Source organism: Nocardia sp. JW2, from assembly GCF_051843015.1.
In the GTDB taxonomy this organism is placed as follows: domain Bacteria; phylum Actinomycetota; class Actinomycetes; order Mycobacteriales; family Mycobacteriaceae; genus Nocardia; species Nocardia coubleae.
This window is the reverse complement of the sequence record NZ_JBPXLK010000003.1, coordinates 112,123-166,770: the sequence shown is the minus strand read 5'-3', so window position 1 is coordinate 166,770 and position 54,648 is coordinate 112,123. Positions and strand designations below refer to the sequence as shown.

Sequence of the window (54,648 nt, the reverse complement as noted above, 5' to 3'; positions counted from 1 at the left end):
CAGCCCGGGTATCAGCAGTACCCGGGGAATCCGAATGCTGTGCAGCAGCGTTACCCGCAGCAGCCCGGATATCCGCCGCAGGGGATGCCGCCACAGCGGTAGAGAATTCAGGGGTTGGGGCCGAATTCCTGGTGGTAGCGCTGGGCTCGGGTGAGCATGCGGTGGATGCCGGCGATCATTCGTGAGGTGGGGAGGGGTTCGGCGATGATGGGGTCGCCGGTTTTGACGTAGTAGCGGCCGTCGGGGTAGTCCATCCACCAGAAGCTGCGGGCGGGGGTGGGGCGGGAGTCGAGGGCGGGGCCCGCGAGGGCGGAGATCTCGCCGACGGCGTGGCGGGGGCGGTTGAAGATCCGGTTGAGTTGTTCCAGGGAACTCAGGCGTCCCGCGCGGTATTCGAAGTGTTCCTCTTCCTCGGCGAGACGTTCGCGACGCACCTCGACGGGCGGTTTGGTGCCGGGCTTGGTACGGGGAAGGGCCGCGACGGTCAGGGCGGCGACCTGATCCGCGGTGCAACAGGTGAGAACGACATCGCTGCCGGTGTCCTCGGCGGTCCCCGGCGCCTGGGCGAGGGTGGCACCGGCCCGGCCGCGGATGGCGCCATGGAATCGGATGACGTTCGAGACGTCCTGGCCGACATAACCTTTGGACTCGACCCTGGCATCCGGTACGAGCAGCACATCGATGGCCTGTTCGATCGCCGGATCGTATTTGGCGAGCAGCTTCTCCACGGCTGCTTCTCGGTGGCGTTTCAGTTCGTCGAAATCGGCGATGTCGGTGCGGTACTGGAGTGGGTAGGGGAGGCGGTCGCGGCCGTAACCGGACCAGAGGATCTCGAATTCGATGCCGGTGAACTCAACTCGGTGCACTGTCGTGGTCTCCGCCGATCACTGGGGGCACGGTTTTGATTCCGTCGGTTCCGATCAGCAGGTCGCCGTTGTCCTGGTTGATCAGGTAATCGGGAATGCCTTTGGTCCGCTCCTCGTCCGAGCCGCTGCCCCTGGCACCGGGCGCGCCCATGGCGCCCATCCCGGGTGCGCCGCGACCGCCACCTGCCGCCGCGCCTGCCCGTGACCCGGCGGCGGCAGCTGCGGCAGGGGAGTGGTTGCCGGGGCTCGACTTGCCCGGTGATGCCGGACCGCCTGCTGCCGAGCCGCCTCCACGGCCGGCGCTGCTGCCGCCACCTCGGGCACCGTTGCTCCCGCCACCGGGCCCGGTCGCTCCGGGAGCGGTCACGCCGGGCCCGGTCGCCGTCGGCGAACCGGTGGACGGGGCCGAAGTGGACGGCGTGCTGGACTGCGGTGTCGCTGTGGAACTCTGCGCGGTGGTCGAGCTCGGGTCGGTGGCTTGCGGTGTGGTGGCCGCAGGATCGGAATTCGGGTTCTCGGTAGTCGCCGGGTCGTCGCCCGCGCCGGTGTCCTCAGGGCTGTTGCCTGCCGAATCTTCGGGAGTATCACCGGTATTCGAACCACCACCGCCAGCACCGGGACCACCGGGACCGCCGCCGTCGCCTGCGATGACCGGCGCGGTCGGCAGGAATGGCACCCCGACATCGGCCTGCCCCGCCACCTGGCTGTAGACGGTGCGCAGAATCCTGCGCGCCTCCTGCGTGGCCTCTTCGCGATTGTGATCGTCGACCTTCATCACCCCCTCGGCAGGCAGCGTCTTACCGGTGACATTCTCGCGCTCGGTGAGCCCCGGCATCAATGCCTGCGTCTGCTCGATGCCGGTGCGCATCTCGGTGAGCTTCCAGCTGATCGCGGTCGCCGCCTGCGACAGCGGGATCGACCGTTCCGAGTAGTTGTTCACCGCCGCGACCGCCGCCGACGCCGCCGCACCGGTCCACCCGCCGCGCCCGTTGGCGCCGGTGACGGTGCGGGAGAACTCCTGATTGAACTTCAGGAAGGTGCCCATCAGATTCATGCCGATATTCGCCCAGGCCGTCACGGCGTCGTCGACCAGGCGGGGTTTCATCGCGGCGACCGCGGCCTGCATCTGTTCGAGCGACATGCTGTCGTAATTGTCGGGAGTGGTGATGTGCGGCGGTTGCAGGTCACCGTCGAAAATGGTGGCGTAGTTGCCGTCGGCATAGCTGGCGTAGATCTTCGACCGTTCGATGTTCCACTGTTCCTGCGCGGCGATCACCCTGCTCTTGTAATCCTCGTAGGTCACAGGTGTTCTCCCGTCGCGGAGATCTGGTCGCCTGCCGCCTGGTCCTGGGCGACAAAATTCGCGATCGCCTTGGCGACAACCTCTTTCGCGGTCTGGACGACTTCGATGTGTTGCCTGAGCACAGTGTCCAGTGCTCGGTCGCCGCCGGATGCGGTCAGCGAGAATTTCTTCGCCAGTACCTCGCTGGAGTCGAAGGTGCCGAAGCCTGAAACCCTCCTGACGCTTTCGATCGTCTCGTAGATTTCCTCGAGGCGATCGAGATGGTAATCACATGCGCGATCTAGGCCTTTGCCGACTTCCGGATCGAGCGACAGCTCGCCAGCTTCTGCCGAACTGCGGAGCTGACTCCATTGATCCGGGTCTATACCGAGAACCATGCGTGCCTCCTGTCAGCTCGAGGGAAGATAGTCGACCAACGCGGTGCTCAAGCGCCGAGCTTCGCCACACGGTTCTGGCGCGCCCACTGCGCTGACGCGGTTCTGCACTTTGAAATCGACTGAACCATTCGGGACTTCTACGCTGACGTAGCAGGCAACGTCGTTGGCCGAGCCGATGGGCCGGAACTCGAGAGCTTGGTGAGCGCCGACCTGGAGCTCGGTCCATCCGGTGTACTCATCGGTGCGCTGCCTGGACTCAGTGAGGGTGTGCTCCGACGACATCACTGAGAACGTGTACTGCTTGGCAGAATCGCTCCAACTGCACACCTTCCACCCCGAAAAATCCACCCCCGCAACATCCTTCTTCTTACTCCCCACATTCAACCCCACCCCACCGACCGCCGAATCCGGCAGCGAACACGGATCCCACACTTTCGCCTCGGCATCCACCGAGGTAGGACTGGCCGCCACACTCACCTGACTCGGCTGCGGAGTGGCCGCCCCTTGCTCACTCCCGCACCCGGCGACGACGAACCCCACCGCCGCCACAACCCCGACCATGCCCGTACCCCGTCGAACTGCCATGTCTGTCATCCCTCCCGCAGAACCGGTACCGTGCACGACGTTCCCGCGATCGTAGCCACTGTTGTCTCCCACTGCGACACCCCGAAGTCTCACTCGGCAGCGCACGGTGAGGTGGACGCCATGGTGAAGCGCACCTCCTGCTTGTCGGGCCCCACCCGGCTGCGCGACGACGACACCGAGAACCCGCGCGCATCCCGGTAGTACCTGCTCACCGGGTCCGCATCGGGGTTCTGACTCGGCACGAGGGTGAACCCGCGTGCGGTCATCGCCTCGAGATTGGCCATCGCCCGGTCGATGAACTCCTGCGACGGGTCGACCTGTTCCCGCTGATATCGGGGGCGCCACGGCGGGCCGTCCATGCTGATCGAGTCCATCCTGCTGCGGCACCCGGTGCTCGTGTCGACCGCCGCCGGGTCGATGGACAGCTCCTCCGGCCAGATCAGCTCGAAGTTCTCGGCCACAATCGGCTTGCTCTGGGCAACGGTCAGCCCCGAGCGCCGCATGATGTCCTCATTGGTCGGACCGTGTTCCTCGACCAGCGAGCACCCCGCGAGCACCAGCGAAACCGCCAGCACGGCAATGATTCTCATCGGATCTCGATCCGGGCGCCGAGTTGCGGATTGTCGGTCACGCGCGGGTCGGCATACGGGTTCTCGATATCGAGGACGGCCTGTGCGGTGGCGGCGCGACCGGCGTCGAACGCTTCCTTGCCGCCGTTGCCGTTGTCGCCGAGACCCACATCCACCCAGGGGGTTTCGATGCCTCGCTCCACGTAGGCCCTCGCGTCCGTTCCCGCGATGACGCCGACGATATTGCCGAAGGCAGTCGATCCGGGATCGTCCCAGTACTTGCCATGGCCGTCGGTGCCGAATACGACCTCACCCGCACGCGACGTGCTGTCGCCGTAGTAGCCGGTGTCGAGCCGGATCACCCCGGGAACCTCGTCGGGGTCGCCGCCGAGGACGTCGGAGGCGTGCGGGTTGCCGGGCAGGCGCAGGCCGGGGAGGCTGAGCCCGGCATCCGGGTAGGACTGGACAACGCCGATGAGGTCGCCGGGCGCGGTCATCGAATAGCGCTGGACATCGGGATTCGGGTTGTTCCACCCACCTTCGAACACACCGGTTCCCGCCGACGACGCGTGCAGGATCCGGTCGGCCCGCAGCCCGAGTTGCTCGGCAGATCCCACCACCGAGCCGCCGTAGGAATGACCGACGTACGTCACGGGCGTGCCCGGCGCGTGACTGCTCACCTCCCGATCCACTTCCCGACCGAACTCGACCAGCTTCGGCGCCATCTCCGCGGCGAACGACGGGCTCGGCGCACCATCGGACAGGCTGGTGAGACTCTGCGGAAAGTCGCCCTCCATGTAGAGGAAGATCGGCCCGCCGGTCCGGTCGGCCAGGTTCCAGGCGGCCACATGATTCGACCCGGACGCATTGAGGTTGGTGCTCGTGCCCGGCACGTAGACACCGACGCCGGGTACCCCGGTTCGCATGCTGCCGAGCATCTCGATCATCCGCCCGTTGCCCTCGGTGCTGAACATGACGAACTTGCGGTCCACCATGCCCAGCGCCGCGCCCGAGACGGTCGCCTCCGGATCCGGGATCGGCGACAGCATGGCTTCCAGCTGCCCGACCCGGGCCGCATCCGGCACCGGCTTTGCTTTCTCCCTGGTGAGCGCGTTGCGGATGTTGATCTCGTTCGCCTCGACCCGCATCGCGAACGGCACCCCGTTGAGGTTGCCGAGGGTCTCCGGCGCGGCGATCACCAGCTGACGCTGGACTTCCGGACTCAATCCGGCCAGGAAGGCGGCGCGCTCGTCGGGCGACAGCGCCGCCAACCGCGTCACCACCGCGTCGGGGTCGTGCATCGAGCCATCGATGAGGGCAACGCTGGGCTGACCATCGCGGATGGCGACCAGATCACCCACCGCCTCGCGCAACCGACCACCGAACAGGGTGTCGAGCCGTTCGATCTCGTCCAGCCCGCTGCGCAGGTTGAGTTGGAAAACCCCTGCGGCGCCCTCTTTTTCGGGCTCCGTATGGCTCAGGGCACCGTCGTCCGAAACTGTGAACCCCTGCGACACGGCGAGGTTCTTCTGTTCCAGCACATACGTTTTCGCGTGCTTCAGACCTTGACACACATCAGCGGCGTCGTCGGCGATGCGCAGCAGCACCGCCCGTACCTCGTACCCGTGATCGACTTCCTCATCGATGCGCTGTGTGGCCGCGTCTTTCGTCCGGCCGTGCCAGCTCCCTGCCGCTGACAGCGCGCGCGAACAGTCGTCCACCGAGGTGGACAGCAGGTCGGCGTTCGCGCGGGTAGCCTCGGCCGCCCGGTGCACGGCGTCGAGATTCCAGGTTTCGAGCTGGGGGATCGTCGGCCGCATCAGCGCGGCTCCAGCTTCGTGATCTCGGCGGCGGTCGCGCCGTCGGCGGCCTCGATGTCGGCCGAGAACTTGTCGAGCAGATCGGCCAGCGCCGAATATCTGGTCGCGATCGAGGTCATCGCCTGGCGCGCCGGATCGGGCACACCGCGCAGCACGGCGAGCACATCACTTCCCTCGCCGGTCGCCTCGTTCATCACCGCCCAGCTCAGCGCCTCGACGGCCCCGGCTTCCTGACGCCAGGTGGCCGCCATCGCCGTCAGCTGCCCGGGCTCGACCCCCAAGAATCCACTCAAGAAATCCCCTCCTCCGCTACCGCGCCTCGTCGTTGTGATGGTTGGACGGGGCACGCGGAGCGAGGGTTCCATCATGTGATGTGAGTCACACGGAGGCGGACTCGCTGTTCTCGGCGGCGGCGCGCACGCAGTCGCGGCAGGTGCCGAAGATCTCCAACGTGTGGCTCACCTGGGTGAAGCCGTGCTCGCCCGCGATCGCCTCGGCCCACGCCTCCACGGTGGGGCCTTCCACCTCGACGGTGCTGCCGCACTGCCTGCACACCAGGTGGTGATGATGACCGCTCGAGCACTGGCGGTACACGGACTCGCCGGAATCGGTGCGCAACACGTCGACCATGCCGGCGTCGGCCAACGACTGCAGGGTGCGGTACACGGTGGTCAGGCCGATACCCTCGCCGCGTTTACGAAGTTCGTCGTGCAACTCCTGCGCCGAGCGGAACTCGTCGATATCGCCGAGCAGCGCCGAGATGGCACTGCGCTGACGGGTGCTGCGAACACCGACCTGCTTGCCGGAGTGGTTGTCTGCCAACGGTTTCACCCTTCCTCGGCATGGGCGACGGCATCGACGACGATGTGCGCCAGATGATCGTCGACGAGTTCGTAGAGCACCTCGCGACCCGAGCGTTCCCCGTGCACGACGCCCGCCGACTTGAGAATGCGCAGATGCTGGCTGACCAGCGGCTGGGTGACCCCGAGCGCGTCGACCAGCTCGTGCACACAGCGCGGTGACTCGCGCAACTGCAGCACGATCGCGATCCGCACCGGGGCGGCCAGGGCGCGCAGCAGCTCACCCGCGTCCTCGAGCACCGTGCGCGCGGGCACCGGCGCGGGTGGCAGGGACTGATACGGGCTGTGCTGGTGCGCAGGCGCGGCATCGGTGGTCATCAACCAACTCCTTAATGGAAACCGATACCATTTTGACATGCAAGTGTGCGCATGTCGAATGTGGCGCGGCGTGGCATCGGTCGGCTGCTGATATCTCGCTGGACCCGGCCCGATACGCTGGACCAAATGTGTTCGGAAAACCGTGCAGGTTGGTTACCGAACAAACCGACTCGCAGTGGATGGAGAAATCTCGCGTGGCACCCAAGTCGAAGGTGGACACCGTTGCCAACCTCGCCAAGCGCCGGGGTCTGGTCTACCCGTGCGGTGAGATCTACGGAGGCACCAAGTCGGCGTGGGACTACGGTCCGCTGGGCGTGGAGCTGAAGGAGAACATCAAGCGGCAGTGGTGGCGGACCATGGTCACCAGCCGCGAAGACGTTGTCGGCCTCGACTCCTCGGTGATCCTGCCCCGCCAGGTCTGGGAGGCCTCGGGCCACGTCGCCACGTTCTCCGACCCGCTGGTCGAGTCGCTGCACACGCACAAGCGCTACCGTGCCGACCACCTCCTGGAAGCCTACGAGGAGAAGCACGGCCGCCCGCCTGCCAACGGCCTGGCCGACATCAACGACCCCGAGACCGGCCAGCCCGGCAAGTGGACCGAGCCGAAGAACTTCTCCGGCCTGCTCAAGACCTTCCTCGGCCCGGTCGACGACGAAGAGGGCCTGCACTACCTGCGCCCCGAGACCGCGCAGGGCATCTTCGTCAACTACAAGAACGTCGAGACCACCGCGCGCAAGAAGCCGCCGTTCGGCATCGCCCAGATCGGCAAGAGCTTCCGCAACGAGATCACCCCCGGCAACTTCATCTTCCGCACCCGCGAGTTCGAGCAGATGGAGATGGAGTTCTTCGTCAAGCCCGGTGAAGACGCCGAGTGGCACAAGTACTGGATCGACACCCGCCTGGCCTGGTACACCGACCTCGGCATCGACCCGGACAACCTGCGCCTGTTCGAGCACCCGAAGGAAAAGCTGTCGCACTACTCGGCCGGTACCACCGACATCGAGTACCGCTTCCGCTTCCAGGGCAGCGAGTGGGGCGAGCTCGAGGGTATCGCCAACCGCACCGATTACGACCTCAAGACGCACTCGGAGCACTCGGGCACCGACCTGAGCTTCTTCGATCAGGCCTCCGGTGAGCGCTACATCCCGTACGTCATCGAGCCCGCGGCCGGTCTGACGCGTTCGCTGATGGCGTTCCTGGTCGACGCCTACGCCGAGGACGAGGCACCCAACGCCAAGGGCGGCGTCGATGTGCGCACGGTGCTGCGCCTGGACCGCCGTCTGGCGCCGGTCAAGGCCGCGGTGCTGCCGCTCTCGCGCAACGCCGACCTCACCCCCAAGGCGAAGGACCTCGCCGCACAGCTGCGCCGCAACTGGAACATCGACTTCGACGACGCGGGCGCCATCGGCCGCCGCTACCGTCGTCAGGACGAGATCGGCACCCCGTTCTGCATCACGGTCGACTTCGACACCCTCGACGACCAGGCCGTCACGGTCCGCGAGCGCGACTCGATGGCCCAGGAACGCATCGCCCTCGACCAGGTCGAGTCCTACCTCGCCGCGCGCCTCATCGGCGCCTGACCCACCGAAAGCCCGCGCCCGTCGCGGGCTTTCGCATGTCCGGACACGAGCCGCGTTGATCACACTGTGTAGCTGACGGTTTGCGTCGGCTGGGTGGGTAGTTCACGATTTCGGTGTGCTGTGGGAACCGGAAGACGTGGTGCGGGTGCTCGACCCGTCGGAACAACGATTCGTTCGGCACGGCACGTTCACCGGGCGCTCGGTGACGGTGCACGGGGAACTCGACGCCGCCGCGCTGGGTGCGGCGTTCGCGGCATTGCAGCGGGCGTTCCCGATCCTGGTGTGCCGGATCGTCGAGGACTCCGAGGGACACGGAATCCTGTTGCGGCCGGGCGATTTCGAGGCTGTCGGCGCGTGGGTGAGTTTCGGTGATCCCGACGAGGTGCGGGTGCCCGCCGAGACCATGGACCCCGCCGATCAGCTGGGGTACCTGGATGTCGTTCTCGCCGAAGAGGATCGGGCCAGGGTCACGTTGTTCGTGCACCACGGGGTGGCCGACGCCGGGCATTGCGTCGAGCTGTTCGCGCGGCTGTGGGGGTACTACACCGATCATGTGGAGACCGGGAAGATCATCGCGGGGGCGCGGGAGCTGCCGGTGTCGCTGGAGATGATGCTGGCGCAGCGGGGGATCGGACGCGGGCCGAGGTCGGGGCTGGAAGCGGTGACGCGGCCGCTCGTCGTGGCCGAGACCGGTGGGTCGCAGCGCGCCGAGCCCGCCACCCTCGCCAGACCTGCTCGCGTCCAGCTGGAACCGGCCGAGACCGCCCGCGTGCTCGAGCTGGCTCGCGCGCACGCGGTGAGCGTCAACGGGTTGGTCACCGCCGCCGTGCTGCGGGCATACCGCGGGGTGTACGGCGGGGAGCGGGTGGGCTGTGTCTACCCGGTGGATCTGCGCAGGCGTCTCGACCCACCGGTTGCGGCGGAGGCGGGGACGAACGTGTCCGGGCTCGCGGCGTTCGCGACCGACGACACCGACGATGTCGTCGACCTGGCCCGCCGCATCGGCACCAGCCTGCACAACGACCTGGCCGACGGCGTCGTCGAACAGTCGGTGCTGCACTTCCCGGACTACTACGGCCCCACCCGAATCCACTCGATCGCGGGCCATATCGCCGTCACCAACACCGGAACGGTGCCGCTGTTCCGCGCACCGACCGGACTCATCCTCGACGACTACGAGATCGTCTACCTCTCCGCCCACCCACGCCCGTCCACCGGTACGGCCGCGGCGGTCACCTTCCTCGTCTACACCTATCTCGGCAGGCTGACGATCGGCCGCCTCGGTGGCGGGACACGCGCAGCCGAATTGCTGACAGCCGTTGTCGCAGAACTGACTTGGGCCTGCTCACGCGAAACCGCAGCGTCCGCCTGAAGTCACCCGGCGCATCGGGGACGGCCGACCGCCCACGCGACACCGGTGCCAGGCGGCTGGTCGACTCGACCACGCGGCCGACCGGAAGTCGTGCCACGCGCCCGCCGCATGGAGGGTCCACCCGCAGCGGCGGGCCGATTCGACTACCTCGCGGCCAGTGGTTCCTGCAACTCGGTGACCCATCCGTTCGGATCCGGTGTCCATTCGAGCGTCACCTCACGCACCGGGGCGGCCGTGCGGTACCCGTTGTCCTCCACCCAGCGACCCAGCTCCTGCCACGCGGCACCGATTCCGCCTACGTTCCCGTGGTAGACCGTCGTCGCCACCCGATCGACGGCAGGCAGGTCGACGATCGAAATATCCCGCACCGCATCGGGTTCGGCATTCACCGGCACACAGGCGTGCACCCGCACGGTGCCGTCGTCGGCGGGCTCGTAGTACGCGATGGCCGGACCGGCGATCGCGATGCCCGCCTGCGCGAGCCGATCGCTGAGCCCCTGGAACAACGGCTGGATCACCGGGCTGATGTGGGCGGGTTCGAAACCCGCCGCCACCCCGCTCGACCTGGCCACCCGCACCGCGGGCACGGACTTGATCACAACATCCTGCTCGGGCATGACGCCCTCCTTCTCGATGATGCGAAGTCTCGCCTCGACCTCGGTCAGCCGCGCGCGGTCGGCCGTCAACCGCTGTTCCAGCTCCGCCCGGCGCAACGTGAGCATGCCGCGCAGCTCCCGGGGTTGTGGCCCCGGCTCGAGCATCCGGCCCACCTGCTCGAGACTGAACCCGAGCCCCTTGAGCGCGACGATCCGGTTGAGCCTGGCCAGCTGCGCGGCCGAATAGAACCGGTAGCCGGTGGCCGGATCGACCCGGGCGGGTCGCAACAATCCGACCGCGTCGTAGTGGCGCAGCATGCGCACCGACACCTGACCGTGTCTGGCGAAATCTCCGATACTGAACATGACGCCCTCCGGTGTACGGCCTCACACAGTGTGAGAGTCAACGATCAGAATCTGCCGCCTCGGCTCACCCGCCGCGACCCCGACGAGCCACCGAACGATCCGGGCCGGTACCCACCCCCGCGTGAGCCGTACCCACCACCGCGCGAGCCGCTGATCGCTCCGCGCAGCAGACCGTCCAGCAGGATGCCGCCGAGCACCGCACCGGTCTGCCCACTCCCGGACATGGGTTGTCTTGTCTCCCAGGCCCGTACGCTCGCCTCCGCCTCCTGCAGGGCCCGCCCACCCGATTCGGCGGCGGCCTGCGCGCTCCGCAACGCCAGTTCGGGATCGGTGCCTGCCTGCTGCCGCGCCTGATCGAGATGACGTTGCGCCTGCGCCAGCCGGGTGCGCGCCTCGGCGTCGACACCGCCGCGCCGCGTGGTGATGAACGACGACGCGGCATCGATACGGCTGGTCGCGTCGAGCAGTGTGCGGTCGAGCCGGCGACGCAGGTCCTCGAAGGCGAGCTTGCGGTCCGAGGCCGCGGCGATGGCTCGGTCGAGGTCGGCGTCGGCGGTGACCACCTCGTGGAAGGCGCCGAGCGGGTCGGCGTCGTCGACCGTGTTCAGGGTGGTGGTCGCGGTGGCCATCGCGCCGCTGAGCTGGGTGCCACCGAATTCGGTCAGGGTGGACGCGGCGGCGAGATCGGCGCGCAATTCGTCCAGAGCGGCGGGCAATCCGTCGCGGGCCTGCTGGATGTCGGCCGCCGCGTGCTCGACGGTGTCGAGCAGCGTGCGGGCCTGGCCGAGAGCGGCCTCGGCCGCGCGGATCGCGGCCACCGCACCACCCTGCTGCCCGGCCGGTTTCGTGAGTACGTCGCGGGCGGCGTCGATATTGGTCTGGGCGAAGGTGATTCGCTCCCCGGCCATGCGCACGTTGTCGCGTACGGAGGTCAGCATCGCCGGGGGATAGGTCGCGTCGAGCCGGGCCAGTTCGGTGTCGGCGGCGGGCAGGCGGGCGGTGAGCTCGACGACGGTGCGGGTGAGAGCGTCGAGGCGGGCGGGCGCGTCGATGAGCAGATCGCGCATGGCGTCGAAGTCGGCCACCTGGGCGTCGAGTTCGCGGTCGGCCTTGCCGGTGGTCGCCAGCAGGTCCAGCAGCAGGGCGCGCTGCTGATCGGGGGTTTCGGGAACGGCGTCGTCGAGTTGCTGACGCAGGGCGAACGCCTTCGCGGTCGCCGCACGGGCCGCGTCCAGGGCGTTCCGGAACGGGGTCACCGCCGTCTCGCCGAATTCGCCGGTCGCCAGCGCCAATTCCTCCTCGCTCGTCCGCACCGCGTCGTCGATCTCGACCAGGCGTTCCTTCGACAACGCGTGCAGGGTCGGCAGCGAAAGACGCGATAGCGCAGCCGAATCGGTGGGATCCATGCCGCGTGCCGTCGCGAGTTCCGCCCTGTCCTTGGCATGGCGACGCCGACGCATGACCAGAACGAGCAGACCGGCCGCCACCACCACGGCCAGTGCTATCAACACCAGCACGCCCGACGACGCGCCACCACCGCGCGCCGCCGCCCCAAGTCCCTCGGCGGTGTCGATTCCCGCTTGCGCCCATTTCTGTTCGTGCAGATCGGGTTCCACCGTGTCGGCCAGCAGCGACTCCACCTCGGCGTCGGTGATGCTCGCGGGTGGGATGCCGTCGAACCAGTAGCCGCGGTCGTCGACGGCCACCGCGAGCAGCAGATCGCGATCGCCGAAATCGGAGAGCTCGGCCGTGCGCGCTGCCCAGTCACGGGCGGACATGGACCCGAAATCGTTGACGTAGACGAGCCAGAGCTTCACCTGGTGATCGCGGTAGAGGGCGTCGACGGCGCCGAGCACCCGCTGTTCGTCCGCCGGGCCGAGCACGTCGGCGGAGTCGACCAGTTGCGGACCCATCCGCGTCGGTGGCTCCGCACCGGCCGCCGGGGCACACAGCAGAAGCAGGAACGCGCCGAGCAGATTCGCGACGAATCGCTTCCCCGGGCCTGCGCCCCAGAGTTGCCCCGCCGCTGGTCGATACGACGTGCGGGCTCGCTCGACGTACCTCACCGATCGGATGCGCGGACTCTTCCTCGGCAGCGGCATGAGTCGAATCTAACGGCCCGGACCGAGTGAGACGGGTACGACAGGTCGGCGCGTGCCTCACTACCATCGGGACCATGGTCACAGTCGATGCCCGCTACACCGGTCAGGTCGCCCCCGGCGGCGACGCTCAGCAGCGCGATGTCCCCGGCGCCCGCATCGTGAAGATGGCCGTCGGCGCCATGAACAACAACACCTACCTGGTGCGATGCGCCGCCACCGGGGCAACCCTGCTGATCGACGCCGCCAACGAGGCGAACCGCATCCTCGAACTGGTGAACCAGGAGGCCGAGGGGCAGGTCGAACTCATCGTCACCACGCACCAGCACCCCGACCACTGGTGGGCGCTGGCGGATGTGGCAGGCGCCCTCGCCGTCCCGTCGGCCGCGCACCCCCTCGACGCCGAACCGCTGCCCGTCACCCCCGACCGCCTCCTCGCCGACGGCGAGACGATCGACCTGGGCGAACTCACCCTCACCGTCATCCACCTGCGCGGCCACACCCCTGGCTCGATCGCGCTGGCCCTGACCGACGGCGCGGGCCGCACCCACCTGTTCACCGGTGACTCCCTGTTCCCCGGCGGCGTGGGCAAAACGCACAACGCCGAGGATTTCGACTCCCTGTTCACCGATGTGACCACCAAGCTGTTCGACCGCTACCCGGACGACACCGTCGTCTACCCAGGTCACGGCGACGACACCACCCTCGGCGCGGAGCGACCCCAACTGCCCGAGTGGCGTGCCCGCGGCTGGTAGTCCGAGGCCGACCGGGCACGCCGCGTCGTTCACCGGACCGGAATTCACTAGTGACCGCTGAGCCGACGACCGGTCGGTGGCACCTGGCAGACTGAGCAAGGTGAAATCGGGTTCTTCGCGCACGACCGTGCCCGCTCCGGATGCCCGACACCGGCGCGGCTTGCTCTCGACGGTCTCGATCTGGATCACCAGGCTGGTCGCCGGGGCGATCGTGATGGGCTTGGTGCTGCTCGGTGGGACGGCGTTCCGGGTGTGGCAGGTCGCGCGGATCGACGACCACACCCCGGCCGACGCGATCGTGGTGCTCGGCGCCGCCCAGTATTCGGGGACGCCGTCGTCGGTCTTCGAGGCCAGGCTGTACCAGGCGTGGCGGCTCTACGAGACGGGTGTGGCGCCCCTGGTGATCACCGTCGGCGGCAAGCAGGAGGGCGACCTCTACACCGAAGCCGCCTCGGGCAAGCAATATCTCGAGGACAAGGGCGTGCGGAGCGGCGACATCCTCGCCGTCGAAACGGGATCCGACACCCTGCGCAGCATCGAGGCCGTCGCCGCCGCCATGCACGAGAGCGGCTTGTCATCGGCCGTACTCGTGAGCGACCCGTGGCATTCACTGCGAACCAGGACGATGGCGCGAGACGCCGGTCTGCACGCCTGGACCGCACCCACCCGCACCGGGCCGGCCGTCTACACGAGGGAGTCGCAATTCCACGGCATCGCCCGCGAAACCGGTGCGCTGCTGTGGTACCAGCTCACTCATTTCTCGGCAGATTTCCCTTACGAGGCGGGACAGTGAGATGACCGATACCTACACCCCGCACGACCGCGAACGCATGGTCACCGAGCCGGGCAAAACCGCCTGGCCGGGTGCGGCGGGCAAGGGCCACCGCAGCGAATTCTCCCGGGACCGGGCGCGCGTGCTGCACTCGGCCGCGCTGCGTCGCCTCGCCGACAAAACCCAGGTCATGGGTCCACGCGAAGGCGACACCCCGCGTACCCGGCTCACCCATTCGCTCGAGGTCGCCCAGATCGGGCGCAGCATCGCCGACGGCATCGGCGCCGACCCCGACCTCGCCGATCTGGCCGGCCTCGCCCACGACATCGGCCACCCGCCCTACGGCCACAACGGCGAACGCGCCCTCGACGAATTCGCCGACGCCTACGGTGGTTTCGAGGGCAACGCCCAGAATCTGCGGATCCTCACCCGCCTCGAGCCCAAGGTCCTCGATGCCGACGGCGAGAGCGCCGGACTCAACCTCACCCGCGCCGCCCTCGACGCCACGCTCAAATACCCGTGGGGCAGAAGCGGTTCCGGCACCAAGTTCGGTGCCTACGTCGACGATCTGGAGCGCCTGGCGTGGGTGCGCAAGGACGCTCCCGAGCGCAAGCAGAGCCTGGAATGCCAGATCATGGACTGGTCCGACGACGTGGCGTACTCCGTGCACGATGTGGAAGACGGCGTGATCGTCGGCCGCATCGATCTGCGTGCCCTCGCCGACCCCGCCGAACAGGCGGCCCTGGCCGAACAGGGCCACGGCGAACACCCCGACCAGTCGATCGATGCCCTGGCAGCCGCCGCGCAACGGCTGTCCGAACTCGACGTGGTCGCCGAGGCGGCGGGCTACGACGGCACCTTCGCCGCGTCGGTCGCCCTGAAACGGCTCACCAGCGAACTGGTCGGGCGCTTCGCCACCGCCGCCATCGTCGCCACCCAGGAGCACGCCGGGCCGGGCCCGCTGATGCGCTACGAGGCCGATCTGATCGTGCCGCCGGTGGTCGCGGCCGAGGTGGCCGTGCTCAAGACGGTCGCGCTGCGGTACGTGCGTTCCGATCGTGGGCACCTGGCCAGGCAGCAGACCCAGCGCGAACGTGTCCAGGCCGTCGCGGACCGCCTGCTCACCACCGCTCCGGCCCACCTCGACGATCAGATGCTGCCCTGGTGGAACGCCGCCACCGACGACACCGCCCGGGTGCGCGTGGTGATCGACCAGATCGCCTCCTACACCGAAAGCCGCTTCGAGCGGGTCGCGACCGCGCTGGACTGCCGCTGACCTGGACCCACTAGACTTGCCGCGTGGCCGGACGAATCCCAGATCGCGATATCGCGGCGATCCGTGAACGTGTCCGGATCGAAGACGTTGTCGGAGAGTACGTGGCGCTCAAACGCGCCGGTGCCGACTCCATCAAAGGCCTGTGCCCGTTCCACGACGAGAAGTCCCCGTCGTTCCATGTGCGGCCCAATCACGGCCTGTTCCACTGCTTCGGCTGTGGCGAGGGCGGTGACGTCTACAAGTTCCTGCAGCAGATCGAGCACATCGGTTTCGTCGAGGCCGTCGAACAGATGGCCGACCGCATCGGCTACCAGATCAACTACGAGGGCGGCGGCACCTCGGTGCAGCGCGACCGGGGCACCCGCTCGCGGCTGGTCGCCGCCAACGCCGCCGCGCAGGAGTTCTACGCCGCGCGCCTGTACGAACCCGAGGCCGAGGCCGCCCGCAAGTACCTGACCGACCGCAACTTCGACCAGGCCGTCTGGCAGCAGTTCGGCTGCGGTTACGCGCCCGCCGGCTGGGACGCCCTCACAAAACACCTGCAGCGCCTCGGTTTCGAGTTCAAGGAGCTGGAAGCCGCCGGGCTGTCCAAGCAGGGCAAACGCGGCCCGATCGACCGCTTCCACCGCAGGCTGCTGTGGCCCATCCGCAATCTCGGTGGCGAGGTGATCGGATTCGGCGCCCGCAAGATCTTCGACGACGACACCATGCCCGGCAAGTACGTGAATACGCCGGAAACGTTGCTGTACAAGAAGTCTCAGGTGCTGTTCGGCCTCGACCACGCCAAGCGTGAGATCGCCAAGGGGCATCAGGCCGTGGTCGTCGAGGGATACACCGACGTGATGGCCATGCACCTGGCCGGGGTGAAGACCGCCGTCGCCTCCTGCGGAACGGCCTTCGGTGAAGAACACCTGCAGGTGCTGCGCAGGCTGCTGATGGACGACAACTTCTGGCGCGGCGAGATCATCTACACCTTCGACGGCGACGCGGCGGGCCAGGCGGCCGCGCTGAAGGCCTTCAGCGGCGACCAGCGGCTGGCCGGGCAGACCTATATCGCGGTGGCGCCCGACGGGCAGGATCCGTGCGAGCTGCGTCAGCGCTCGGGCGATTCCGCCGTGCGCGACCTCGTCGCCCGCCGAACCCCGCTCTACGAGTTCGTGATTCGTGGCGTGCTCGCCGAATACAACCTCGACACGGTCGAAGGACAGGTCGAGGCGCGACGGCGTGCGGTTCCGGTGGTCGCCCAGATCAAGGACAACGCGACCCGCAAGGGCTACGCGACGAAGCTGGCCGGCTGGCTCGGCGTGGACGACATCCAGTCCCTGGTGCGCCAGGTCGGTGACGAAGCCCGCAAGCACTTCCGCGGCGGCGCGGCGTCCGCCGACGACAAGGGTGGCCGGCGAGGTGCCGTCGCACCACGGCCTGTCGCACCCACCCGCGGCAACGGCGACTCGGCCCGACCCGACCCCCGCGAACCGACGTTGCTCGCCCAGCGCCAAAGCCTCTGCGCGGCTCTGCAATACCCGGGGATCGCGGGCCCGGCCTTCGACGACGTCGAGGCCGACGCGTTCATCCACCCCGCCTACGTGATGGTCCGGTTGATGATCGCGAAAGCCGGCGGCACCGCATCGGGTCTCACCGGCGCCGAGTGGGTCGCCGCAGTGGCCGACCAGAGCGAGGACCTGCTCATCCGGGCCCTCGTCTCGGAGCTGGCCAACGAACAACTGCCCGTCCGCACCCAGGAGGACGTGCCACGGCTCATCTCCGGGGTGCTCGCGCGCGTGCAGGAGATCTGGGTGGGCCGCCAGATCGCCGAGCTGAAGTCACGCCTGCAGCGCATGTCGGCGTCCGATCAGCCCGACGGCTACATGGAGCTGTTCGGCGACCTGGTGGCCCTCGAGGCGTACCGCAAGGACCTCGGACAGCGGGCCATGGGCAACGACCCCAACGTCACCGGCGTCTAACGCCCCCGGCGCAGCTGGTTGTGCGGCACCATCACCGTGGTCCGCTCGTCGAGCGGCTCCATCGGCTCCAGCTTCGGCTGAGTGCTCAACTTGTCCGACAGCTTCTGCCTGCCCACCGACACCAGCTTCTTCGTCACGGGGCTACCCGTCACCGCCCGTGTCGCCGCACTGATCTGTTCATAGCGCGCCCGCCCGGCCTTCGTGCCGAGCACATACCCGGCCGCCACGCCGATGATCAACCGCAGCATCTCCTGGAGCTCCTCCCACGTCTGTGTGCGCGCCCCATCCTGCCCGACTCACCCCACCCCTGTCGATCCACCCCACCCCGCCTCGCCCTCCACATGTCCGCAGGTAGCGGCCCGATTTGGGAACCCACGACCCCATACGCTAAAGTTTCATCTCGTTCAGCCAGCCAAGCTGACCCGAGCCCAACAGCTCAGAATATTCCCCTATAGCTCAATTGGCAGAGCAGCCGACTGTTAATCGGCAGGTTTCTGGTTCGAGTCCAGATGGGGGAGCATAACCACCAGGTCAGGCACGGTTACCGTGCCTGACCTGTTTCGTATGTGGGCCGCGACCAAAAATACGCCAAGAAATCCGGTTAGTACTGCTGGCGTGCAGCACCGTGACGGCCGTAGGTCCGGCCCACCAGACGTCTCAACTGTGATCCTGGGTTAACCTCAGCTGCTGAGTGGGAGTCAGGGGTTCGAGTCCCCTTAGCTCCACCAATCGTGTCATGGTACGAACCAGCCCCAAGGTCGTTTCCGGGTTAGGGGATGCGGGAGGTGGGGACGAGGCGGTCGGGGCCGATGATGGCGACCTGGGCGACGATGGTCTCGATGAGTGCTTTGGCTTGGGCGCGGGTGCCAGTGGCGATGATTTCCGCGATGTGGTCAGCGATGTCGTCGAGTGTAGCGGTCTCGGGGGCGACGGGCTCGTTGTCGAGCGTGGTCGTGAGTTGGTCGCGGCGGGTGGCGAGCTGGGTTGTTTGGTACGCAATTCGCCCAGTCGTCCGGCGAGGAGCTGGATCGAGGGTGCCGTTTCGAAGGCGTTCAGATAACGATCGATCGCCTGCTGGGCCTTGGTGAGCTCAGCGGTGACAGCTTCCAGTTCGATGCGGGTGTCACTACTCAAATAGTGGTGGCGTCGCTGCTGAGCGGCGATTGCCTGACTGGTCAGATCATGACGAGTGCGGTAGAACTTGCCCAAGCTTCCAGAACGGCAGCATCGACTGAGTCGGCGTCGAGACGGGTGAAGCACACTTGTCGCTGTCGTAGCGTGCACGATTGAAACAGGTGTAATAGCGGTAGGAGCGGGAACGCCCGGTCGCTCGGGTGCCGATCATGGCCCGCCCGCAACGTGGGCCGCGCAGGCGTCCGGTGAGCAGATAGTCCGAGGAGTTTGCGGCGCGGTGGGCGTGGGATTCTCCACGTGCGTCGAGGACCGCTGGGCGTGGTCGAAGGTGTCGGTGTCGATGAGGGCGGCAGGAATAGAGGTCGAAGATCATGCGCACCACCACGGCTTCGGCCTCGTCGACCACTAGCGTCTGTGTGGTTTTGTCGACTCGGTAGCCGTAGGGCCGTTTGCTGCCCTTCCACAGTCCTTGGGCGGCTTTGCGTTCCATGCCCGCGATGACGCGGTCGATGACGGTGTCGGGTTAGAATTGGGCGAACATGCCCAGAATCTGCACCAGCATCCGCCCCATCGGGTTGGAGGTGTCGAATGGGTCTGTGGCGGAGCGGAACACGACTTTGGCCTGGTCGAGCTCATCGAGGAGGGTGACCAGGTCGCGCAGGTTGCGGGAGAACTGGTCGACCCGGTAGACCACGAGCACGTCGATGACCCCGGCGCGGGCGAGGAACACGAGCCCGCGTCGAACTCGCGAACCAGATGTGCGCGCTGCTGAGCCCCGACAAAGCAGGTCCGGACCTCGCCCTGTGGGGACTGCTGTATCTGGCCATGGCTTTGTCGTACGCGAAGATCGGCCGAGAAGGCGATGCGCTTCGCCATTGGGACGACGCCGACCGGGCGCCGCGAGCCTTGGGCGAGGACTACGTGCATTCCATGGCTAATCTTCGGTCGCGCCATGGTCGACGCGTACATGATCACCATCCACGCCGACCTCATGCATAGCGGCTACGCCATCCAGCAGGCTGCCAGGGTCGACCTGGACAAGATGCCGTCCGCAACGCGCCGCAGCTTCCACGCCTCCGAAACCGCACGCGCACACCACATGCGCGACGAACCTCTCGCCACTGTCACCCTGCTGTCGAAAGCGAACCGGGAATCGCCGGACACCTTCGGGTTCTCCCGCTTCGCCCGCTCCGCGGTGCCCGACCTCGTCGAAGGCGGCGGTGCCACGGTCCGAGCCGACGCCGAACAGCTCGCCTCGGTACTCGGATTCGAAGTCTGACAACACCGAGGTTCGAATTGTAATCGGCAGTATCGGACGTGCTGTCGGCCCAAGATCGGCACGGCCATAGGATTCTTGGGTGCAAACGTTGGCGGAGCTGCTCGCGACCAGTCGATCAGATGCGGGGTTGACGCAGAGCGAGCTGGCTCAACGCGTCGGAGTTTCCCGCCAAACGATCGGCCGATGGGAACGGGGAACCAATCACCCCAGCCGGGATGTCCTGAGCACTATCGCCACGGTGCTGGGCATCGAAGCTGAAACGCTGCTCATCGCTGCCGGACACCACCCGATGTTGCGTGCAGGAAGCGAGATCTCGCAACCAGTTCGGCCGCTGCTCGGGGCACTGCCCTTCAGCCAGCTCACGCCGGACCGATTTGAGCTGGCCTGCATTTCGGTCATGGATCATCGCCACCCCGGTGGCCACACCGCACGCTACGGCGGATCCGGTGAAGAGCAGTACGGCATCGATCTCCTTACGACGATCGACGGCGTGCGCTACGCGACCGGCCAGTGCAAACGCCACAAGACGTTTGGTGCCGCTGCGATCCGCGAGGCGATCACGAAAGTGAGCGAGCCGGCAACAATCAACTATCTATTTCTTGCACGTGAGGTCGCGACCACTGACGCCCGTGACGAGATAGCAAATCACCTGGGCTGGGAACTATGGGATGGCGAGACCCTATCTCGCTATGTACGCGAGAAGATGTCCGACGACGATTCCACGCGTTTCGTTGATACCTTCTTCCCCAGCTATCGGAAGGATTTCCTGGGCAAGGAGTTGCCCGGGCCCTGGCAGACGATCAGCGAGTTCTACACTCCCGCGTCTGGGGACCAGGCGTTCACTCACGATTGGGAGCTCGTAGGCCGCGAGAATGAAGTAGCGATGCTGGACCAAGCCATTCGTGCTGAAAGTCCGGCGGTGTCGGTGGCCTTCGGGCGTGGGGGCATCGGCAAGTCTCGTCTGCTTCTTTCGGTGGCTGAGATTTTCGCGACCGAGGGTTGGTTTGTTCGAATACTCGGCAGGGATGCGGTGCTCGACGGGCAGTCATACGAGGCGGTCCCGAGCACTGGAGCCGTTCTCATCGTTGTTGATGACGTCCATGATCGAAACAATTGTGGCGCAGTGGTCGCCGGGGTCCTCACCAGGAATCCCCGCGCAAAGATCCTCATTTCGTCCAGACCCTATGGAACGGTCGAACTCGACAGAGCTCTGCGGCCAACGGGCCTGCTGCTGTCGGACCTCCCGACGGTCACACTGGGCGACCTGTCGTTGGCCGCTGCCGTCGAATTGGCCACCGCGGCGCTCGGCCCGGAGTCAGAAATCCACGCCGATAGGCTCGCCGCACTTACCCGTGACTGTCCTCTCGCAACTGTCGTTGGTGGCTACCTCATCCGAGCAGGCAAACTAGACCCCACGGGCCTCGAACAGGACGACCGTGTCCGCGAAACGATCCTCTTGGGTTTCAGGGACGCGTTGTTTGCGGCTGGCGATCACGAACGACGTCGGACCGTGCTGGAGGCGGTCTCGATCTTGCAGCCCTTCCGTAGCGACGAGCCCGAGTTTCAAAGTGCCATCGCGACCCTCGTCGGTACCACCTACAAGAACGTCAGTTACCAGCTTCGAGAACTTGAGGATTCAGGAATCCTGCTGCGGCGCAATACATCCATACGCATTGTTCCGGATCTGCTCGCCGATGTTGTTTTGGCCGACGCTTGCTTCGATCGGCGATCAGGCGTGGACAACGGCTACTTGCCCGAGGTGCTAGCGGCAACGAGCGGAGCGGCCCGCGTGCATGTCTTCCTCAATGTGTCGAGGGTGGATTGGCAAGTCGAACACCGCATGTCCGACGCGGTGAACAGGTGCTGGGCTTTTATCCAAGATTCTCTGCAAGACAATAGCATTTCCACCTACATGCAGGTATTGAAGAGCGTTAATCAGGTGGCGGCAATGCAGCCGAAGCATGCGCTCGCACTCGTACAGTGGGTGTTGGACCATCCGGTCGATGATGAAACCGGAGCACGCGAACACTCATGGTTCGGTTGGCGCTGGCAGCACGTGCTCAACGAAATGGCCACGACGGCGCGCCTCGTCTCGTATACAAGAGAAGCCCGAAAAAGTGCCTGCAACCTGTTATGGAGCCTGGCCCAGAACGCTCACCACCGCTCAGCCGACCCACAGAGCAACAACCCGCTCACGATCTTGAAGGAGATTTCGCAGTTCGGGTTGGAGAAACCGCTAGGCGTGAATCAGGACATGATCGAGTTGGCCGAGTCGTGGGCCGAGCACGAAACCAGCTTGTCCCCCCTCAAAGCCATCGAGCCGTTGGTCGCGACCGAAGGTGAGTCGCACCGATATCGCGGGTACACACTAACGTTGACGGGATTTGCGCTCGATCCAGACGGGATTCGCGCGATTCGACGTCGAGCTATCGGCCTCGCTGTGAAAGAAATCTGCGGTCGCGATCTATCACGGGCGATCGTCGGGACGTGGTTCGTCGGGCTGGCGCTGCGATACCCGAATGGTTTGATCGGTCGGGAAGTCACCGACGAAGAAAAGGCACGGTGGCACTCCGATTTCGTAGATACCGTCGTGCAGCTCCAGGAGGTTCTGCAGTCGATTCACCTTGACCCACTTGTATCGTTGGGTGTCTTCGAAGGTCTGTCATGGCATGTGAATTATGGGTCGGGCCCGGTACACGATGCTGCGGAAAGGGCTTGCAAGTCTTTACCCGACACTCTGGATTTTTGGTTCGCGTTGTGGCTTTCTGAAGGGCGGTGGGCCAGGCTCTACCGTAAGCCAGGCATGGATTGGCAAGAAAGCCAACATGGGCGGGCTGCTGCGGTCGCGCACACCGCGCAGCGCGCAATCACAGAACTGGACGATGACGCAATCATCGATCTACTCGAAGACCGTGTACAAGCTCAGCGGAACGCGCTCGATCGTCGAATCTCGCCCAGAAACAATCTCATCGAAGCACTCCTGACCAGGCGGCCGACGCTGGCAACGACACTACTGGAACGGGTACTGGTTGCCCCCGGGAGCAGCCTGGACGTGTTCGTCGCGGATGTCGTCAACCTGGTAGGGCAGATACAGCCCGGCGGCTTGATGGCAATCACCAGGCGGCTTCTCGACAGCGACATTTCGACGGTTCGGACCCAGGCAGCGATCGGCCTCGCAGGCCGCGACCGTCGAACTGAACCACTGCTTGATGGAGAGCTGGACCTACTCCACGAGTTCGCTGTTGAGTCCGATGCCGATGTGCGTGGGGCTGTTGCTGAAGCAGCCTTCAGTCTCGCCGAAACGCATCCCAACCACGCCTCAGACTTGTTGGTTCATGTCCCGTTTTCTGATTCACCAAGACTCGCTCAGACCATTCTCGATGGCCTGGAGATCTATGGACTTCTCACATGGACATCGTTGTCGTCGCAGCAGCAGGCAGTGATTTGGGATGGCGTCCGGGAGCTGAATAACCTCGATGACTATTCCATCCAGCGCTTCCTCCGGCTCCGCTCGGCCGAGGACCCAGCGGCTGTGCTCGAGCTGCTCCGGCAGCGGATAGAGCGGAGCGAGCTGACGTCGACATCGAATCGATACAAGCCAGTCCCATACTCCTGGCCCGAAACGTTAGCGGTGCGGGAGCATCCCAGCTTCATCCAACAGCTGCGTGAATTGCTCTCGTGGTTGAAGGATCGAACGTCGCCTCTGCCAGCCATGCAGGGTAGCAGCCTATTCGCTGCTGCGGCAGTGGTTTTTGATGAACCCGTTCTAACACTTCTTCAGCAAACGCTGCAACACGGGACCGACCTCGACACCCAAGTCGTGTGTCTGGTCCTTCAAGAGGCACCTGATGACTTGGTCTTTCGAGAGGTTGACTTTGTCATTGATGCTCTGACTGCCCTGTCCGCCCGTTCGGCAAAGCAGCTCGGATGGATTCAGGACGCTCTGGGGCAGTCAGCACTGACAGGAACTCGTCATGGGGTCCCAGGCGAGCCGTACCCCCAAGACATGCGGCTGCGTGATGAATGCGCAGGTATTGCTGAACAACTCCTGGAGACAGCCCCTGTTGCTGCGACGTTCTATCGCAAGCTCAGCGAACGAGGCGCTGATGCAGTGAACCGGTACCGAGACCACGAGCCCGACCCACGACCGTGGTGAGCGGACGACCACACATATTGCTAAAATCGGCATAGCCGTCTGTTAAGTCTAAGCTCGATGAACGCGGTGATCGGGAAATTGTAAGCAGCTCCTCGCTTCACCTGCAAAGATGGGGAGGTGACACCTCGTGACGCCATTGATGCACTCAAAGGGACAAGCTCGCAACAGCGTTCGGCAGCCATGGGCTGCATTGGCGGATGGCGTAAGAAGGCGTTGCCTATTACGCGACCGAGGGCTTTGCCGGCAACGGTGCAGTCTACATCGGCTCAATGGGCGTGGGCAGTTTTCGATGGTCACATCGATACTCGTTGGCATGAGCTGGATGCATCCGTCAATCGGATAGTTAGCATTGTTTGCCAGCCCGCAGCGAGTATCGGGCGTCTGTTATTTGGCGTGGTCGAGGAGCTTATAGAGGCATACGATGCACTCCAATCAGCGGTGTTCGAGGTCGGACGCTTCGTCCCACCAGCTGGGCAACTGACGGAGGCACTGGACCTCCTCACAACGATGCAGCAGATTGCACTCGGCGTCGTGGAGAACGTGATTATCTGCCTGAGCAATCAGCTAGATATCATTATGACGGTGGGTCACCGCGTCGCCTGAGTGGCCGAGCTGGCGAGCTGCGTCCTCGGGGCTGTGTGCGCCAGCGATCATCGTGGCAACAGTCTTTTTGGAAGGTCTTGGCGGTGATCCAGGCGAAGTTCTCACCCCGGCCCTGCTTCCGCAATCGGTTGAAGTTGTGCGGGTCCCAGATGCCGCCGTCGCGGTTGGGAAACACCAAAGTCGAGATCGTTCGGAAACTGCTTCGGATCGAACACGGCGCAGGGTGTCGACGACGAACGGCGGGATCAAGACGGCCCGATAGCCTGAGTCGGTCTTGGTACGCGGTTGGCGGATCAGATCCTTCCCTTTGAGACGAACGATGGTGCCGGCGAAGGTGATTCGCGGGGGCCGCGATTCAAGGTCGACGTCAGACCAGCGGAGCGCCAGGGTCTCCCGGGCGTGGACAGGTACCGAGTTCGACGTCGACGACATCGAGGACTCGTTGATTGCGCTTGCGGCCGTACGTATAGCCCGCTGATCCGTCGAGTGGAGCGCCATTGACCCAGTCGGTGAGTTGCGCCCGCAATTGGGCCAGGGTCGTCATGTCGGCGGAACGGGGCTTGGTGTGTTTGCGCGGTAGGTCGGCGACTTCGCGGACGGGGTTGCGGTCGATCGCGGCGCGCCGGACTGCCATCCCCATCATTTCTGACAGGATGACGCGCTGGCGCCGTGCCTTCTCCCGATGACCGTCGAGCGCGATGCGCTTGATGTGGGATCCAGTCGCGTTGTCGAGGGCTCCCAGACCAGCAGCCTGCCCAGCGAAGATTTGATCTTGATCGCGTCGGGTTTGGCTCTCTTATCGGTCGAGACCTCGATCTCGCGCCGGTAGAGGTCGAGCGACTGCGGCGTGATGCCATCCTGGACGGCCTTCTCGGCGAGCCACAGTTCGGCAAGTTCGGTCAATGTCGTCTCGCGAGTGATCAGCTTGCCCTGCGCGTGCTTGCGGTCGGCCAGTGTGCGGCGGAGTGCGTCCTCGGCTTGCCCCTTGGTGGCACCGAAGCGGTCGACGGGCCGGCTGATGCCGTCCTCGTCGCCGTAACGCGTCGTCGCTCGCCAGCTGCCGTTGCGCTGAATCGCGCGAGCGCTCTGCTGCTCACGCGTGTCCGGCATCTTGATCCGCGATAAATGCGGAAACGGTTCCTCTGTCCGGCAATCAGGGGCAACACTGAATGCCATGTACCGAGCAGTGAGGGATTGGGCGTCGTGGGTCAGGGCGAACGTTGATGAGCCTGATGTCGTTCTCCGGCTAGGAAATTGGGCAAGGTGGTCGGGGCGCAGAGTCGCAGATGGCGAGCGGCTGGGGATCCGCCAGCCCGAAGAGACCTTGACGAATTCGCTGCTACTCGACTTGCGGCGAGACTTGCCGAATCTGCAGGTACAAATGATCGGCCGTGCCGACGAGTCAACCCAAGGTGCGGATTGGGAGTGGTGGATTGAGGGTCGCACTCGTTGGTTCGGCGCGTTGATCCAAGCGAAGCGACTCTCTGAAGCCGGAACCTACAGCTTCAACTACAAACCGGAGCCCAGCAAACGTAATCCGCACCCTGCCCGCCAAATTGACAGCCTCATTGCGACAGCGAAGGCGCTCGATATCCCTCCGCTGTATGTCCTGTACAACAACACGGCCAATCGTCAGGCGCTGTCCTCCCGTGATTGCGCTCAGCAGGATATTCTCCCATCTGGTTCATCGGGGGTGACAGTCCTCAGCGCTCACACCGCGCACTCGCTACTGCAAATAAGGGGAAACAAGCCCGTTTCGTTGGCAGATGTGTCGGATCACGCGGTTCCTTGGAGTTGCCTGGCTAGCTGCCCGGCCATGTGCCGGTTCGGACGGGCACCGCGGGCGACCACCGGCCGACCTCATGTGATCTTCGGTCGCGGCGGCGCCTCAAGCGCAACCAGGCTGGCGACTCAACTGATGACGTCAAACTTGTGGGCACAGTTCAACAGCCGAACAGTGGCCGAACCTCCGATGACAGTCGGCATTCATGCCGAGCCGCCCTACTATCTACCTTCCCATGATGGACCGCGTTTCGCCGACATCCATGAAATTGACTACCCGTATGGAGACCCTCCGCGATATGTCGTTGCGCTGTATCGGGGCGAATCTGTCCTCCGACCGGGGTAAGTCACTCCCGACGGCGAATCCGGTGCGGTCAGACATGGGGTACCCGTTCGTGGTGCGGTCCACTGAAGTTGCGGTGCCGTAGGCGGAGTCACCACGCCCCAAAGTCATCCTGGCCTCGACCCCGATGCTGGCATTGGTGGCTATGCGGGCGATGGTGATCGCGGCGGCGAAGGTCTGATGTTCGAGTTTCGATCGGTTGTTCGAGTGCCGTGCAAGATGTGGCTGCGATAATGGAAGGATGTCTGGAAATGCCTGCGGGCGGGCGCTTTTCGCCTTGGCAGCTCCGGGTGTCGGCGTTGGCATCGGGTTGTTCGCGTGGTTGGGGCTCAGCGAGCGCGATCAGTTGGCCAGCGTGCTGAGCTTCTTCGTCGGCGTGGTCGGGTTGGGTGTGTCGATCGCGGGCATGGTGATGGCCCGCAGACCAGGTGCGGTCCAGGCGATTACCGATTCGACAGTCGGAGGGAACGCCGAGGTCATCCGGAAGGTAGGAGGTGACGTCACCCCTGGAACGGGCCACAACGCAATCAGTTCCGACTTCGCAGGTTCCTACCGGAGCAACCATCGGTGGCGGGCCAGTGGGAGCGGGGCAGATGCGGACTAGTTCGGGATCGGTGGAACGGCTCAAGTCGTCGATGGCGTCACTGACACCGTCAACATCTAGGAAGAGGTTCTTCGCTAAGCGACGCGGCCCGCCTGCAGGACAAAGCGTCGTCGACAGCACTATCAGCTGCCAGCCAGACCTCTACGGAAGCATTTCTCCACTTCGCGGAGCTGGACGGACGTCAGCAGATCACCAGCAGACACAGGGATTCGACTCGTAATGAACAGGCCGGACCCTCTGCCACCCCGGGTAGAGACGACTTTCCCGCGAAGGAAGGCCGGGCACCAAATCCGCCTGCGGTACACAGCTAGTACACAGACGCCCCGACACGGGTCCATCTCAGCCAACGATCCGGCGATCTATTCCTGATCCACAGGCATCGCGAGGTGGGCGCCCGTAGATGCAGCATTCCGAACATCGTCGGTAAACAGTTCCAAGAGCTCCATGGTTTTCGTACGCAGGACCTGATATTCATCGAGTCCCAGTGCTAGGTGCTGGCCATGTGCGATTGTGTTCCGCCGATACACGAGATCCTGATCGATCATATTGGCTCGCAGCGAATATATCGCTCTTTTCTCTAGCCCCAACCTATCGATGATGTCGAGGAAGACAGTTGAAGACAGGTTACTTTCAGTCCGTACTAGGCCTTCGGAGAGCGAGGCCCGGCCAGTAAGGCCAGTTTGGATGAACTGGGCGAACTCGTTATGTGCTAGAGGCAAGCTGGCCTCATCGATCGCATTCAACCGCGTCTTCAATGCGTTTCCCAGGAACGCCTTACTGAGCTTGTCGTAGGGATAGCGCTGGGTATTGACATATCTTATGTAGAGCTGGGATACACCCTTCACCCACCCCTCCCAGTGGGCATAAAGGATGACAATCCCGGATCTGACATTCGCTTTCTGTGCGGGCCCGCTCGACTGTCGGATGACTTTCAGTGCGGTGGTTAGCTCTTGTTTCCGCCAGGCGATCTCTGCCGAAATCGCGTCATCGAGGAATTCTACAGAATGAATCTTTGCCATCAGGCGCTGATGATCTCTCGTCCGGCCGGAACCATCATGGCCAGTCTAGCTTCGGTGGATTTTCCTGTGGCGAATCGTGCGGTCATCTCTGGCAGATTCCAGAACTCAATGGCAGCTTCACGAAGATCAGTGCGAATTGCTACCTTCTGTCGAAGGAGGTATCCGAGGCTGATCGCGAGCGCTTCGAAGGAAGAGTTCAGGAACCCGCCTTTGAAGTCTTTCTTCGTGCTATCCCACCGCCCAAAGATTTTCTCGTCTGCGCTATTAAGGCGATCGAAGGTTTCCTTGAACACAACCTCTGCCTGCGGCTTGTATTCGTTGGTGAAATTCAATGCCAGATTAATCGCAAACTCCTGCAGGCCATCTTGGAAGTTGCGAATGCCAAGTATCTGCTCATCTGACATCTCATGGAGGTAAAGGAATCGAAGTACGAGCTCCTCATCGTATTTTTTCTTCATTTCACTATCAGGAAGTCTCAGTAGAGCGACAAACGATTCATGCGTCGCAAGGTTACCTAGCCACTCGACAAAATTGGAATTGACGCCGACCAATTGAGCGTTCCGTATTTCTTGGTTCGACAACTTAGAGCCAAAAGAATTTAGTCTTTGAAAAAGGTCGAACTTCGTCTTCGGGTCTGATTCCCGCTGCACGATCTTGAGATCGATTTTGGCTCGCTTTATGTCGCGCCGCTGCGCGGGCGTCAGAGCCTTCTGCTCGTCTTCTTTATGGTCCCAAACCAACCCATCAAGGGATGGGAGGTACTTGGTGGCTCGCAGCGTGAGCGCTGGGAAATCTTCCTTGTTAAGCAAGCCCTGAAGCTGGAGCAAGGTACTCATCCGCTGTAGTCCATCCACCAATTCCCAACGGCCATCCTTATCCTGGGCAACGAAGATTGATGGAAGCGGAATGCCGATGAGGATGCTCTCGATTAGGCGAGACTTTTGATCCTCGTCCCAGCGGAAGAGTCTCTGGAACGGCGGGCGGATAATGAGATCACCTTCGGTATACATATTAGTGAGCTCACCCACACTCATCGGGTAGCTATCTGTGGAAATTGTTCGTCTCGCCGCGTCGAGCTCCGACTCAAGATTGCTCACGGTGTATCACTGACCTTACATGGATGGGCAACGCGGCTCATACTTAGGTGTGCACCTAGCACGCCTAATTGCCCCCGGAGGGGGGTATTAGCACCAGGTGCCGAAGCGATTGTAGCGCTGGACTTCTCCGTTGTGACACCGGGTACAGGGCCGGATTCGCTGGCGGCGAGCGCCGCGCAGTGTCTTGTGGTTCCCTACCAGAAGCGGTTTTGGTGATGGTCCGCTCGGGGAAGGAGATGCCGTGGGCATGGCAGAACGCCCCGCGCATGTGTCACGAACCCTGTACTGTCACGGCCCGTTCAGTCTCTCAGGTCAACTTGGACACAGCGTGGCGGCGGACCCGGAGAGCGCGCCGACGGCATCGAGGACGCGGGCCGTGGCTTCAGGGCCGCTGTCGGCCACCAACACCCGCACATCCGCGGCAACCAAGCCTCGGGCGAGCGCGACACCGACAACCCCCGCTGGTGGTCGCCATGGGCTGTCGAGACTCGACCCGCAACACAGAATCAACACTAATTCAACGGGAAGCAATGAGATCTGGCGGGCTGCAGTGCGAATGCCCTGGACGGCGAATGTACTGGCGATGTGGGCTGTGTTGGAGATCCTTGAGAAGTGTTGAGAAGCGCTGAATGTCGACAGGCAGGTTTCTGGTTCGAGTCCAGATGGGGGAGTGTTAGAATCCCCCTCCCACTGCGGTAGGGGATTTTTGTTTCGCAGACTAGAAGGGCGACTCCGTCTTGCCGAGTGACGAGACGTTCGACTCGATGCAGGAAAGGCTGTACCTACTGCGATCGCCTACGAACGCGGCCAGATTGGCGGAAGGAATCGCGCAGGCCGAGTCCGGCCATGAAGCGGCGGCCAGCTTGCTCGACGCGTATCGCAAGGCAGGCGGGTATGCGGACACGATCGCCGAAATCGGCAGCCGCAGGCAGAATTCGCCACCGGTCATCGTCGTGATCGCAGAATGGCTCGCCGAACTCGAAGACCGGTGGCCTGGTCCGGAAACCCGAGGGCGAGACTTGGCGCGCCTTAGCTTGACGAATGCACTGAACTGTTCGGAATCGCGCAACACAGCGGCGGTCCCGGCGCTGATCGGCCAATTCGAGCACGCCAAGCCGGCAAGTGCACGTGTGCGGTGGGCGGCGGGAAATGCCCTTTACAAGATTCCTGCAGGCAAGGAGTGTTTCGATCAACTCGCCGCCATCGCTGCCGACCGAGGATTCGGAGCCGACCGGCAGATGGTGGTCGCCTGGCTCGGCAAATCGAAGCATCCAGATGCCTTAGCGATCGCCATCGCCCAACTCGATGACGAGACCGTGCAAGGTCACGCTCTCGATGCGTTGGCGAAGCTACGAGCTCGAGGTGTGTGTAAGCTCGTCGAGCCGTTCTTGTTCTCCGAGTTCGCGTGGTACAGGCGTAATGCTGAAAGGATCATTCGCCACGAACAGGGCTGAGACTCGGGCGTCGGCGGTCATGCGGAATCAGGGTTGTCTGGTGAAGGTGATGTGCATCCAGGGGTGCCAGGTGGTGCCGTCTTCGGAGCGTTCCCACAGGGCGGTCATCGAGGCGCCGTCGGGGGCGACGGTCAGGGTGGAGCGGACGGCGGCGGTTTCGGTGTCGGTGGGGGCGGCGGGGGTGGCTGTCTGGGGGCCGCCGGTGAAGTGGAAGGTGTTGGTGTCGACGATTTCCACGCGCATCAGTTCGGTGCTGCCGGTGTTGTCGTAGGAGCGGGCGAGGAAGGCTGGGCCGTCGGGGTCGGGTTCGCCGATGATCTCGATGCCGCGGACCGGTTGGTCGCCGACGGTGACGTCGATGTGGTGGACCAGGAAATGGCCGCCGGGGAAGACGTCGTAGGTGTCGAAACCGAGGACGGGGATGGGTGGGTCGGCCAGGACGTGGCCGTTGGTGGCCCATCGGCCCGCGAGGCGGTGCAACCGGGAGGCGTCACGTGGATCGTCCGGCGTGGACATGCTCCATGCCTACCACGGGCCTCGCGACCCGCCAATGCCTCGCGAACAACCGGTAAGAACTCGGCGTCGCGCGACACCAAGAGATCATGACTGTTCAACTCACACAGGCCGCGTTGCCCGCGGTCGACACCGTGCCCGGGGAGGTGCGGGAATGGCGCAGCCGGTGGTTGGTGGCGTCGGGGTTTCCGCCGTGGTTGGCTGAGACGGTGACGTCCGATCCCGAGGTCGATGTGCATGCGTTGTCGCAGCTCGTCGACCAGGGCTGTGCGCCGGAGCTGGCGGTGCGGATCCTGGCGCCGTTGCCGGAGAATCCGCGATGAGTACGCTGCCGCCCACCACCTCGGGGGTCGCGCGGCCGGACGCCGATCGGGAATGGCTCACCGACCTGGTCGACGACGGACCCGCAGGCCGGCACGCGGTGCGGCGGTTGCGTGAGGTGTTGCTGCGCGCCACCCGGCATCAGATCTGGCGGTTGCGTGACCTGCTGCCCGGCGCAGGCGCCGCGGAACTGGAAGACTTGGCCCAGCAGTGCGCCGACGATGCTGTCGTAGCTGTCCTGCAACGACTTTCGACCTTCGAAGGGCGTAGCAGGTTCACCACCTGGGCGTACAAATTCGGGGTCAATATCGCGGGTGTGGCCGTGCGAAGGCAGGCATGGCGGCACCGCGAGATCCTGCTGCCCGACGCACTCGCCTGGCACATCGACCCCGCACCCACCCCGGACGCCCTCGCCGGCGCCGTCGACCTCGCCCGCGCGCTCGAAGCGGCCATTTCCCGCGAACTCACGCCGCACCAACGCCGCATTCTGCTGTCGCTGGTGGTGGAGCAGGTGCCGATCGACGTGCTGGCCGAGCGGCTGGGCAGCACCCGCAACGCCCTCTACAAGACACTCCACGATGCCCGCCGGAAGCTGCGCGCCGCCCTGATCGCGAGCGGGCATCTCGACAACCGTCCCGATCGGAGCACCCCATGACCGATCCGACTCCCACGGTGATCGACGCCCTGCTGACCGACACCAGCCCCTACCTGTCGTGCGACGAGTGCTTCGACCGCATCGACGTCTATGTCGAGCGCCGCCTCGCCGATCCCGGGTACGACGACCCGGCCATGCGCATCCATCTGGCCGGTTGCGGCGCGTGCGCCGAGGAGGAGCAGACCGTGCGCGAGCTGCTCGCTCAGGATCTGAACAGGTCTTGAGCGGTAAGAAGCGGCGCGCCGACCGCAACTAACACTGCGAACCATATTCCGCGCGGCCCGACGCTCGACCGCGCCCACTTCGAGGAGACACCATGACCGCCACCGATCGCGCCGTGTCCGTCAAAGACCCCGGCTACCAAGCTTTCTGGGCTCTGCGGCTGGGGTTCGGCATCCTGCCGATCCTGTTCGGCATCGACAAGTTCACCACCCTCCTCACCGCCGATTGGACCCGCTATCTCGCCGACTCGTTCGACACCCTCGCCCCCGGTGACGCGAACACCGCCATGCAGATCGTCGGCGTGATCGAAATCGTCGCGGGCATCGCGGTTCTGCTGCTGCCCCGGCTCGGTGCCCCGCTCGTCGCGGTCTGGCTGGGCGCGATCATCGTCGACCTGCTGATGGTCGGCGGCTACGGCGACATCGCCCTGCGCGACTTCGGCCTCATGGCGGCGGCCCTGGTTCTCACCCGGCTGGCCTGGGCCTACCCGAACGGACTGCCCGCCCGCCCCTGAACCCCCGCGACCTGGGCTTTGTATCGAAAGTTGGGATCGGTAGGCGGCGACGGCGCCGTCTACTGAACCCATGACATCTTCTCAGCTCCCCCCGAACCAGTCCCCGTCCACCGGCTTGGACAAGAAGACCAGTGCGATCCTGTCGTACGCACTGGGCTGGCTGACCGGAATCATCTTCCTCTTCGTGGGAAAGAACGATCCGGACGTGAAATTCCATGCCGCACAGTCGATCGTCTTCTTCGGCGCCGTCTCGGTGCTCAACATCGTGCTGAGTATCGCCGGCTCGTTCCTCGGTGCCCTGGGGATCATCTTCAGCCTCGCCGGACTCGCGCTCGGGGTCTTCGCGCTCGTCGTCTGGATCATGGCCATGGTCGGTGCGAACAACAAGGGCGGTGTCCGTGCCGAACTTCCCATCGTCGGAAAGTTCACGGCTCCCTACGCCGATCAGCTGGCCGGCTCGATCAAGTAGCCGCGTATCCGAAGCAACCACGACACCGAGAGAAGCCGACGGCCCGAGCCATCTCGGGCCGTCGGCATCGGTGCCGTCCGGCAGGAGCTCGGGGAGCCCGGTTCTGCGCGCCCCCCGACTCTCGCCCGTCTCGGTCCGTTCGGCTCCGAAGCCGATTGTGCCTTATGTGACTGACTGTTTCTGACGATGACGGGCATCATCGGCCTTGTGCGTAACGACCGTCTGCGTTGCGCAGCGCCGTCGTCGCTCACAACCCTGGTGTCGAAAATATGGCTAGAACAGGTTGCAATCGGATAAGTTACGGCCGAATAGCCCGCTGAGGTCTGGGATGGAGCGCCGCCGACCGTCCTCGGCAAAACGCCTGCATGGCATCGATTGTCGCTGTTAAGTTAATACTCATTCCGCGCGTGCTCGGGCTACCTGAATCGGTCGTTCCCTGCGGTCGCGGTGTGCTTGTACTCGACGAGGAGTGACGCAATGGATGGACTCAACAGGCGTGATGCGCTGAAAGCTGGTGGCGTCCTCGGGGCGCTGGGGGCGTTGGGGTTAGCGACGACGGCGCGGGCGGAGCCGTGGAGTTGGTCGCCGGAGGAATCGGTCGCCGGGTCGGGGTCGGGGGTCGACCCGTTGACGGTGTGGGACCCAGAGGCCGACGGCGTGGTCGCGCGGTTGATCGAGAGCGGCCAGGTGCCGCGGGTCAACGAACTGCTGCGCACCTGGACTCGCAACGGTCAGCCCCTGCCCGACGGATTGCCCTCGGAGCTACGGGATTTCATGGAATACGCGCGGCGAATGCCGCAGTGGACCGATTACGGGAAGCTGAACACCGCGATCGAGTTCAACAAGAAGCGCGGACTGTATCTCGGTGTGCTGTACGGGTTCGCCAGCGGGATGATGAGCACCGTCATCCCGAAGGAAGCGCGCTCGGTCTACTACTCCAAGGGCGGGCACGACCTCGAGGACCGTATCTCCAAAACCGCCAAACTCGGCTACGACATCGGTAGCAACAACGCCTATGCCGCCGACGGCGAAATGATCATCACCTGCGTGAAGACCCGTCTGGTTCACGCGGCGGTTCGACATCTGCTGCCGCAGTCGCCGCACTGGGTGCAATCGGCCGAGGAGGACGTGCCGATCAGCCAGAACGACATCATGGTCACCTGGCACAGCCTGCCGACGACGGTGATGAAGCACCTCAACAACTGGCAGGTGCCGATCCCGCACCACGAATCCGAAGCGTTCCTGCATTCCTGGCAGGTGGCCGCGCACATGCTCGGCGTGCGCGACGAATACATCCCGAAGTCGTGGCCCGCCGCCAATTCCCAAGCGGCACAGGTGCTCGACCCGATTCTGCAGGCCACCCCGGAGGGCGCCAAACTCGCCGACCGGTTGCTCAGTCTCGGCGCCAATATCGACCTGGCCATTCTCACCAAGCCGGTGCTCGGCTCGTTCACCCGGTTCCTGCTCGGTGACAAGATCGCCGACGGCCTCGCCATCCCGCGTGAGCCCGTCTGGGATCCGTTGCTGCGCTTCAGCTGGGGCCCGTTCATCGCCGTGCGCGAGGGCGTGCTCGGCGCCGTCCCGCCGGTGGGCGATGCCTACTGGTTGCTCGACGAGTTCCTGCGCAAGGCGGCACTGACCTACCTGGCCGAATTGCGCCTGCCGATCAGCATCGAGATCCCCACGATGAACCGCGACATGAGCGTTCCCCCACGCTGATTCACCCGCACCGACCGAGGAGCATTATGCGTACCACCCTCCGCCTCACCGCCGCCGCGATCGTCGCGACCGGCGTACTCACCGCGACGGCCACCGCCGCCGCGCAACCGGCGCCGATCGCCACCGAATCCGAAACCGGTTCGTCCGCAGCCGACGCCGGTTCCGCGGCAGCGCAGTCGGCGGTCTATCTGGCCCAGAACGGCGACCTGATAGGCCTCATCGTCCTGTTCGGCATCACCCCCTTCCAGATGCTGACCAGCGGAATCTGCGACCTCGCCACCATGTCGTCGCTCTACAGCCCGTGCTCACCGGGGCGCGCCCACTACACCGTGGCGAACTCGGATCCCTTGCCGCACAGCTGAATCGATGCGACCGCCGCCGGAGTGACTCACCGTGAACCGGCGGCGGTCAATCGCAGCACGCTGTCGCGCAACGCCGTCTCTGCCTCAGGCTGTGTCATCCGTCCGGCTCGTACCTCGTCACCGGCGGCGTGCGAAACACCGACGATCGCGGCTACCAGCCACTGCGCCGGCACGGTGGCGTCGAACTCGCCTTCCTGTTGGCCGCGGATCACGAGCCCGAGCAGTCGGTCGTTGACGGGAGCCTGCTGCTTCTCGTCCCGTTCACGCCCGAACGCGCCGATGTGGTAGCTGAGGGGAGCGGCGCGGAAGAACTTCCACCCCACGTCGAGCATCCGCAGCAATGCGTCGGTGGGTGACCCGTTGTCGAGGTCGGCCGCGAGTATTGCCTCGGTAGCTCGGGCGGTCGTGTGATCGACGACGGCATTCATGAGGTCGTCGCGAGAAGTGAAGTGCGCGTAGACCGTTTGGCGTGTCACACCGGCGGCTGCGGCGATAGCAGCCATGCCTGCGTCGGGCTGTGTCGCGAGGAGTCGGGTCGCGGCGTAGAGGACCGCCGCTCTGCTGCGCGTGGCGTCCGCGCGCCGTGACCACAGCCCCGCCCCGTTCGCCCCGAGCAATTCATCGCCGACTTCTACACCCGGTTCACCGCGGCGGCGTTGAACATCGACAACGATCCGGCCGAGGTGATCGACCGGTTCCACGCACCTGATGCCGTGCAGGTGGCCGACGGGATCAGGGTCGATCGCGACCGCTTGATCGCCCACCTGCGTCCGGTGCGAAAGAACCTGCGCGAGTATCGGTTCGAGGTTCACGAGGCAATCGCGCAGGGTGATCTGATCGCCGCCCGGATGACCATTCACGCGACGATGCGCACCACGGGGCCGGTCACCACCGAGGTCTTCCTCTTCGGTGAATTCACGCGGGACGGCAGGATGCGCCGGCTCGAGCAGCTGACCCGAGCGGCCTGATCGGTCGGTGTCAGTGGTTGCGGGGAGTTACCAGGCCGGATTCGTAGGCAAAGACGACGAGTTGGGCTCGGTCCCGGGCGTGGAGTTTGGTCATGGCCCGGTTGAGGTGGGTTTTGGCGGTGTGGGGACTGATGAACATCTGGCTGGCGATGTCGTCGTTGGACAGGCCACGGGCGGCCAGGGCTACGGCTTCGCGTTCGCGGGTGGTGAGTTCCTCCAGTCCGGAACCCACTGGGGGAGTGACTGGTTCGGTGACGTAACGGGCGATGAGTCGCCGGGTGATGGATGGAGCGAGCAGGGCGTCGCCGCGAGCGGCCACCCGGATGGCGTGCAGGAAGTCCTCGGGCTCGATGTCTTTGACGAGAAAACCGGCCGCCCCCGCGCGGAGTGCTTCGAACACGTAGTCGTCGAGGCCGTAGTTGGTGAGGATGACCACGTGCACGTCGGCGAGGGCGGGGTCGGCGGCGATTCTGCGGGTCGCCTCGATGCCGTCGACGTGCGGCATCTGGATGTCGACGAGCGCGATATCGGGCAGGTGCGTACGGGCCAGATCGACACCTTCGCCACCGTCACCGGCCTCGGCGACCACCTCGATATCGTCCTCGATATCGAGCAGGGCGCGGAACCCACTGCGGATCAAGGGCTGGTCGTCGACCAGCAGAACGCGAATCACGATCGCTCCAAAGGTAATTCGGCGTGCACGGCGAAACCGCCGGTCGGCCGTGGCCCGGTGTGCAGACGTCCACCGAGCGCGGTGACCCGCTCACGCATGCCGAGTAGCCCGACCCCGCCCGTGCCGACGGGAGCGGCGCGGCCGTTGTCCTCGACGTCGATGACGAGACCGTCCGCTCGAAAGTCCACGCGGACCGTCGCGGTCGTCGCGTCGGCGTGGCGGGCGGTATTGGTGAGTGCTTCCTGCACGATGCGGTACACGGTTCGGTCGACGGCCACCGGCACGTCCGTGCGGTCGCCCTCGACGGTCAACGAGGTGGCCACACCGGCTGCGCGGGCACGTTCCAGCAGGTCGTCGAGGTGGGCGAGGCCGGGACGTGGTGCCTCGTCGTCGCGCAGGGCGGTCAAGGTCGCCCGCAGGTCGCGGGCAGCTTCCCGGCCTGCGTCCCGGATGGCGAGGAGGGCGGCGGGCACGTCCTCGCCGCGCTTGCGTGCCACGTGCACGGCGGCTTCGGACTGCACCTTGATCACCGAGATCTGGTGGGTGAGCGAGTCGTGAAGCTCGCGGGCGATGTGTAGACGTTCCTCGTCGGCCCGGCGGCGCGCGGTCTCCTCGCGCGTGCGTTCGGCTTCGTCGGCGCGGCGCTCGGCCTGCCGCAGGGCCTCACCGGCCGCGCCCGCCGCGATCAACCAGGCGAGTTCGAGTGCGTCGCGACCGCGGGCGAGGGCAGCGGCGGTGTCGTGGAGGGTGATCATGGCGGCCAGTGGCAACGCGACGATCAGGGCGACCGCAGCGATCACCGTCACGAGATGGTGCCCGGCGCGCACCGCGAAATACACCGCGAACAGGAACGCCACAACGGGCACATCGAAGCCGAGCGCCTGATAACCCACCGCGCACAACCCGGTCACCAACAGCACACCCACCGGTGCACGCCGACGCCCGGCCAAGGCCAGACCACTCGCGGCGAGCAGCGCGTAGCCCAGCCACTCGGGGCTGCCGTGCGCCCGGCTCATCCCGGTGACCAGCAGTGCCACCGCCACACCGACGGCGACCACCCAGTCGACCACCCGTGCCCTGCTCATCTGTGCACCCTAGCCCGGACCAGCCGCCGACCGCGTCGTCCGGCTGGGTGACTCGTCGACTACCACGAACGCGGTACTCCGAGCGAAGAACGGCCCCGCCCCGCCCTGCCGGTACCGCATCCGCAGCATCACGAATTGTCCACTGCGGCATGACGACCGGACCCTGCGCTTCAGCCATTCTTGAACTGATCGCCGACGACCTCCGGCACGAAGCCGGTGGCGACGGTGGCACATCGGCGCGGTGGACGATATCGCTTGCCCGCCGGCGCACTCCAAAAACCGATCGCCACCACCCGCGGCGGTGGGACGCTCCTCGACATCCGGGGAGGTCGATGGTGGCACATCGGCTCGTGGGCTGCGCTGCTCGTGTGAGGCGTACTCCGAAGCAGGTCGATCGTCGCCACGCGGTGATTCCGCCTCCGGTTCGCAGTCGGCGATCGGCCGGTGCCGCGTCCACATCGATTCCGGCGCGTGCAACGACCGCCCAGTCGTGCATCTCACTGACACGTCCTCACGAAGGAGAACATCATGCCCACTCCGGTTCGCACCCTGGCCGCACTCGCTGTTACCACCCCATTTGCCGTCGGCACGGCCGCCCCCGCTTCGGCGGCGACTGCGCTCGCCGCGTCCTACGGCATGAGTTCCGGTCGACTCGTCGCGTCTTCGGCCGCGATCATCGGCCTGCTCGGTGTGCTCGCGGGTGGCTGGGCGCTGGCCCGGCCCGCCGCGACCAGAGCGGTATTCGCTCTGGTCGCGGGACTGATCGCCATCGTCGGTGGCGCCTGGGTGGTCGCCACGGCCGAAGGAGGGCTCGGCACCGGGAACGGTCTCGGCGGGGGTGTTGTGGCGATTGCCTTCGGGCTGGCGAGTGTGGTCGTCGGCGGGCTTTCGCTCGCCCGCTCCCGCCGTGTCGGCTGACGAGGAGGGCCGTGCTCGCTCGAACTCAGTGGCCTCGCGCGATCCACTCCGCGAGCGATGGTTTCTCCGCGCCGATCGTCGTGCTGTCACCGTGGCCGGTGTTGACCGTCGTGTCCTCCGGGAGGGTGAGCAACCGGTCCCGAATCGAATCGATGATCGTGTCGAAATCGGAGAAGGATCGGCCGGTCGCTCCCGGCCCACCGGAGAACAGCGTGTCGCCGGTGAAGAGGGCAGCGAGGTCGGGGGCGTACAGGGACACCGAACCGGGGGAGTGGCCCGGGGTGTGCAGGATGTCGATGTCGGTGCCCGCCACCGTGATCCGGTCGGTGCCGTCGAGGGAACGATAGCCGACGGACGGGTGGGTCATCCGCCACAGCGGTTCGTCGCCGGGGTGCAGGAGGATGGGGGCGTCCAGGCGGGCGGCCAGGTCGGGGGCGACGGTGACGTGGTCGTTGTGACCGTGCGTGCACAGGATCGCGGTGACGTTCCGGTTGCCGACGGCGGCGGCGATGGCGTCGGCGTCGTGGGCGGCGTCGATCACGAGCACCTCGTCGTCGTCACCGATCAGCCACACATTGTTGTCGACGTCCCAGGTGCCGCCGTCGAGGCTGAAAGTGCCGGAGGTGACGACCTTTTCGATGCGCGCGCTCACCAGACCACCACCGAGCGCAGCACCCGACCCTCGCCCATGGCGGCGAAGGACGCCTCGACGTCGTCGATGCCGATGCGTTCGGTGACGAACCGGTCCAGTGGCAATCGGCCCTGCCGGTACAGGTCGATAAGCATGGGGAAATCGCGTTCGGGCAGGCAGTCGCCGTACCACGAAGACTTCAGCGAACCGCCGTGCGAGAACAGGTCGATCAGTGGCATGTCGAGGCTCATGTCCGGGGTCGGGACGCCGACGAGCACCACGGCGCCCGCGAGATCGCGACCGTAGAACGCCTGCTTCCAGGTCTCCGGCCTGCCGACCGCGTCGATCACCACGTCCGCACCGAAACCGTCGGTGAGGTCTTTGATCTGTTCCACCACGTCGACGCTGGTGGCGTCGATCGTGTGCGTGGCGCCGAACTCCTTGGCCCACTCCAGCTTCCGCGGATCACGGTCGATCGCGATGATGGTGCCCGCGCCCGCGAGATTCGCACCGGCGATCGCGGCGTCACCCACACCGCCGCAGCCGATCACGGCGACGCTGTCGCCGCGCGAGACCGACCCGGTGTTCATGGCGGCGCCGATACCGGCCATCACACCGCAGCCGAGCAGTCCCGCGACGGCCGGATCGGTGCCGGGATCGACTCGCGTGCACTGCTTTTCGTGCACCAGCGTCTTGTCGGCGAAGGCGCCGATACCCAGCGCCGGAGTGAGCGGGGTGCCGTCGGCAAGCGTCATCGGGACGCTCGCGTTGTGAGTGTCGAAGCAGTACCACGGGCGGCCACGCCGACACGCACGGCACTCACCGCAGACCGCGCGCCAGTTCAGGACGACGAAATCGCCCTCGGCCACGTGGGTTACCGCCTCGCCGACCGATTCGACGACACCGGCCGCCTCGTGCCCGAGCAGGAACGGGAACTCGTCGTTGATCCCACCCTCGCGGTAGTGCAGATCGGTGTGGCACACCCCGCACGCCTGCACCCGGACCACCACATCGTGCGGTCCCGGGTCGGGAATCACGATGTCGACGGTTTCCACGGGCGCGTTCTTCGTGAGAGCGACGACACCGCGCACTGATTCAGGCATGCGGACCTCCTAATGGTTTGCGTGGTGGCCTCCACGCTAGCCGGGCCCGCGCCGGATTCAATCCGGGATCGGCGGAATGTCCCCGGTCGGCGTTCCGAGCTCGTCCTTCACATGGTGTTCGACGAGCAGGGGAACGAAGTCGCGCACCTGCGCCGAACCGAAATGCTGGTAGGTCTCGCGCACGATGTCGGTGATCTCTTCGGGGGGAATGTTCGGGTACCGGATGGTCAACCGTTCGATGACCTCGTCGAGTTGCTGCTGCTCGTGAGTAGTCATATCGGTGGGTTACCCGATCCGAGCGCCGGGCAACAGCTACTTCTCGTCGAAACCAGATCGGTCGGCGGGTGGGTGAGGCGAACCGTTGACCCGTCGATCACGGTGATCGCGTCCAAGCCGGTGGTGGAGTGGCCGGCCGGCACCCGTGCCCCGGCAGGACCCGAGGCGGAGGCCATTCACTTGCTTTCCGCTCGACCGATGTAGGCGGGGGCGAGCAGACTGTTGTACGGCCCGATACGGGCAGGTCGTGCGGTTACCCACCGCCCGGCTGGTGGTGACCAGTGGAGGTGCTCGATGTCGGAACGGGAAGTGCGGAAGGCTTCCGAACCGAACCGATTGCCGGACAGCACTTTCGGGTGGCTACTTGCGCGCTGGCCTAGTCTCGTCGCGCTCGGCCTGGTTCTGCTGATGTGGCCGACCGGTGCCGAGAACACGGTGCGTGTGCTCGCCGAGTTCCTGGTCGTGCTCGCGCTGATCTACCTCGTCACCGCGGCGCTGGGCAAGCCGACCTACACCTGGGCGATCCTCGGCGCGCTGACCGTCGTGTTCGTCCTCCTCGAAACCCAGGATCGGGTGCCGACCACCGCCGCGCTGTCCGTGATCGCCGCCGCCGCGGTGCTCTGGGCGGCCCTGACGAGACGGGTCGACCGCGCCTTCGTCCTCCAGCTCGTGGGATTCGTCCTGTTCACCGCCACAGCCGTATTCGCCCAGCACGCCGACCTCGGCGCGGCCCGCATCGCGGTCGCCGCGGGCTGGATCGCCCACGGCCTGTGGGACTACGGGCATCGTCGCGCCGACCGCACCGTCGCCCGGTCGTTCGCCGAATTCTGCGGCCTGGTGGATGTTCTCGTCGGACTCGCCGTGCTGACGGTGCCCTGAGCCGGCCGCTAAGGGCTAAGGCGTTCCAGCACCGCGCCGACCACCAGGCACGCGCTGTCGACCACATCGCCGATCGGCTGACGGTAGTCCGACAGCACCCATTGCTGGGCGATGATGACGATCGCCCCGACCAGCCCGAGCAGCACCGTGCGCACGCTCACCGCCGGGTGGGCGTCGTGGTCGACGTGCGGGGTGAGCAGGGCGAGACAGATGTCGACCAGCGCGTCGAGCACATCGCGGTAAGCCCGGTCGACGGCGGGACTCACGCCGAGGATCTCGAAGAAGGCGATGCGCGGCACGCGCGGGTCGTCGTGGATGAGCTGGAAATAGGCGGCCAGCGCCACCCGGACCTGAGTCGTCACATCGGTGTCGGCCGTGCTGATGCCCGCGTGGATCGACTCGATCATCCGCGCCGCGATCTCGCGGTACACCTCGAGCAGCAAATCCTCACTGTCGCTGAAGGATTCGTAGAAGTACCGCTTCCCGACACCGGCGGCCGCGCAGATCGTGGTCACCGTGGTGTTGCGGTAGCCCTCGGTGCCGAAGGCCTCGGTGGCGGCTTCGATGAGCCGGGCACGGCGTTCCTGTTGGCGTTGCCCGGGAGCGGCGCCCCGGTACCGGCGACCGTCGGCGTCGAATCCGGGCGCAGTCACAGGGGTGATTGTGTCAGGTCGGGGTGATGACGCTGGTCGGCGGGCGGCGGAGAGCACATCGTTGCGATCGCGTGTGACACAGGCTACGTTACTTTCCGGTACGGGAACGATACGGTTCCCGATAGCGGGAGGGCTGACGTCGAGGTATGGGCAAATATCGTGGGCGACTGGCGGCGCTGATGGCGTCGGTCGTCGTATTGGCAGGTGCGGTGGCGTCCGCGCCGATGGGCTCGGCCGCACCGGCCGCCGAGGGGCTCGATGCCCAGTTCGTGGCAACCCATACCGGGCCCCAGCAGTACCCCAACGTTTTCATCGAGTGGGATGTCCCCATCACGATGAGCGACGGCACGGTATTGAAAGCCAACGTCTATCACCCCGCCGGTGCCGACGGTCAGCCCATCGCCGAACCCACGCCGACGATCGTCAATATGACGCCCTACACCAAGCTGGTGTCCAACATCGCGGACTCGGCGCTCGCGGTGCCCGGCCTGTCGGATCTGCTGATGCCGGTCCTGCAGAACCTCGACTTCTCGCCGTTCGGATTCAGCAGCCTCAGCGACATGATGAAGGCGCTGCCCGGCGGCGCCGCGCGCACCTTCGGTGTCGACCGCAACCTGATCCGCGGTGGATACACCCAGGTGGTCGTCGACGTGCGTGGCACCGGGTTCTCGCAGGGCACCTGGCAGGTGTTCGGTGAACGCGAGCAGCTCGACGGCGTCGAGGTGGTGGACTGGGCGGCGAAACAGCGCTGGTCCGACGGCAAGATCGGGATGAGCGGCATCTCCTATTCGGGGATCAACCAGCTGCACACCGCTCAGCGTCAGCCCGAGGCGCTGAAGGCGATCTTCCCGGTGGTGCCCGGTAGCGACCTGATCCGCGATGTCGCCGCCCCGGGTGGCGCGCTCGGCGTCGGCTTCATCCCGGCCTGGTTGCTCGCGGTCGACGGCGCCAAATTGCTGCCCGACATGGTGTCGATCCTCGCGGGCAAGTTCGACTGGGTATGGCTGGCCGACCGGGTGCGCGACCCGTTCACCTTCTTCAACGTGCTCATCGCCGCGCTGACCACCCCGACCGTCGAGCAGATCCCGCCGGAGATGTCGGCGATCCTCGACGACGATTCGGCGCTGCGCACCGCGTGGGTCGGTCAGCCGGAGAAGGTTCAGGTGCCCGCGTTCCTCTACGGCGGCTGGCACGACATCTTCACCTACTCGACCCCGCGCATCTACAACGCGCTCGATGTGCCCGCCGAGCAGAAGAAGCTCATCATGGGCAACGTGTACCACGTGACCGTGAGCTCGGGACTCGGTCAGCCGGGTGCGCCCGCGCCGCTCGAGGCATTGCAGCGCGCGTGGTTCGACAAGTGGCTCAAGGGCATCGACAACGGCATCGACCGGTACGACCCGGTGACGCTGTGGCAGCAGGGCAGCGAGCAGTGGACCACCGATGTGGCGTTCCCGCGTCCCGGCATGGAGTACCGCCGGATGTATCTGGACGCCGCGTCGTCGGGGACCGCGCCCGGTGCGCGTCACGACGGTAGTCTTGTCGCCGCTCCCGGTGGGGCGCAGCGTCTTTCGGTGGATCCGAGTTTGTCGACGATCTGTTCGCGCGATGCCGCACAGGGCACCGCCGGACTCGTTCCGCTGCCGGACGTGTGTGCCAAGGACGCCCGGATCAGCGAGGGTGCCGCGCTCACCTTCACCACCGCGCCGGTCGACAAGCCGACGCGGATCTCCGGGGCGATCGCCGCGCATCTGAACACGGTGCTCGACACCACCGACGGGTACTGGACCGTCACCGTCAATGATGTGGCGCCGGACGGACGTTCGACGGTCTGGTCGCAGGGTCAGCTGATGGCGTCGCTGCGGGCGATCGACGAGGCGAAGTCCACCCGTTCGCCCAACGGCGACTACACCGACCCGTACCCCATCCTCACGCTGGACACGCGTCAGCCGACGGTGCCGGGTGAGCCGACGACCATCGAGATCGGCATCCGCGCCACCGACGGTGTGCTGCTGCCGGGGCACCGCTTGCGTGTCGACGTGTTCGCGGGCAACTTCCCCAGCGCGATCCCGCTGCGGCCGTTGCTGAACGAGAGCGGCCTGCGGACCCAGCACCTCGAGCTCGATCCGGCGCGGCCGAGCTGGATCAATGTGCCGATGGATGTCGATCCCGGCTGGTGATCAGGCCCGCTCGAACAGGTGGGTCAGGTCGTCGACGAACTCGGCGTAGGCCTGGGTGCGGTCGGTCGCCCGCAGCACCGAGGACGGGTGCACCGTCGCGCCGACCCGGAAATTCTCGAGTTCGACCGTGCGGCCACGCAATTCGGTGACCTTGGCCTTCGGGCCGAGCACCGATTGCGTGGCGATGGCGCCGAGGCAGATCACGAGTTCCGGTGCGATGAGGTCCAATTCGCGGGTGAGCCAGGGTGCGCAGGCGACGATCTCCGTGCGGCGGGGTTGCTGGTGGATGCGGCGTTTGCCGCGCCGCTCGAAGCGGAAGTGCTTCACCGCGTTCGTGAGGTAGAGCGTTTTCCGGTCGACGCCGATGTCGTCGAGCGCGCGGTCGAGCAGTCGTCCGGCCGGTCCGACGAACGGGTGGCCGTCGAGGTCTTCCTCGTTGCCGGGTTGTTCACCGATCAGGACGGTGCTCGCGTGCGGTGCGCCCTCGCCGAACACCGTCTGGGTGGCGTCGCGATACAGGTCGCAACCGTGGCAGGCGTCGGCGGCGGCCGCGAGGGTGGCCAGGTCGTCAGTGCTCGGTACGTACTCGGCCGCACCGGGGTATTTGGTCGTGGTCATGAGGCGGCTCGCTGGGTGGACAGGTCCGGCACGCGGGTCACCTCGGCGCCCGCGCCCTCGGCCAGCTGGGCGAAGGTGACGGCGTCGCGCACGGCCGCCCCGCCGGGGTCGTTGTTGAAGTAGACGTAGCAGTCGGCGTCGGCCGGAAAAGTGTCCAGCAGGCGGTGCACCCAGCCGTTCAAGGCCTGCCTGCCGTAGTGCGGCGGTGGGTTGGCGCGACCGGCGTGCAGGCGCAGATACGCCCAGTCGGTGGTACGCCACAGTGGCGTCACCGGCCGGGAATCACGATCCGCCCAGGACAGCGCCGCTCCGCGTGCACACAGGACATCGCGGATCTCGTCGGTCCACCACGACTCGTGTCTGGGTTCCACCGCCACCCGCACCGAGGACGGAAAACAGCGCAGACAGTCGTCGAGCAGGCCCGCGTCGGCGCGCAGCGTGGGTGGCAGTTGCAATAGGATCGGGCCGAGCCGGTCGCCGAGGCCCTCGGCACGATCGAGCAGGCGCTGCACCGGTTCTTCCGGCTCCCGCAGTCGTTTGATGTGGGTGAGGAACCGGCTGGCCTTCACCGCGACAACGAAATCCGCGGGCGTGCGCTCGCGCCAGGCGGCGAAGGTTTCCCGGCTCGGTAGCCGGTAGAAGGCGTTGTTGGATTCCACCGTCGCGAAGGCCTGCGCGAAGTGCTCGAGCCAGCTTCGCATCGGCAGCCCCTCCGGATACAGCACACCGCGCCAATCACGGTATTGCCAGCCGGAGGTACCTATCCGCAGGGGCATCGCCGATTCAGCCCTCCGCGCGCAACAGCGGTTGGAGTTCGCTGCTGTAGAAATCGAGGAACGCGTCGACATCCGGGCCGGCGTTCATCAGCACCACCCGGTCGAAGCCTGCGTCGGTGGCCTTGCGGACAGCTTCGACATAGCGTTTGGGGTCGTTGCCGCAGACCATCGCCTCGAGCATGTCGTCTACTCGCACGGTGGTCGACGCGGCGGCGAAGTTCACCGGATTCGGCAACTCGCTCATCACTTTCCAGCCGCCGGTCATCCACCGATTCGTCGACAGCGCGGCCTCGGCAGCCTTGCGCTCGTCGGGATCGAAGGCGACACCCACCTCTACATAGCGTGGGCCCATGCCGCCGGAGTCCCGGTAGGTGCGCACCAGATCGGGGTCGGGTTCGGTGGCGAACAGGCCGTCGCCGAGTTCGGCGGCGATCTCGGCCGCACGTGGACCACCCGCCGCGACAGCGATCTTCGGCGGTGTGTCCGGCAGGTCGAAGACCCGTGCGTCCGACAGCGACAGGTATCGACCGTCGTAATTGCGATAACCGCCGCGCCACAGCAGGCGGATGATCTCGAGTGCCTCGCGCAACATCCGCTGCCGAACGAGCACCGGCGGGAATTCCTGGCCGACCACGTGCTCGTTGAGCCGCTCACCGGACCCGATCCCGAGGGTGAAGCGGCCGTCGGAGAGCAGCGCCGTGGTGGCGGCGGCCTGGGCGATGATCGCGGGGTGGTAGCGGATGATCGGGCAGGTCACGCCGGTCGCGAGCTCGAGGCTGTCGGTGCGCGCGGCGATCGCGCCGAGCACCGACCAGGCGAAGGGTGAATGGCCCTGATTGTCCAGCCACGGATGGAAATGGTCGCTGATCTCGACGAAATCGAAGCCGACGGACTCGGCCCGAACGGCCTGGCGGACCAGTTCGTTCGGGTCGAAGGCCTCGGCCGCCAATTTGAATCCGATCTGCATGGCGAACCTCTCCGGGTCAGTGGCGTCCGAGGGCGTTGGCCAGTTCCTGCTTGTTCATCTTGGAGCGGCCGTCGATATTGCGGCGGCGGGCCTCTTCGTACAGTTCGTCGCGCGTCTTGCCGCTGCCCTTGGCCTGCTGGCCGCCGCGACGGGAGGTGCCACTGGACTTGCCGCCGGATTTCCCGCCGGACGACGACCCACCCGACTTGGTCTCGCCGTGCTGGGCGCGGGTCTTGTTCACGGTGCGGGCGGCGATCTCCTCCGCGCGGTCCTCGCTGCGGCCCCGCTCACGCTCGGATTTCTTGATGTCCTTGTACTGACGTTCGCGTTTGTCGCTCCACGCTTGCTGCGGCATGAGTCTGCACCTCCTGGGTGGTGGGCGTTCTGGTTTGCGCCTACCCGGTAGCTGGCGGAGGAAACCACGCTCGGACTCGGACAGCCGCGATATATCAAGGCCACCGGCGGCGGAATGCGCATAGGTGTGGCGCCCGTCTGGAAGCGGGCGCCACGTCTCAGTGATCGGGGTCAGAAGAAGAAATCCATCAGCGCCCTAAGGTTCGCAATAAACCAGTCGAACAGCATCGTGGCTCACCTCCTCCCTCCTGCATCCGGATAGCTACCGGGTAGTGGTCGCGGCATTTGTGCAGCTCGGCTACCAAAAAACCCTGGTGGCTGGGCTCCTATCCGCATATATCGAGGATACCCAGATAGCCGTTAGCAATAACTCAGCGATCGATTTCCATCTCGTGTCGATACATGAATGAAGGATTTTGGTGTTACGTGGAGTACGAGATAGTTGTACGATCAGAACCAACCCGCGAGGCGCACCGTCGCGCCCCGGGCGCACAACGATCGTGCGGTGATCGAGGAGTACCGATGAAGTTACTTCGCTGGAGCGCCACCCGACCGGACATCGATCCGGGAGCGGTCGCGCTGCACGCGCGCAATGTCACCTTCGACTGGTCCGGCGTTCCCCTGCAGTGGATGCCCGCCGAACCTGTTGCGGGACACCTGATCTGCGCCCTGAACATGCTGCTGCCCGAGGGGGAGCGCATGTTCATCGCCACCTACCGCGAGGCGCTGGCCTACGTCGAGGACGAGAAGCTGCGCGAGGACATGCTCGGCTTCATCGGCCAGGAATCCATGCACGCGGAAACCCACGCCAAGGTGCTCGTCGACATGCTCGCCGCCAACGGCGTCGACACCGCGCCGTACGAGCGGCAGATGGAATACCTGTTCCGGGTGACGCTCGGCAAGCGCGGCGAGGGTCGCGCGGGCAAGCAGATGCTGGTGGAACGGCTGGCGTTCATCGCCTGTCTCGAGCACTTCTTCGCCTGGCTCGGCAACTGGGTGCTCAATGCCGACCTGGAGAAGTTCGGCGCCGACCCGCGCATGGCCGATCTGTTCCGCTGGCACGGCGCCGAGGAGGTCGAGCACCGCAGCGTCGCCCATGATGTCGCCGAGTACTTCGGTGTCGGCTACCTGCGCCGCGGCGCGACGATGACGCTGGTCTTCCCCATCTTCCTCGCGCTGCTCCTGCGCGGCACGCGGTTCCTCGTGCATCAGGATCCGCAGCTGCCCGACCACGGGTATCCGAGGCTGCTCGCCGGTGTGTTCGGCGCGATGTGGCGTGGCGCGATCCCCGGTGTGCCGTCGCTGCTGGTGAGCGCGCTGTCGACCTTCCAGCCGGGGTACAACCCGGAAAATGTCGGGTCGACCGCCCAGGCGCTGGCCTACCTCGCCGCCTCGCCCGGCGCACGCGCGGCGGCGTCATGACCGTCCGCGACATCCCCGGCGACCTGTACGGCAAGCATCGGCACGACCCGGGAATGCGGGTGATCGACACGATCGCCACCTTCCGGCTGCGGTGGAGCGCGCTGGTGAACCGTCGCGATCCGCGCTCGCGCGTCGCCGACCACCGGCTGCCCGTGGTCGTCACCGAACGCCGGATCGAGGCGCACGACCAGGATGTGGTGAGTCTGCGCCTCGAGTTGCCCGAGGGCCGCGTGCTGCCGCGCTGGCGTCCCGGTGCCCATCTGGATCTCGAGCTGCCCTCGGGCCGGTTACGGCAGTACTCGCTGTGCGGTGATCCCGCCGACGCGCACGCCTACCGGATCGCGGTGCGCCGCATTCCCGACGGCGGGGGCGGCTCGGTGGAGGTACACGACGAACTGCCGGTGGGCAGCACGCTGATGGTGCGTGGACCACGCAACGCCTTCCCCTTTGTGGTGCCCGGGCACGGTTCGCCCGCACAACGTCTGCATTTCGTCGCCGGCGGTATCGGCATCACCCCGATCCTGCCGATGGCCAGGCTCGCCCACCGTCTCGGCGTGGAGTGGACCATGGTCTACAGCGGGCGCAGCCGGGCGACGATCCCGTTCCTCGACGAGCTCGAGGCCTTCGGCCCGCACGTGATCGTGCGCACCGATGACGAACACGGCCTGCCCGGTGCCGCCGATCTGCTGCCCGGCGTCGGACCCGGCACCGCGATCTACGCGTGCGGTCCCACCCCGATGACCTCGGCCGTCGTCGGCGCGGTGCGCGCGATGCCGCAGGTGGAACTGCATTACGAACGGTTCTCGCCGCCGCCGATCGTCGACGGCGAACCGTTCGAGATCGAACTGGCCTCCACCGGCGAAGTCCTCACCGTCCCCGCCGATCGAACGGTGCTCGACACCATCCTGACCGTCCGCCCCGACCAGCCGTACTCGTGCAGGCAGGGCTTCTGCCGCACCTGCGTGGTCCGCGTGCGCGGCGGCGAACCCGACCATCGTGAGAGCGTGCTCTCCGAGACCGACCACGCCGCAGGCGACATGCTCGCCTGCGTATCCCGTTCCCGCGGTGAGCGTTTGGTGCTCGACCTGTGAGCCCGGTTGCGCGACCTACCCCACACGAGGAGTCCGAAAGTATGACGATCGACCCGGCCAACGAGCGCGTCGTGCGCAATGGCGCCTTCGATATCGCGGTGTTCGAATACGGTGATCCCGCCGGCGAGACGGTGGTGCTCGTGCACGGCTGGCCCGACACCCATCACCTGTGGGAGCGGGTGATCCCGCTGCTCGCCGACCGCTTCCACGTGGTCGCCTACGACACGCGAGGCCACGGCGCCTCCACGCGCACACAGCGCACCGCCGATTTCCGGCTCGACGAACTCGCCGGTGACTTCTACGCGGTGATCGACGCGGTGAGCCCCGACCGTCCCGTGCACGTGCTCGCGCACGACTGGGGTTCGATCCAGCTCTGGGAGGCGGTGTGCGAACCGCAGGCCGCCGAGCGGGTCGCCTCGTTCACCTCGGTGTCGGGCCCCAACCTCGACCACATCGCGGCCTGGATACGCAACCGGCTGTCGAGGCCCACACCGCGCAATGTGTGGCAGCCACTGACTCAGCTGGCGTCCTCGGCCTACACGTTCTTCTTCATGACGCCGGGCCTGCCGCGCGCGACGTTCAACGCCATCGGTACCGAAAAGTTCTGGCAGCGTGCGGTTTCCCTCATGAACGACACGCCTGCCGCGAATGTGAAGCTCGGTCCGACCTTCCGTCGCGACATGGTCGACGGGCTGCTCATCTACCGCGCCAATATCGTGCAGCGCCTGCTCGCCCCGCGCGAGCGTCGCACCACCGTGCCGGTCCAGCTCATCGTCGCGGGCCGCGATGTCGCCCTGCGCCCGGCCGGTTACGACGACTCACACAAGTGGACCGACCGGCTGTGGCGGCGCGACGTACCCGCCGGGCATTGGGTGCCGTTCTCCCATCCAGAATTGCTGGCCACCGCCACCACCGAACTCGTCGATGCGCTCTCCGGTGCCGGTATCTCGCGCGGGCTGGCGCGGGCCGAAGTCGGCCGCACGCGGAGGGAATTCGACGATCACCTCGTGGTCGTCACCGGTGCGGGCAGTGGCATCGGTCGCGAGACCGCGCTCGCCTTCGCCCGGCTCGGCGCCGAGCTGGTGCTCTCCGACATCGACGAGCTCGCCGCGAAACGTACCGCCGAACTGGTCGGCGCCGAAGGCGGTGTCGCGCATGCCTATCCGCTCGACGTGTCCGATGAAGACGCCGTGCGGGCGCATGCCGACACGGTGATCGCGGCGCACGGTGTGCCCGACGTTCTGATCAACAACGCCGGTGTCGGACAGGCGGGCGGATTCCTCGACACCCCCGCCGAGGAGTTCGACCGGGTACTGCGGATCAATCTCGGCGGCGTGGTGAACGGCTGCCGCGCCTTCGGATCGGCCATGGCCGAACGCGGACTCGGCGGGCACATCGTGAACCTGTCGAGCATGGCCGCCTACAGCCCGCAACGCGATATGAGCGCGTACGCGACGAGCAAGTCGGCGGTGTTCATGTTCTCCGACTGCCTGCGCGCGGAACTGGCCGATCGCGGGATCTCCGTGTCCACCGTCTGCCCCGGCATCGTGCACACCAATATCGTTGCCACCACACGCATTTCGGGTGTCTCGGCCGAGGTGGAAGCCGCCACCCAGCGCAAGTTCGACAAGCTCTACGAACGGCGCGGCTACACCCCGGACAAGGTGGCCGACCAGATCGTGCGTGCCGTGCGCGAGCGCCGCGACATCGTGCCGGTGACCCCGGAATCGTGGCTGCAGTACCGGGTGAACCGGATCGCCCCCGGCGCGGTGCGATTCGCGGCGCGCCGGATGAAACTGGTCAGGTAGGGCTCACGCCCGGTGCAGTTGCCGCTCCACGGCGGCAACGTGCCGGGCGTCCACACCCCACGGGTTCTCCACACCGACCTGCCGGTCCAGGTCCCACAGCACGCACGGCTCGCCCGGTGCCGCGACCATCGACCACGCGACCACCGTTCGCCCGAGCTGTTCGAGCATCGGTCCCGCGTCGGTCGGTGTGTCCGCGGCGACGCCGTCGGGGAAGTGGTGCAGGAACCGGCCGTAGGCCCGATCGCAGAACCGGGCGTAGAGCTGGGTGCACAGGATGAAACCGTGCCAGGCCTCGTCGACCGCGTGCGAGGGCATACCGATCACCTGATCGTCGCGCAGCGCGGCACCGCAACACCGCAACCATTGGCGCAGACCGATGTCCACCAGATCGCGCGGCTGCCAAGGGCAGGTCTTGAAGATCGCGTCGGGGAAGTCGAGGTCGGCGACGGTGCGATCGACCGTCGCCAGATCGACCGGTCGCCGACGAAGTCCGGGGATCGTGATGGCCATGCTTCACTGTAAGGCCCCTGGGCGTAGGGCTGCCGGGAACATTCCGGCGGGTTAGCCTGCACGTATGACCGTCCTGATCGTCCTGCTCTTCCTCGCCGCCGGCATCGGGCTGGTGGTGACGACGGTGGTCGTGCTCGTGCGGAAGCTGAGCCCGCCCCGGATCGACCCCCATGACCCGCGCTGGGTCGCCGGTGCGGCCGGTGCGACGGGGTTCTTCGATGGGACGCCTGGTCAGACGTGGACGAACAGTGGGTCGGGGTGTTCGGCCGGCTGGCCTGGGGATGTGGGTTCCGGGGGTAGTGGCTGCGGCGGTGGCAGTAGCAGCGGATGCAGTGGGGGAAGTAGCAGTAGCTGCAGTGGCGGAAGCAGTAGTAGCTGCGGGGGCGGTAGTAGCAGCAGTTGTGGCGGTGGGAGCAGTAGTAGTTGTGGCGGCGGAAGTTAGTGGCGGGTGGTGCGCAGGCGTCCGCGGGGTCGAGCGCCGGCTGTCGTCCGGGGCGGGTCGACAGTGCCATATGTGACGGCGGTCTCAGCACCTTGACCTGAACTCCGCTTCAGGTTCGAAGCTTGTGGTGTCCCGGTGAACATCACAAGGAGTCACGATGCGTGCAGTGCAGGTCAAGGAATTCGGCGGAGTCGACGTGCTCGAGGTGCGCGAGTTGTCCGCGCCGCAGCCCGGTCCGGGTGAGGTGCTCATCGATGTCGACGTGGCCGACGTGATGTTCCTCGATACCCGGCTGCGGGCGGGCTGGGGACAGGACTTCTTTCCGTTGAGCCTGCCGTACATCCCCGGCGGCGCGATCGGCGGTGTGGTGCGTGCGGTCGGCGCGGAGGTCGATCCCGCGTGGGTCGGCAAGCGCGTCGTCACTCAGACGGCGGCCAGCGGCATCGGCGGCGGCCTGCCCATCGGCGGGTACGCCGAGCAGGCGCTCGCACGGGCGGTCACGCTGGTGGAGATCGTCGACGGGCTCAGCACCGTGCAGGCTGTCGCGCTGGCCCACGATGGCCGCACCTCGCTGGCAGTCTTCGATCATGCGGGGGTGCAACCGGATTCGTGGGTGCTCATCACCGCGGCGGCCGGGGGCCTCGGCACACTGCTCACCCAGTTGTCCGCCGCGGCTGGTGCGAAGGTTGTCGCGGCCGCCCGTGGAACCGAAAAGCTGGCTCTCGCACAGCGACTGGGCGCCACCGCTGTTGTCGACTATTCGTCCGACGGCTGGGCGGAGCGGGTTCGCGAGATCACCGGCGGGGGAGCGGCGGTGGTCTTCGACGGTGTCGGCGGTGACATCGGTGGTCACGCGCTGACCGCGACCGCCGACGGCGGCTTGTTCCTCGGATACGGCTCGGCCGCAGGCGACTTCGCCAACGGCGACACAGCGGCTGCGAGTGTGCGTCACGTCACGATTCGCGGCCTGTTCGACATCGTCGGCGGCGAAATCGACTGGCAGTCCATCGCCCGCCGCGCACAGTCGGCGGTGGCCGCCGGTGAGCTGGAAGTGGTGGTTGGCCAGGCATTTCCGCTCGAGGAGGTGCGCCGGGCACACGCCGTGATCGAGGACCGTTCCGCCCTCGGGCGTACCGTATTGACGATCGGCGCGACAGTGTAACTTACCCTGCAGCACAACGGAATACACGTTAAGTTCAATATGTGCAGGGAATAATTGTCGCCGGGGTGACAGTCGCGGTCTTGTTGTTGGTAATCGGAGTCATCAAACTCGCCAGCAGCCCAGGGGGAAGTGTCAAGCAGCGCGACCGGATGGACCGCGCACGCACCGAACGGGAGAAGGCGAACCGGTCCTGACCGGACCGGTCCGCCACCCCCGCACGAGTGGTCAATCTCGCAACCCACCGGGTACCATGCGACTCGCCCGCGGAGACCGCGGTCAGGGGCGGTAGCTCAGTCGGTTAGAGCCGCGGACTCATAATCCGCTGGTCGTGGGTTCGAGCCCCACCCGCCCCACATTCAGCCCTTCACCAGCGGTTATGTGCCTGGAACACCTATTGTGCCGACCTGT

59 protein-coding genes and 2 tRNA genes (1 of these 61 only partly in view) are annotated in these 54,648 nt (G+C 65.9%); 29 read left to right on the top strand and 32 right to left on the bottom strand.

What is annotated here, in order from left to right:
* On the top strand, positions 1–102 hold the end of the coding sequence (locus ACSVDM_RS06120; protein WP_439263479.1) for a hypothetical protein. It extends 201 nt beyond the left edge of the window; only the last 102 of its 303 coding nucleotides appear in the window; its start codon lies off the left edge, out of view; its stop codon occupies positions 100–102.
* A gap of 5 nt (positions 103–107) precedes the next feature.
* On the opposite strand, the gene ACSVDM_RS06115 is transcribed toward ACSVDM_RS06120, so the two are convergent.
* From ACSVDM_RS06115 to ACSVDM_RS06075, 9 genes are all read right to left on the bottom strand, one after another.
* On the bottom strand, positions 108–866 hold the full coding sequence (locus ACSVDM_RS06115; protein WP_067486762.1) for an ESX secretion-associated protein EspG: 759 nt from the start codon (positions 864–866) through the stop codon (positions 108–110).
* Positions 853–2,169 carry a hypothetical protein gene (locus ACSVDM_RS06110; RefSeq protein ID WP_439263477.1) on the bottom strand — a complete coding sequence of 439 codons (1,317 nt, stop codon included), beginning with the start codon at positions 2,167–2,169 and terminating at the stop codon, positions 853–855. Before ACSVDM_RS06110 ends, ACSVDM_RS06115 begins: the two co-directional genes overlap by 14 nt.
* Positions 2,166–2,546 carry a hypothetical protein gene (locus ACSVDM_RS06105; RefSeq protein WP_439263475.1) on the bottom strand — a complete coding sequence of 127 codons (381 nt, stop codon included), beginning with the start codon at positions 2,544–2,546 and terminating at the stop codon, positions 2,166–2,168. Before ACSVDM_RS06105 ends, ACSVDM_RS06110 begins: the two co-directional genes overlap by 4 nt.
* A gap of 12 nt (positions 2,547–2,558) precedes the next feature.
* Entirely contained in the window at positions 2,559–3,131 is a 573-nt protein-coding gene (locus ACSVDM_RS06100) for a DUF3558 domain-containing protein (RefSeq protein ID WP_439263473.1), read from the bottom strand.
* Positions 3,132–3,220: 89 nt separating this feature from the next.
* Complete coding sequence (locus tag ACSVDM_RS06095; protein WP_439263471.1) at positions 3,221–3,721, bottom strand: hypothetical protein; 501 nt, start codon at positions 3,719–3,721, stop codon at positions 3,221–3,223.
* On the bottom strand, positions 3,718–5,520 hold the full coding sequence (locus ACSVDM_RS06090; RefSeq protein WP_439263469.1) for an alpha/beta hydrolase: 1,803 nt from the start codon (positions 5,518–5,520) through the stop codon (positions 3,718–3,720). The genes ACSVDM_RS06095 and ACSVDM_RS06090 overlap by 4 nt, the downstream gene beginning before the upstream one ends.
* Entirely contained in the window at positions 5,520–5,813 is a 294-nt protein-coding gene (locus ACSVDM_RS06085; RefSeq protein ID WP_439263467.1) for a hypothetical protein, read from the bottom strand. The genes ACSVDM_RS06090 and ACSVDM_RS06085 overlap by 1 nt, the downstream gene beginning before the upstream one ends.
* A gap of 85 nt (positions 5,814–5,898) precedes the next feature.
* Positions 5,899–6,342 (bottom strand): Fur family transcriptional regulator, encoded by a 444-nt coding sequence (locus tag ACSVDM_RS06080; protein ID WP_067487122.1) that lies wholly within the window; start codon positions 6,340–6,342, stop codon positions 5,899–5,901.
* A gap of 5 nt (positions 6,343–6,347) precedes the next feature.
* The gene (locus ACSVDM_RS06075; protein WP_067486782.1) at positions 6,348–6,698 is read right to left on the bottom strand and encodes an ArsR/SmtB family transcription factor; all 351 of its coding nucleotides are present in this window, start codon (positions 6,696–6,698) and stop codon (positions 6,348–6,350) included.
* Positions 6,699–6,877: 179 nt separating this feature from the next.
* Here ACSVDM_RS06075 and ACSVDM_RS06070 point away from each other — a divergent pair, with 179 nt between their 5' ends.
* Both ACSVDM_RS06070 and ACSVDM_RS06065 read left to right on the top strand, forming a co-directional pair.
* Positions 6,878–8,278: a glycine--tRNA ligase gene (locus ACSVDM_RS06070; protein WP_210740697.1), complete on the top strand. Its 1,401-nt coding sequence runs from the start codon at positions 6,878–6,880 to the stop codon at positions 8,276–8,278.
* Between the two features lie 115 nt (positions 8,279–8,393).
* Positions 8,394–9,650 (top strand): phthiocerol/phthiodiolone dimycocerosyl transferase family protein, encoded by a 1,257-nt coding sequence (locus ACSVDM_RS06065; RefSeq protein WP_439263465.1) that lies wholly within the window; start codon positions 8,394–8,396, stop codon positions 9,648–9,650.
* A 143-nt stretch (positions 9,651–9,793) separates the two neighbouring features.
* Here ACSVDM_RS06065 and ACSVDM_RS06060 read toward each other — a convergent pair whose 3' ends face one another.
* Complete coding sequence (locus ACSVDM_RS06060; RefSeq protein WP_439263463.1) at positions 9,794–10,612, bottom strand: MerR family transcriptional regulator; 819 nt, start codon at positions 10,610–10,612, stop codon at positions 9,794–9,796.
* A 44-nt stretch (positions 10,613–10,656) separates the two neighbouring features.
* A complete protein-coding gene (locus ACSVDM_RS06055; protein WP_439263461.1) occupies positions 10,657–12,714 on the bottom strand; it encodes a TPM domain-containing protein in 2,058 nt (685 codons plus the stop codon).
* Positions 12,715–12,788: 74 nt separating this feature from the next.
* Between ACSVDM_RS06055 and ACSVDM_RS06050 the strand changes: the two genes are divergently transcribed.
* The 4 genes from ACSVDM_RS06050 to dnaG all read left to right on the top strand — a co-directional run bounded on the left by ACSVDM_RS06050 (position 12,789) and on the right by dnaG (position 17,478).
* Positions 12,789–13,466 carry an MBL fold metallo-hydrolase gene (locus ACSVDM_RS06050; protein ID WP_439263459.1) on the top strand — a complete coding sequence of 226 codons (678 nt, stop codon included), beginning with the start codon at positions 12,789–12,791 and terminating at the stop codon, positions 13,464–13,466.
* 214 nt (positions 13,467–13,680) lie between these two features.
* Complete coding sequence (locus tag ACSVDM_RS06045; RefSeq protein ID WP_439263752.1) at positions 13,681–14,259, top strand: YdcF family protein; 579 nt, start codon at positions 13,681–13,683, stop codon at positions 14,257–14,259.
* Position 14,260: 1 nt separating this feature from the next.
* Positions 14,261–15,514 carry a deoxyguanosinetriphosphate triphosphohydrolase gene (locus ACSVDM_RS06040; protein WP_356985105.1) on the top strand — a complete coding sequence of 418 codons (1,254 nt, stop codon included), beginning with the start codon at positions 14,261–14,263 and terminating at the stop codon, positions 15,512–15,514.
* A 23-nt stretch (positions 15,515–15,537) separates the two neighbouring features.
* The gene (gene dnaG, locus ACSVDM_RS06035) at positions 15,538–17,478 is read left to right on the top strand and encodes a DNA primase (protein ID WP_439263457.1); all 1,941 of its coding nucleotides are present in this window, start codon (positions 15,538–15,540) and stop codon (positions 17,476–17,478) included.
* Here dnaG and ACSVDM_RS06030 read toward each other — a convergent pair.
* Complete coding sequence (locus ACSVDM_RS06030) at positions 17,475–17,726, bottom strand: hypothetical protein (RefSeq protein WP_067486858.1); 252 nt, start codon at positions 17,724–17,726, stop codon at positions 17,475–17,477. The genes dnaG and ACSVDM_RS06030 overlap by 4 nt on opposite strands.
* Positions 17,727–17,923: 197 nt before the next feature.
* On the opposite strand from ACSVDM_RS06030, the gene ACSVDM_RS06025 reads away from it, so the two are divergent.
* Positions 17,924–17,996: transfer RNA gene (locus ACSVDM_RS06025), tRNA-Asn, on the top strand.
* Positions 17,997–18,658: 662 nt separating this feature from the next.
* Here the strand turns inward: ACSVDM_RS06025 and ACSVDM_RS06020 are convergent.
* Positions 18,659–19,102, bottom strand: coding sequence for a zinc ribbon domain-containing protein (locus ACSVDM_RS06020; RefSeq protein ID WP_439263455.1), 444 nt, complete (start codon positions 19,100–19,102; stop codon positions 18,659–18,661).
* Positions 19,103–19,135: 33 nt separating this feature from the next.
* On the bottom strand, positions 19,136–19,399 hold the full coding sequence (locus ACSVDM_RS06015) for a recombinase family protein (RefSeq protein ID WP_439263751.1): 264 nt from the start codon (positions 19,397–19,399) through the stop codon (positions 19,136–19,138).
* A 165-nt stretch (positions 19,400–19,564) separates the two neighbouring features.
* Between ACSVDM_RS06015 and ACSVDM_RS06010 the strand changes: the two genes are divergently transcribed.
* From ACSVDM_RS06010 to ACSVDM_RS06000, 3 genes are all read left to right on the top strand, one after another.
* Positions 19,565–19,891, top strand: coding sequence for a hypothetical protein (locus tag ACSVDM_RS06010; RefSeq protein WP_439263453.1), 327 nt, complete (start codon positions 19,565–19,567; stop codon positions 19,889–19,891).
* 79 nt (positions 19,892–19,970) lie between these two features.
* Positions 19,971–24,047: a helix-turn-helix domain-containing protein gene (locus tag ACSVDM_RS06005; protein WP_439263451.1), complete on the top strand. Its 4,077-nt coding sequence runs from the start codon at positions 19,971–19,973 to the stop codon at positions 24,045–24,047.
* Between the two features lie 117 nt (positions 24,048–24,164).
* Positions 24,165–24,650, top strand: coding sequence for a hypothetical protein (locus tag ACSVDM_RS06000; RefSeq protein ID WP_439263450.1), 486 nt, complete (start codon positions 24,165–24,167; stop codon positions 24,648–24,650).
* A 367-nt stretch (positions 24,651–25,017) separates the two neighbouring features.
* On the opposite strand, the gene ACSVDM_RS05995 is transcribed toward ACSVDM_RS06000, so the two are convergent.
* On the bottom strand, positions 25,018–25,284 hold the full coding sequence (locus ACSVDM_RS05995) for a hypothetical protein (protein ID WP_439263449.1): 267 nt from the start codon (positions 25,282–25,284) through the stop codon (positions 25,018–25,020).
* A gap of 5 nt (positions 25,285–25,289) precedes the next feature.
* Positions 25,290–25,826, bottom strand: coding sequence for a hypothetical protein (locus ACSVDM_RS05990; RefSeq protein ID WP_439263766.1), 537 nt, complete (start codon positions 25,824–25,826; stop codon positions 25,290–25,292).
* Here ACSVDM_RS05990 and ACSVDM_RS05985 point away from each other — a divergent pair.
* Entirely contained in the window at positions 25,825–26,778 is a 954-nt protein-coding gene (locus ACSVDM_RS05985; RefSeq protein ID WP_439263750.1) for a DUF6615 family protein, read from the top strand. The genes ACSVDM_RS05990 and ACSVDM_RS05985 overlap by 2 nt on opposite strands.
* A 339-nt stretch (positions 26,779–27,117) precedes the next feature.
* Here ACSVDM_RS05985 and ACSVDM_RS05980 read toward each other — a convergent pair whose 3' ends face one another.
* The 3 genes from ACSVDM_RS05980 to ACSVDM_RS05970 form a co-directional block, all read right to left on the bottom strand.
* Positions 27,118–27,279 carry a hypothetical protein gene (locus ACSVDM_RS05980; RefSeq protein ID WP_439263447.1) on the bottom strand — a complete coding sequence of 54 codons (162 nt, stop codon included), beginning with the start codon at positions 27,277–27,279 and terminating at the stop codon, positions 27,118–27,120.
* Between the two features lie 459 nt (positions 27,280–27,738).
* Positions 27,739–28,398, bottom strand: a complete 660-nt coding sequence (locus tag ACSVDM_RS05975; RefSeq protein WP_439263445.1) for an MAE_28990/MAE_18760 family HEPN-like nuclease — start codon at positions 28,396–28,398, stop codon at positions 27,739–27,741.
* Positions 28,398–29,495, bottom strand: coding sequence for a DUF262 domain-containing protein (locus ACSVDM_RS05970; protein ID WP_439263443.1), 1,098 nt, complete (start codon positions 29,493–29,495; stop codon positions 28,398–28,400). Before ACSVDM_RS05970 ends, ACSVDM_RS05975 begins: the two co-directional genes overlap by 1 nt.
* Before the next feature lie 812 nt (positions 29,496–30,307).
* Between ACSVDM_RS05970 and ACSVDM_RS05965 the strand changes: the two genes are divergently transcribed.
* Positions 30,308–30,949 carry a HEAT repeat domain-containing protein gene (locus tag ACSVDM_RS05965; RefSeq protein ID WP_439263441.1) on the top strand — a complete coding sequence of 214 codons (642 nt, stop codon included), beginning with the start codon at positions 30,308–30,310 and terminating at the stop codon, positions 30,947–30,949.
* 27 nt (positions 30,950–30,976) lie between these two features.
* On the opposite strand, the gene ACSVDM_RS05960 is transcribed toward ACSVDM_RS05965, so the two are convergent.
* The gene (locus ACSVDM_RS05960; protein ID WP_439263439.1) at positions 30,977–31,465 is read right to left on the bottom strand and encodes a hypothetical protein; all 489 of its coding nucleotides are present in this window, start codon (positions 31,463–31,465) and stop codon (positions 30,977–30,979) included.
* An 86-nt stretch (positions 31,466–31,551) separates the two neighbouring features.
* Here ACSVDM_RS05960 and ACSVDM_RS05955 point away from each other — a divergent pair, with 86 nt between their 5' ends.
* The 7 genes from ACSVDM_RS05955 (at position 31,552) to ACSVDM_RS05925 (ending at position 35,724) form a co-directional block, all read left to right on the top strand.
* Positions 31,552–31,785, top strand: a complete 234-nt coding sequence (locus ACSVDM_RS05955) for a hypothetical protein (protein ID WP_067642278.1) — start codon at positions 31,552–31,554, stop codon at positions 31,783–31,785.
* Positions 31,782–32,438, top strand: coding sequence for an RNA polymerase sigma factor (locus tag ACSVDM_RS05950; RefSeq protein ID WP_439263437.1), 657 nt, complete (start codon positions 31,782–31,784; stop codon positions 32,436–32,438). The genes ACSVDM_RS05955 and ACSVDM_RS05950 overlap by 4 nt, the downstream gene beginning before the upstream one ends.
* Complete coding sequence (locus ACSVDM_RS05945) at positions 32,435–32,662, top strand: hypothetical protein (protein WP_439263435.1); 228 nt, start codon at positions 32,435–32,437, stop codon at positions 32,660–32,662. Before ACSVDM_RS05950 ends, ACSVDM_RS05945 begins: the two co-directional genes overlap by 4 nt.
* Positions 32,663–32,754: 92 nt before the next feature.
* On the top strand, positions 32,755–33,174 hold the full coding sequence (locus ACSVDM_RS05940) for a hypothetical protein (protein ID WP_067642275.1): 420 nt from the start codon (positions 32,755–32,757) through the stop codon (positions 33,172–33,174).
* A 70-nt stretch (positions 33,175–33,244) separates the two neighbouring features.
* On the top strand, positions 33,245–33,643 hold the full coding sequence (locus ACSVDM_RS05935) for a DUF4870 domain-containing protein (RefSeq protein ID WP_439263433.1): 399 nt from the start codon (positions 33,245–33,247) through the stop codon (positions 33,641–33,643).
* A 477-nt stretch (positions 33,644–34,120) separates the two neighbouring features.
* Positions 34,121–35,362, top strand: a complete 1,242-nt coding sequence (locus ACSVDM_RS05930; RefSeq protein WP_439263431.1) for an oxygenase MpaB family protein — start codon at positions 34,121–34,123, stop codon at positions 35,360–35,362.
* A 26-nt stretch (positions 35,363–35,388) separates the two neighbouring features.
* Positions 35,389–35,724 carry a hypothetical protein gene (locus ACSVDM_RS05925; RefSeq protein WP_439263429.1) on the top strand — a complete coding sequence of 112 codons (336 nt, stop codon included), beginning with the start codon at positions 35,389–35,391 and terminating at the stop codon, positions 35,722–35,724.
* Positions 35,725–35,750: 26 nt separating this feature from the next.
* Here the strand turns inward: ACSVDM_RS05925 and ACSVDM_RS05920 are convergent, their stop codons facing one another.
* Positions 35,751–36,425 carry a TetR/AcrR family transcriptional regulator gene (locus ACSVDM_RS05920; RefSeq protein ID WP_439263427.1) on the bottom strand — a complete coding sequence of 225 codons (675 nt, stop codon included), beginning with the start codon at positions 36,423–36,425 and terminating at the stop codon, positions 35,751–35,753.
* Between ACSVDM_RS05920 and ACSVDM_RS05915 the strand changes: the two genes are divergently transcribed.
* Positions 36,381–36,692 carry a nuclear transport factor 2 family protein gene (locus ACSVDM_RS05915; RefSeq protein ID WP_439263425.1) on the top strand — a complete coding sequence of 104 codons (312 nt, stop codon included), beginning with the start codon at positions 36,381–36,383 and terminating at the stop codon, positions 36,690–36,692. The genes ACSVDM_RS05920 and ACSVDM_RS05915 overlap by 45 nt on opposite strands.
* 10 nt (positions 36,693–36,702) lie before the next feature.
* Here ACSVDM_RS05915 and ACSVDM_RS05910 read toward each other — a convergent pair whose 3' ends face one another.
* Together ACSVDM_RS05910 and ACSVDM_RS05905 are read right to left on the bottom strand one after the other, a co-directional pair.
* Positions 36,703–37,365 carry a response regulator gene (locus ACSVDM_RS05910; protein ID WP_439263423.1) on the bottom strand — a complete coding sequence of 221 codons (663 nt, stop codon included), beginning with the start codon at positions 37,363–37,365 and terminating at the stop codon, positions 36,703–36,705.
* Positions 37,362–38,450 carry a sensor histidine kinase gene (locus ACSVDM_RS05905; protein WP_439263421.1) on the bottom strand — a complete coding sequence of 363 codons (1,089 nt, stop codon included), beginning with the start codon at positions 38,448–38,450 and terminating at the stop codon, positions 37,362–37,364. The genes ACSVDM_RS05910 and ACSVDM_RS05905 overlap by 4 nt, the downstream gene beginning before the upstream one ends.
* Before the next feature lie 528 nt (positions 38,451–38,978).
* Between ACSVDM_RS05905 and ACSVDM_RS05900 the strand changes: the two genes are divergently transcribed.
* The gene (locus ACSVDM_RS05900; protein ID WP_439263419.1) at positions 38,979–39,368 is read left to right on the top strand and encodes a DUF6223 family protein; all 390 of its coding nucleotides are present in this window, start codon (positions 38,979–38,981) and stop codon (positions 39,366–39,368) included.
* A gap of 25 nt (positions 39,369–39,393) precedes the next feature.
* Here ACSVDM_RS05900 and ACSVDM_RS05895 read toward each other — a convergent pair whose 3' ends face one another.
* From ACSVDM_RS05895 to ACSVDM_RS05885, 3 genes are read right to left on the bottom strand one after another with little or no spacing between them, the layout of a single operon-like run.
* Positions 39,394–40,020, bottom strand: coding sequence for an MBL fold metallo-hydrolase (locus tag ACSVDM_RS05895; RefSeq protein WP_439263417.1), 627 nt, complete (start codon positions 40,018–40,020; stop codon positions 39,394–39,396).
* Positions 40,017–41,102: an S-(hydroxymethyl)mycothiol dehydrogenase gene (locus tag ACSVDM_RS05890; RefSeq protein ID WP_439263415.1), complete on the bottom strand. Its 1,086-nt coding sequence runs from the start codon at positions 41,100–41,102 to the stop codon at positions 40,017–40,019. The genes ACSVDM_RS05895 and ACSVDM_RS05890 overlap by 4 nt, the downstream gene beginning before the upstream one ends.
* 57 nt (positions 41,103–41,159) lie before the next feature.
* Positions 41,160–41,378, bottom strand: a complete 219-nt coding sequence (locus ACSVDM_RS05885) for a three-helix bundle dimerization domain-containing protein (protein ID WP_067642265.1) — start codon at positions 41,376–41,378, stop codon at positions 41,160–41,162.
* 294 nt (positions 41,379–41,672) lie between these two features.
* On the opposite strand from ACSVDM_RS05885, the gene ACSVDM_RS05880 reads away from it, so the two are divergent.
* A complete protein-coding gene (locus tag ACSVDM_RS05880) occupies positions 41,673–42,257 on the top strand; it encodes a hypothetical protein (RefSeq protein WP_439263413.1) in 585 nt (194 codons plus the stop codon).
* 8 nt (positions 42,258–42,265) lie between these two features.
* On the opposite strand, the gene ACSVDM_RS05875 is transcribed toward ACSVDM_RS05880, so the two are convergent.
* On the bottom strand, positions 42,266–42,910 hold the full coding sequence (locus ACSVDM_RS05875) for a TetR/AcrR family transcriptional regulator (RefSeq protein WP_067486909.1): 645 nt from the start codon (positions 42,908–42,910) through the stop codon (positions 42,266–42,268).
* 146 nt (positions 42,911–43,056) lie between these two features.
* Here ACSVDM_RS05875 and ACSVDM_RS05870 point away from each other — a divergent pair, with 146 nt between their 5' ends.
* A complete protein-coding gene (locus tag ACSVDM_RS05870) occupies positions 43,057–45,090 on the top strand; it encodes a CocE/NonD family hydrolase (protein ID WP_439263410.1) in 2,034 nt (677 codons plus the stop codon).
* Here the strand turns inward: ACSVDM_RS05870 and ACSVDM_RS05865 are convergent, their stop codons facing one another.
* From ACSVDM_RS05865 to ACSVDM_RS05850, 4 genes are read right to left on the bottom strand one after another with little or no spacing between them, the layout of a single operon-like run.
* Complete coding sequence (locus ACSVDM_RS05865; protein ID WP_439263408.1) at positions 45,091–45,708, bottom strand: UdgX family uracil-DNA binding protein; 618 nt, start codon at positions 45,706–45,708, stop codon at positions 45,091–45,093.
* Positions 45,705–46,484 (bottom strand): DUF72 domain-containing protein, encoded by a 780-nt coding sequence (locus ACSVDM_RS05860; RefSeq protein ID WP_439263407.1) that lies wholly within the window; start codon positions 46,482–46,484, stop codon positions 45,705–45,707. The genes ACSVDM_RS05865 and ACSVDM_RS05860 overlap by 4 nt, the downstream gene beginning before the upstream one ends.
* Before the next feature lie 7 nt (positions 46,485–46,491).
* Positions 46,492–47,451, bottom strand: coding sequence for a TIGR03557 family F420-dependent LLM class oxidoreductase (locus ACSVDM_RS05855; RefSeq protein WP_067642259.1), 960 nt, complete (start codon positions 47,449–47,451; stop codon positions 46,492–46,494).
* A 16-nt stretch (positions 47,452–47,467) separates the two neighbouring features.
* Positions 47,468–47,806, bottom strand: a complete 339-nt coding sequence (locus tag ACSVDM_RS05850; RefSeq protein ID WP_067642258.1) for a plasmid stabilization protein — start codon at positions 47,804–47,806, stop codon at positions 47,468–47,470.
* Between the two features lie 521 nt (positions 47,807–48,327).
* Between ACSVDM_RS05850 and ACSVDM_RS05845 the strand changes: the two genes are divergently transcribed.
* From ACSVDM_RS05845 to ACSVDM_RS05835, 3 genes are read left to right on the top strand one after another with little or no spacing between them, the layout of a single operon-like run.
* A complete protein-coding gene (locus ACSVDM_RS05845; protein WP_067642257.1) occupies positions 48,328–49,227 on the top strand; it encodes a metal-dependent hydrolase in 900 nt (299 codons plus the stop codon).
* Positions 49,224–50,318, top strand: a complete 1,095-nt coding sequence (locus ACSVDM_RS05840) for a PDR/VanB family oxidoreductase (RefSeq protein ID WP_439263404.1) — start codon at positions 49,224–49,226, stop codon at positions 50,316–50,318. The genes ACSVDM_RS05845 and ACSVDM_RS05840 overlap by 4 nt, the downstream gene beginning before the upstream one ends.
* A 41-nt stretch (positions 50,319–50,359) precedes the next feature.
* Positions 50,360–52,126 carry an SDR family oxidoreductase gene (locus tag ACSVDM_RS05835; protein WP_439263402.1) on the top strand — a complete coding sequence of 589 codons (1,767 nt, stop codon included), beginning with the start codon at positions 50,360–50,362 and terminating at the stop codon, positions 52,124–52,126.
* A gap of 3 nt (positions 52,127–52,129) precedes the next feature.
* On the opposite strand, the gene ACSVDM_RS05830 is transcribed toward ACSVDM_RS05835, so the two are convergent.
* A complete protein-coding gene (locus tag ACSVDM_RS05830) occupies positions 52,130–52,636 on the bottom strand; it encodes a hypothetical protein (protein ID WP_439263400.1) in 507 nt (168 codons plus the stop codon).
* A 599-nt stretch (positions 52,637–53,235) separates the two neighbouring features.
* Between ACSVDM_RS05830 and ACSVDM_RS05825 the strand changes: the two genes are divergently transcribed.
* Positions 53,236–54,240, top strand: a complete 1,005-nt coding sequence (locus ACSVDM_RS05825) for a zinc-binding dehydrogenase (protein WP_439263398.1) — start codon at positions 53,236–53,238, stop codon at positions 54,238–54,240.
* Between the two features lie 279 nt (positions 54,241–54,519).
* Positions 54,520–54,593, top strand: a tRNA-Ile gene (locus tag ACSVDM_RS05820).
* Positions 54,594–54,648: the final 55 nt, after the last annotated feature.

Coding starts and splice junctions, on each gene's coding strand:
- ACSVDM_RS05850 (WP_067642258.1), bottom strand. CDS start 47,806: ATGCCGCAGCAAGCGTGGAGCGACAAACGCGAACGTCAGTACAAGGAC.
- ACSVDM_RS06060 (WP_439263463.1), bottom strand. CDS start 10,612: ATGTTCAGTATCGGAGATTTCGCCAGACACGGTCAGGTGTCGGTGCGC.
- ACSVDM_RS05890 (WP_439263415.1), bottom strand. CDS start 41,102: ATGCCTGAATCAGTGCGCGGTGTCGTCGCTCTCACGAAGAACGCGCCC.
- ACSVDM_RS05860 (WP_439263407.1), bottom strand. CDS start 46,484: ATGCCCCTGCGGATAGGTACCTCCGGCTGGCAATACCGTGATTGGCGC.
- ACSVDM_RS05925 (WP_439263429.1), top strand. CDS start 35,389: ATGCGTACCACCCTCCGCCTCACCGCCGCCGCGATCGTCGCGACCGGC.
- ACSVDM_RS05840 (WP_439263404.1), top strand. CDS start 49,224: ATGACCGTCCGCGACATCCCCGGCGACCTGTACGGCAAGCATCGGCAC.
- ACSVDM_RS06105 (WP_439263475.1), bottom strand. CDS start 2,546: ATGGTTCTCGGTATAGACCCGGATCAATGGAGTCAGCTCCGCAGTTCG.
- ACSVDM_RS05945 (WP_439263435.1), top strand. CDS start 32,435: ATGACCGATCCGACTCCCACGGTGATCGACGCCCTGCTGACCGACACC.
- ACSVDM_RS05950 (WP_439263437.1), top strand. CDS start 31,782: ATGAGTACGCTGCCGCCCACCACCTCGGGGGTCGCGCGGCCGGACGCC.
- ACSVDM_RS05990 (WP_439263766.1), bottom strand. CDS start 25,826: ATGGCATTCAGTGTTGCCCCTGATTGCCGGACAGAGGAACCGTTTCCG.
- ACSVDM_RS05995 (WP_439263449.1), bottom strand. CDS start 25,284: ATGGCAGTCCGGCGCGCCGCGATCGACCGCAACCCCGTCCGCGAAGTC.
- ACSVDM_RS06020 (WP_439263455.1), bottom strand. CDS start 19,102: ATGGAACGCAAAGCCGCCCAAGGACTGTGGAAGGGCAGCAAACGGCCC.
- ACSVDM_RS05905 (WP_439263421.1), bottom strand. CDS start 38,450: ATGAGCAGGGCACGGGTGGTCGACTGGGTGGTCGCCGTCGGTGTGGCG.
- ACSVDM_RS06100 (WP_439263473.1), bottom strand. CDS start 3,131: ATGGCAGTTCGACGGGGTACGGGCATGGTCGGGGTTGTGGCGGCGGTG.
- ACSVDM_RS06050 (WP_439263459.1), top strand. CDS start 12,789: ATGGTCACAGTCGATGCCCGCTACACCGGTCAGGTCGCCCCCGGCGGC.
- ACSVDM_RS05865 (WP_439263408.1), bottom strand. CDS start 45,708: ATGACCACGACCAAATACCCCGGTGCGGCCGAGTACGTACCGAGCACT.
- ACSVDM_RS06095 (WP_439263471.1), bottom strand. CDS start 3,721: ATGAGAATCATTGCCGTGCTGGCGGTTTCGCTGGTGCTCGCGGGGTGC.
- ACSVDM_RS05825 (WP_439263398.1), top strand. CDS start 53,236: ATGCGTGCAGTGCAGGTCAAGGAATTCGGCGGAGTCGACGTGCTCGAG.
- ACSVDM_RS06090 (WP_439263469.1), bottom strand. CDS start 5,520: ATGCGGCCGACGATCCCCCAGCTCGAAACCTGGAATCTCGACGCCGTG.
- ACSVDM_RS05885 (WP_067642265.1), bottom strand. CDS start 41,378: ATGACTACTCACGAGCAGCAGCAACTCGACGAGGTCATCGAACGGTTG.
- ACSVDM_RS05985 (WP_439263750.1), top strand. CDS start 25,825: ATGTACCGAGCAGTGAGGGATTGGGCGTCGTGGGTCAGGGCGAACGTT.
- ACSVDM_RS06040 (WP_356985105.1), top strand. CDS start 14,261: ATGACCGATACCTACACCCCGCACGACCGCGAACGCATGGTCACCGAG.
- ACSVDM_RS06010 (WP_439263453.1), top strand. CDS start 19,565: ATGGTCGACGCGTACATGATCACCATCCACGCCGACCTCATGCATAGC.
- ACSVDM_RS05960 (WP_439263439.1), bottom strand. CDS start 31,465: ATGTCCACGCCGGACGATCCACGTGACGCCTCCCGGTTGCACCGCCTC.
- ACSVDM_RS05955 (WP_067642278.1), top strand. CDS start 31,552: ATGACTGTTCAACTCACACAGGCCGCGTTGCCCGCGGTCGACACCGTG.
- ACSVDM_RS05855 (WP_067642259.1), bottom strand. CDS start 47,451: ATGCAGATCGGATTCAAATTGGCGGCCGAGGCCTTCGACCCGAACGAA.
- ACSVDM_RS05835 (WP_439263402.1), top strand. CDS start 50,360: ATGACGATCGACCCGGCCAACGAGCGCGTCGTGCGCAATGGCGCCTTC.
- ACSVDM_RS05900 (WP_439263419.1), top strand. CDS start 38,979: ATGCCCACTCCGGTTCGCACCCTGGCCGCACTCGCTGTTACCACCCCA.
- ACSVDM_RS06030 (WP_067486858.1), bottom strand. CDS start 17,726: ATGCTGCGGTTGATCATCGGCGTGGCGGCCGGGTATGTGCTCGGCACG.
- ACSVDM_RS05830 (WP_439263400.1), bottom strand. CDS start 52,636: ATGGCCATCACGATCCCCGGACTTCGTCGGCGACCGGTCGATCTGGCG.
- ACSVDM_RS06075 (WP_067486782.1), bottom strand. CDS start 6,698: ATGACCACCGATGCCGCGCCTGCGCACCAGCACAGCCCGTATCAGTCC.
- ACSVDM_RS05940 (WP_067642275.1), top strand. CDS start 32,755: ATGACCGCCACCGATCGCGCCGTGTCCGTCAAAGACCCCGGCTACCAA.
- ACSVDM_RS05935 (WP_439263433.1), top strand. CDS start 33,245: ATGACATCTTCTCAGCTCCCCCCGAACCAGTCCCCGTCCACCGGCTTG.
- ACSVDM_RS06070 (WP_210740697.1), top strand. CDS start 6,878: ATGGAGAAATCTCGCGTGGCACCCAAGTCGAAGGTGGACACCGTTGCC.
- ACSVDM_RS06045 (WP_439263752.1), top strand. CDS start 13,681: ATGGGCTTGGTGCTGCTCGGTGGGACGGCGTTCCGGGTGTGGCAGGTC.
- ACSVDM_RS05870 (WP_439263410.1), top strand. CDS start 43,057: ATGGGCAAATATCGTGGGCGACTGGCGGCGCTGATGGCGTCGGTCGTC.
- ACSVDM_RS05975 (WP_439263445.1), bottom strand. CDS start 28,398: ATGGCAAAGATTCATTCTGTAGAATTCCTCGATGACGCGATTTCGGCA.
- ACSVDM_RS05880 (WP_439263413.1), top strand. CDS start 41,673: ATGTCGGAACGGGAAGTGCGGAAGGCTTCCGAACCGAACCGATTGCCG.
- ACSVDM_RS05930 (WP_439263431.1), top strand. CDS start 34,121: ATGGATGGACTCAACAGGCGTGATGCGCTGAAAGCTGGTGGCGTCCTC.
- ACSVDM_RS06055 (WP_439263461.1), bottom strand. CDS start 12,714: ATGCCGCTGCCGAGGAAGAGTCCGCGCATCCGATCGGTGAGGTACGTC.
- ACSVDM_RS05845 (WP_067642257.1), top strand. CDS start 48,328: ATGAAGTTACTTCGCTGGAGCGCCACCCGACCGGACATCGATCCGGGA.